Raw genomic sequence first — 47574 nt, forward strand, 5'->3', positions numbered from 1 at the left:
CGTCCTCGCCGCCCTCACCGGTGTTGGACTTGCCGCCCAGCTGGTTCATGGCGATGGCGAGGGTTTCGTGCGCCTCCTGCGAGATGGAGCCGTACGACATGGCGCCGGTGGAGAAGCGCTTGACGATGTCGGAGACGGACTCGACCTCGTCGATGGAGATCGCCTCGCGGGCCGACGTGAAGCCGAAGAGGCCGCGGAGCGTCATGAGGCGCTCGGACTGCTCGTTCACCCGGCCGGTGTACTTCTTGAAGATGTCGTACCGGCGGTTGCGGGTGGCGTGCTGGAGGCGGAAGACCGTCTCCGGGTCGAACAGGTGCGGCTCGCCCTCGCGGCGCCACTGGTACTCGCCGCCGATCTCCAGGGCGCGGTGCGACGCGGCGATGCCGGAGGCGGGGTAGGCCTTGGCGTGCCGGGCGGCGACCTCCTTGGCGACGATGCCGAGTCCGGCGCCGCCGATCTTGGTGGCGGTGCCGTTGAAGTACTGCGTGACGAAGGCCTCGTCCAGGCCGACGGCCTCGAAGACCTGGGCGCCCCGGTAGGAGGCGACGGTCGAGATGCCCATCTTGGACATGACCTTCAGGACGCCCTTGCCGAGGGCGTAGATCAGGTTGCGGATGGCCTGCTCGGGCTCGATGCCCTCGATGAACGTACCGGCGCGGACGAGGTCCTCGACGGACTCCATCGCGAGGTACGGGTTGACCGCGGCGGCGCCGTAGCCGATCAGCAGCGCGACGTGGTGGACCTCGCGTACGTCACCGGCCTCGACCAGCAGGCCCACCTGGGTGCGCTGCTTGGTGCGGATGAGGTGGTGGTGGACGGCCGAGGTGAGCAGCAGCGAGGGGATCGGTGCGTGCTCGGCGTCGGAGTGCCGGTCGGACAGGACGACGAGGCGTGCGCCGTCCTCTATGGCGGCGTCGACCTCGGTGCAGATCTCCTCGATCCGGGCGGCGAGGGCGTCGCCGCCGCCGCTGACCCGGTAGAGGCCGGCGAGGGTGGCGGCCTTCATGCCCGGCATGTCGCCGTCGGCGTTGATGTGTATGAGCTTGGCCAGCTCGTCGTTGTCGATCACCGGGAAGGGCAGCGTGACGCTGCGACAGGCCGCGGCGGTCGGCTCCAGGAGGTTGCCCGCGGGGCCGAGCGTGGAGCGCAGCGAGGTGACGAGCTCCTCGCGGATGGCGTCCAGCGGCGGGTTGGTGACCTGCGCGAACAGCTGGGTGAAGTAGTCGAAGAGCAGCCGGGGGCGCTCGGACAGTGCGGCGATCGGCGAGTCCGTGCCCATGGAGCCCAGCGGTTCGCCGGCGGTGCGGGCCATCGGGGCGAGGAGGACGCGGAGCTCTTCCTCGGTGTAGCCGAAGGTCTGCTGGCGGCGGGTGACCGAGGCGTGGGTGTGGACGATGTGCTCGCGCTCGGGGAGGTCCTCGAGCTCGATCTCGCCGGTTTCCAGCCATTCGGCGTAGGGCTGTTCGGCGGCGAGGGACGCCTTGATCTCGTCGTCCTCGATGATGCGGTGCTCGGCGGTGTCGACGAGGAACATCTTGCCGGGCTGGAGGCGGCCCTTGCGGACGACCTTGGCGGGGTCGATGTCCAGGACACCGACCTCGGAGGAGAGGACGACGAGGCCGTCGTCGGTGACCCAGTAGCGGCCGGGGCGCAGGCCGTTGCGGTCGAGGACCGCGCCGACCTGGGTGCCGTCGGTGAAGGTGACGCAGGCCGGGCCGTCCCAGGGCTCCATCATCGTGGAGTGGTACTGGTAGAACGCGCGGCGGGCGGGGTCCATGGACGCGTGGTTCTCCCACGCCTCGGGGACCATCATCAGCACCGAGTGCGGCAGCGAGCGGCCGCCGAGGTGGAGCAGCTCCAGGACCTCGTCGAAGGAGGCCGAGTCGGAGGCGTCCGGGGTGCAGACGGGGAAGATCCGGTCGAGCTGCGCGGAACCGAAGAGGCTCGAGGCGAGCTGGGACTCGCGGGCCTTCATCCAGTTGCGGTTGCCCTTGACCGTGTTGATCTCGCCGTTGTGCGCGACGAAGCGGTACGGGTGGGCGAGCGGCCAGCTCGGGAAGGTGTTCGTGGAGAAGCGGGAGTGGACCAGCGCGACCGTGGTGGCGAAGCGGCGGTCGGAGAGGTCCGGGAAGAACGGCTCCAGCTGCCCGGTGGTGAGCATGCCCTTGTAGACGATCGTGCGTGCGGAGAGCGAGGGGAAGTACACCCCGGCCTCACGCTCGGCGCGCTTGCGCAGGACGAAGGCCTTGCGGTCGAGGGCGATGCCGCTGCTCGTACCGTCCGCGACGACGATCTGGCGGAAGTCGGGCATGGTGGCCCGGGCGCCGTTGCCCAGGAGGTCCGGGGTGACCGGTACCTCGCGCCAGCCGAGGACGTCGAGGCCCTCTTCGCCGGCGATCTTCTCGATCTGCTGGACGGACTCGGCGGAGTCGTCCGCGGACAGGAAGGCGATTCCGACGGCGTAGGAACCCGCCTCGGGGAGGTCGAAGCCGACCTCTTCGCGGAGGAAGGCATCCGGTACCTGGAGCAGAATGCCGGCTCCGTCACCCGAGTCGGGCTCGGATCCGGTGGCGCCGCGGTGTTCGAGGTTGCGCAGTACGGTCAGCGCCTGCTCGACCAGCTCATGGCTGGCCACACCGGTCAGAGTGGCCACGAACCCGACGCCACAGGCGTCGTGCTCGTTACGGGGGTCGTACATCCCCTGCTGAACGGGGCGACCGTCCATGGGCGACCAGGCGTCGGAACGCATCGGCTCTCCCGTCGTCGTCGTGGCATGTGCTGTGCCGAGGGACGACGTTGGCCCTCTGCGAAATTTCGTGCAGGTTACATGATGGAACGCTTCTCAAAAAGCGAATAGTCCGTTCCAACATGCGGACACCACGGAGTCGTGGTGGAGGTGGGTCGCGATCGGACGGATCCTTGTGGATCACTGTCCGGGGAGACCGCAGAGAGCAGGCGTCGTTGCCCGCGGTGTACGGCTCTTGCCCGGCGGTCATGGAATCGAAACCGCAGAGTAACGGCTACTTATGTGTAGCGCTGCATAGTGTCTCATTTTACGGCTCCGGGAGCTCATCCGCCCAGTGACGTGCGTCAAGACGTATGTCACACCGGGAGAACGCCTGCGGGCTCTCTCGTCATCCCCGGGCGCGCCCCCGACGGCCCGCGGAGGTCCCCCGCGTCCCTCGGGGCGACGCCGAGGCCTCCGCGCGTACGCCGCGCCGAGGCCTCCGAGCGGCCCGTTCAGCCGACGGCCACGCCGAACAGGGTGCCGAGGACGTAGGTGATCGCCGCGGCGGCTCCGCCGAGCACGAGCTGGCGCAGTCCGCTGAACCACCAGGTACGGGCCGTCACCCGGGCCACCACCGCGCCGCAGCCGAACAGGCCGATCAGGGCGAGGAGCACGGCGGGCCACAGCGCGGTGGCGCCGAGCAGGAACGGCAGCACGGGCAGCAGGGCACCCAGTGCGAAGGCGCCGAAGGACGAGACGGCCGCGACGAGCGGCGAGGGCAGGTCGCCGGGGTCGATGCCGAGCTCCTCGCGGGCATGGATCTCCAGCGCCTGCTCGGGGTCTCTCGACAGCTGCCGGGCGACCTCGCGGGCGAGCTCGGGCTCGACGCCGCGGGACTCGTACAGCCCGGCGAGCTCCCGCATCTCGTCCTTGGGGTGCTTACGCAGTTCCCGCCGCTCGACGTCGAGCTCCGCCTCGACGAGCTCGCGCTGCGAGGCGACGGAGGTGTACTCGCCGGCCGCCATCGAGAACGCGCCCGCGGCCAGACCGGCCAGGCCCGTGATGACGAGGGTCTGCTGGGAGACCGCGCCTCCGGCGACGCCCGTCATGAGGGCGAGGTTGGAGACGAGACCGTCCATGGCTCCGAAGACCGCGGGCCGCAGCCAGCCACCGTTCACGTCGCGGTGGGTGTGGTTGTCCCGGTGCGCCTCGTGCAGGACGGCGTCGGTCTCGATGATGGACACAGCTCTCCCCTTCTCCGGGAGCGGACTCCAGACGTCCCGCCCCCCGTTCAACAAGCTCGAAAGTACGCACGAAAAGGGGCTCCCGCCAGCAAGGAAGGCCGTACTTACCTGCCTCGGAGACCCCCTTCGGGGCGTCATCCGTGTGGCCCTTTTGTGGTCGTGATCCGCCTCGTGCGGGTCTCGGCGTGGGACAGATCGCACAGGCGGTTCGCACAGGCGGTGAACTGCCCTGTGCGAGCGAAGGGTCGACGCGATGGAGCTGAGGGCAGGCAGTCCGGCGGAGCCGCCGGCGGGCAGGGGTGCCGGGGATCCCGGTTCGCCCGGCGGTACGGGTGACCGGGCCAGGGGGGCGCTGCTGGGCCTCGCCGTGGGCGACGCTCTCGGTGCCCCGGCGGAGAACATGCGGCCGTCCGAGATCCGTCGCCGGTGGGGCCGGATCGAGGGCTTCGTCAGCGACGACCCGGCAGGCACGGACGACACCGAGTACGCGATCTTCTCGGGACTGCTGCTGGCCAGGCACGGTTCGGCGCTGACGGTTCCGCACGTCGAGCGCGCCTGGCACCACTGGATCGCCGACCTCGACGAGGGGCCGTTCCGCGGCGCGGGGTTCAGTGAGCGCGGCACGCTGGAGAACCTGCGGCGCGGTCTCGCCGCCCCGATCTCCGCCCAGCACCGGCATGCCTGGAGCGACGGCCTCGCGATGCGGGCGGCACCGTTCGGCGTGTTCGCGGCCGGCCGGCCCATCGAGGCGGCCCGGCTGGTGGCGGTGGACGGGCGGGTCAGCCACGAGGGGGAGGGCATCTACGGCGGCCAGGCGGTCGCGGCCGGGGTGGCCGCGGCGATGGTGGGGGCCGGGCTCGCCTCGGTGATCGCCGCCGCGCTCTCGGTCGTACCGATGGACTCCTGGACCGCCCGTTCGCTGCGGCGCGCGGTCACGGCAGCACAGCGCCCCTACCCGGACCGGCTGGCGAGGGAACGTGCGGTGCGCTCCGCGGTGGTGATCGGCGGCTACCCGTGGACGGACCTGGCACCGGAGGCGGTGGGGCTGGCCTTCGGCGCGTTCACCGCGGCGCGGGGCGACTTCCGTACGGCGGTGCTGACGGCCGTGAACATGGGCCGGGACGCCGATACGACGGCGGCGGTGGCGGGTGCGCTGGCCGGCGCCCTGCACGGGGCGTCCGCCATCCCGCAGGAATGGGCGTCGAAGATCGGCCCGGTGCGGGGCAGCTGCCTGCCGTCGATGCGCGGGTACCACGTCCTGGACATCGCGGAGCTGCTGACCCCGGACGACGCGGAGGACGCGCCGGGTTGGCCGCCCGGGGCGGTGGGCGGCGCGCCGGCCAGGGACCGCCCCGCCCCCTCCTGGTACGAGCCGGCCGGACCGCCTCCACGGGACGAGCCCGGCACTCCGCGGACCGCATCGGCGGCCGCGCCCGCGGCCCCCGCCACCACCGGCCACGGAGCGACCCGATGACCGCCGCGCACGGGCCGGCCGAGGGCGGCTCGCCCGCCCCGGAGCCCTCTTCCCGCCCGGAGCCGGACAGGCACCCCGGTGCGCCCACGGCGGACCGGGGACACGCGCCCCGAGCCTCGGCCGCTCCGACGGCCCGGGAGCCCGCGGCTCCGGGCCGCGCGGCCCCGCCGGACGCGGCCCCCCACCGCGTCGCCATCCGCATCGCGGCGGAACCGGCCGCCCGCCCTTCCTCCGGCAGCCCGTCGGCCAGGGGCCCCCGGGTGCGCAGCGCACCCGGCCGGCAGGCCCGGATCGAGGGGCTGCTGCTCGGGCTGGCGGCCGGGGACGCCGCCGGGTGGCCCGCCGCGCGGCACCGGGCGGCGCGGATGCCCGAGTGGACCCGGCGGCTCACCCGGGAGCTGGACACCTTCGCCGAGCAGAACGCGACGACGACGCTGCCCGTGCCCATCGCCCTCAACCAGCCGCCCGAGCCCCTCAGGCTCGGTCCGTCCGACGATGCCGAGTGGGCCGCGTTCGCCGCCCGGACCGTGCTGGCCGCCGCGGCCGACCACGCGCCCGGCCTCTCCCCCGGCCACCGGATGCGGGACGCGATCGACCGGTCCTGGAACGCCCTGGCCGCGAAGGTCGCCGCCGCGAGTGCCAGGGCGCCGGAGGTCGAGTCCGCCGTTCTTCCGCTCCGGGCCCGGATCTCCGTACGGGCCGGCCTCGGCAACCTCGCCGCCGGGCTGCGCCCGCCCGCCACCGGGCACGACAACCCGCACTACTTCGACGACGCGGCCTGTGTCAGGGCCGCCGTCCTCGCGGTCGTGCACCCGGGCGATCCCACCGCGGCGGCCGGGCTCGCCGAGTTCGACGCCCGGTACACGCAGGACGGCGACGGGGTGCACGGTGCCCGTGCCATCGCCGCCGCGATCGCCGAGGCGCTCGCGGGGGCGGACGTCGACACCGCGGTGAACGCCGCACTGGAACAGCTGCCCGAGGGGACCGAGATCGCCCGCAACGCCGTCCACGCCGTGCGCCTGGCCCGGGAGTTCGCCGACGAGGCCGCGGGCGCTTTCGCCCTGGTCCCCGTTCTGGAGCATCAGATCGTCGACCACGTCTACAGCTACGGGATCGCCGCGGCCGAGACCGTGCCGGTCGCCCTCGCCCTGGCGACCGCGGCCCGGGGCGAGATCGCCCAGGCCGTGCCCGCGGCCGCCTGCCTGTCCCGGGTCGCCGACTCCGCACCCGCCCTCGCCGGGGCGCTGACCGGGGCACTGGGCGGGACCGGCACGATCCCCGCGGGCTGGCGCGAGGCCTGCCGCACGCTCGCCGGGTGTGCGCTGCCCCGCCTCGCCGGCACCGATCTCATCGAACTCGCCGGGCTGCTGGCAGCCACGGAACCGGCCACCACGGGTGGACAATCCCGGCATGACACCCAAAACACCCGCACCGTCCTCGGCAGGTACGACCACCACGACGCTCACCCTGGATGAACGGATCACCGGCGCACTCGTCGGCGCCGCCGTCGGTGACGCGCTCGGCGGCCCCGTCGAGGGCTGGACCCCGGAGCAGATCGCCGAGCGCCACGGCGGCCGGGTGAACGGCGTCGTCGGTCCCTGGCACGGCGACGAATGGCGCACCGCGCGCCCCATCGCCCCGTACCACAAGGGCGACGGGCACGTCACCGACGACACCCTGATGACGCATGCGCTGGTGCGGGTCTACGGCACGGTGCGCGACCACCTGGACGCATACTCCGTCGCGGACCACCTCGTACCGGATCTGATGTCCCGTCCCCGCTGGATCCCGGAGCTGGAGGCGGAGGCGCTGCCGCTGCAGCGGATCTTCCTCGCGGAGAAGTGGATCGTCACACGGCTCCACTACGGCCACGTCGACCCGCGCGAGGCGGGCTCGGGGAACATCGTGAACTGCGGGGCGGCGATGTACATGGCGCCGGTCGGCCTGGTGAACGCCGCCCACCCCGAGGCCGCGTACGCGGAGGCACTGGATGTCGCGGGGGCGCACCAGTCCTCGTACGGACGGGAGGCGGCCGGGGTCCTCGCCGCCGCGGTCGCGGCCGCCTGCGTCCCGGACGCCACGCCCTCCTCCGTCGTCGGAACCTGTCTGGCCCTGGCCAAGGACGGGACGCGGGCGGCGATCGAGGCGGTGTGTGACGTGGCCGCCGGGTACAGCGACTTCGAGTCCGCGCTGGTGCCCCTGCGTGAGGCCGTGGCCCCCTTCGACACGGTGGGCCCCGACTATCGCGCCCCCTCGCTCGGTGCCCGGCGGCCCTCCCGGCTGCACTCCATCGAGGAGCTTCCGGTCGCGCTCGGCATGCTGCTCGTGGGCGGGGGCGACTACCGCCGCACGGTGCTCGGTTCGGTCAACTACGGCCGGGACTGCGACTCGATCGCGACGATGAGCGGCGCGATCGCGGGCGCGCTCCACGGCGAGCAGGCCGTCCCCGCCGCCTGGGTGAAAACCGTCGCCGACGCCAGCCGCCTCGATCTGTACGCCCCGGCACGGGTCCTGACGGAGGTGGCCCGCGAGATGTTCGTGCGGGACACGGCGCGCCGCCGGGCCCACGAGTCGGCGTTCGCGACGCTGGCCGGCCCGCGATGACCGTACGGCTGACATGGGTTCAGCCGGAGGACCTGGTCGGTCACGAGCTGCGGCAGGCCGCACAGGACGGCCGGGACGCCCGTGACATCGAGGAGCGCTGGTACGGAGCCGGCGGCGCCCCCGCCCCCGAGCGCGCGGGCGTCTCGGAGCCTCCCGCAGCACCCCGGATGCGCACCCTGGCCGCCCGGCTCCTCGATGAACTCGCCCTGCTGGAGAGCCCGCTGTCGGAAGCCGAACCGACAGACCTGGCGGCGATCCGGGACGCCTGTCCGCGCTGGCCGGCCCCCCGTACCCGGCCCGTCGCTCTCGGGCCCGAGCGGCTGCACGCGGCCTGGCTGGGCCGGGCCGCGGGCTGCCTGCTCGGCAAGCCCGTGGAGAAGCTGCCCCTCGCCGGCATCCGCTCCCTCGCGCAGGCCACCGGCAACTGGCCGCTCACCACCTGGTTCACGGCCCGGGGCCTGCCCGGCGAACTGACCGCCGCCCACCCCTGGAACCGCCGCTCGGCCGGCACCTCCCTCGCCGAGAACATCGACGGGATGCCGGAGGACGACGACCTCAACCACCCTCTGCTGACCGTGCTGTTGCTCCAGCGCCACGGACGCGCCTTCAGCACGGCCGACCTCGCCCGGCTCTGGCTCGACGCGCTCCCCGCCGGCCGGCTCTTCACCGCGGAGCGCGTCGCGTACCGCAATCTCCTCGACGGCATCGAGCCGCCGGAGACGGCCCGTTACCGCAATCCCTTCCGCGAGTGGATCGGCGCCCAGATCCGGGCCGATGTGCACGGCTGGACACACCCGGCCGACCCGGCCGCCGCCGCCGAGCAGGCGCACCGGGACGCGGTGCTCACCCACACGGCCAACGGGGTGTACGGCGCGATGTTCACCGCGGCCGCACTCGCCGAGGCGGCCGGTGGCGAGACGGATGTGCACGGGTGTCTCGCGGCGGGCCTGCGCGTGGTGCCGCCCCGTTCCCGGTACGCGCACGCGGTGCGCCTCGGGATCGCGAGCGCCCGTGCCGAACCGGACTTCGACACGGTCGTGGACCGGCTCCACGCCGCCTACGGGGCGACCCACCACTGGGTGCACGTCCTGCCCAACGCCGCGGTGCTCGCCGCCGCGCTCACCCACGCCGACGGTGACTTCGGCCGTTCCATCGGCTGCGCCGTGTCCGGCGGCTGGGACACCGACTCCAACGGTGCGACGGCCGGTTCGCTCGCGGGGCTGCTGGCCGGCCGGCCGGCCGCGCTGCCCGACCACTGGACCGCCCCGCTGAAGAACCGGCTCGCCACGTCCGTCCCCGGTTTCGACTCCATCGGCTTCGACACCCTCGCCGAACTGACCCACCAGGAGGTATGCCGCCCATGACAGCGATCGCGGTGCTCGGCAGCACCAACATGGACCTAGTCACCTACGTCGCCCGGGCGCCCGCGCTCGGGGAGACCGTCACCGGACGGGAGCTGCGGACCGTGCCCGGCGGCAAAGGGGCCAATCAGGCCGTCGCCGCGGCCCGCGCCGGCGGTGAGGTGGTGATGATCGGCGCGGTGGGGACCGACGAGTTCGGCTCGCGGCTGCGGACGAATCTGGAGCACGCGGGCGTGGACACGGACCTGCTGCACACCGCCGCCGGTCCCAGCGGCACCGCCCACATCGTCGTCGACGACGAGGGGGCGAACGCGATCGTGGTGATCCCCGGCGCCAACGGCACCGTCACCGCGCTCGGCCCGGGCGAGCACGCCGCCATCGCCGCCGCGGGTCTGCTGCTCCTCCAGCTGGAACTCCCGCTCTCCGCGGTGACCGAGGCCGCGCGGGCCGCGAAGGCCCGGGGGGTACGGACGATCCTCACCCCCTCCCCCGTACAGCTACTGCCGTCCGAACTCCTGGACTCCGTCGACCTGCTGATCCCCAATGAGCACGAGGCGGCGGCGCTGTCCGGGTTCGACGAACCGCACGCGGCCGCGGAGGTCCTGCTCAGGCAGGTCCCGGAGGTGGTGATCACGCTCGGCCGGAAGGGGTGCCTGTACGCGGCCCGGGGAAGCGAAGCCGTCCTGTTCCCGGCACCCGAGGTGACCGCCGTCGACACGACCGGCGCGGGTGACACGTTCGTCGGGACACTGGCCGTGGCCCTCGGCGAGGGCCGGGCCGTCCCGGAGGCGCTGGCCTGGGCGTCCTCGGCCGCGGCACTCTGCGTACAGAGACCCGGTGCCTCCACGTCCATGCCCTACCGCAGCGAGATCGATGCCGCATGACTACGACGACCGCACCTCTCGCCGGCCTGCGGGTCCTGGACATCGCCACCCTGTTCGCCGGACCGCTCGCGGCCACGATGCTCGGCGACTTCGGCGCCGAGGTCATCAAGGTCGAGCATCCGCGCAAGCCCGACCCTTCGCGCGGACACGGCCCCGCGAAGGACGGGGTGGGCCTGTGGTGGAAACTGCTCGGCCGCAACAAGCGCACCCTGACGCTCGACCTGTCCAGCCCGGGCGGCCGGGATGTGCTGCTGCGGCTGGCGGCGGACACCGACGTGATCATCGAGAACTTCCGGCCGGGGACGCTGGAGCGCTGGGGCCTGGGCTGGGAGGAACTGCGCGCCGTCAATCCGCGACTGGTACTGACCCGGGTCACCGGCTTCGGCCAGTTCGGCCCGTACGCGCACCGGCCCGGCTTCGGCACGCTCGCGGAGGCGATGAGCGGGTTCGCCGCCGTGACCGGTGAGCCGGAAGGGCCGCCGACCCTGCCGCCGTTCGGGCTCGCCGACTCGATCGCGGCGCTCGCCACGGCGTACGCGGTGATGACGGCCCTGGCCGGGCGCGACCGCACCGGGGCGGGCCAGGTGGTCGACATGGCGATCATCGAGCCGATCCTGACCGTCCTGGGGCCGCAGCCGCTCTGGTACGACCAGCTGGGCTACGTCCAGCCGCGTACGGGAAACCGCTCCCGCAACAACGCCCCGCGCAACACCTACCGGACCTCCGACGGTCACTGGGTCGCCGTCTCGACCTCGGCCCAGTCGGTCGCCGAGCGCGTGATGCGGCTGGTGGGACGCCCGGACCTGATCGACGAACCGTGGTTCGCCGCCGGGACCACGCGCGCCGAGCACGCCGACGAACTCGACGAGGCGGTCGGCCACTGGATCGCCCGGCGCACCCGGGAGGAGGCGGTGTCGGCGTTCGAGAAGGCGGAGGCCGCGATCGCTCCGATCCAGGACGTACGGGACGTGATGGAGGATCCGCAGTACCGGGCGCTGGGCACGATCACCGAGGTCGACGACCCCGAGCTGGGGCCGCTGCGGATGCAGAACGTGCTGTTCCGGCTCTCGGAGACGCCCGGGGAGATCCGCTGGGCCGGTCGGCCGCACGGCGCGGACACGGACGAGATCCTGGAGGAGCTCGGCCTGTCGGCCCCCAGCATCGCGGCCCTCCGGGACGAGGGGGCGCTGTGAGCACCAGGACGGTGGCGCTGACCTGGCTGTACGTGCCCGGGGACCGCCCGGAGGTGGTCCGCAAGGCACTCGGCTCGGGTGCGCACGTGGTGATCGTCGACCTGGAGGACGCGGTCGCGCCGGACCGCAAGGAGTACGCGCGGGCGGCGACCGCGGAGCTCCTCACCGATCCCGGTACGGCCGACGCGTCGGCCGTACCGGTCCATGTCCGGGTCCACGGCGAGGACGACGTCAAGGCTCTGGCAGGGCTTCCGGGCCTGTCCGGGATGCGGCTCCCCAAGATCACCCATGCGGCTTCGGTGCACCACGTCGCGGCGCTGGCCCCGGGGGTCGCGCTGTACCCGTTGCTGGAGTCGGCCATGGCCATCGAACACGCGTACTCGATCGCCAGCGCCCATCACGACGTGCGGGGTGTGGCACTGGGCGAGGCGGATCTCAGGGCCGACCTGGGAGTGCGGGACGATGCCGGGCTCGACTGGCCGCGCAGCCGTCTCGTGGTCGCCGCACGGGCGGCTGGGCTCGATCCGCCCGCCATGTCGGTGTTCACGGACGTCAAGGACCTGTCCGGGCTGCGGTCGTCCTGTGCGCACGGCCGGGGCCTGGGACTGCTCGGGCGTGCGGCGATCCATCCCCGGCAGCTGCCTGTCATCGAGCGGGCCTTCCGGCCGACGTCGCGGGAGGTCGAGGCGGCGGAGCAGATCGTGGAGGCGTCACGGGCACAGGCGGGGGCGATGGCGCTGCCGGACGGGAGGTTCGTCGACGCGGCGGTGGTGGCGACCGCGCAGAGGACGCTGGCACTGGCGGGACGCGTGGCGTGAGCCCGTTCGTCCCGGGTGCCGGGGCACGCGAAGGGGCCGCCGGACCTGTGTGGTCCGGCGGCCCCTTCGGGTGGCTCCGGGTGCGTCAGCTCTTGTCGGCCGTCTGCGGGGCGTCGTCGCCCTCGGGCTCCTTCGCCGGCGCGTCGGGGGCGTCGGCGGTGTCGGACGGGTCGGCGGCCTCGGGGCTGTCGGCGCCCTCGGCGGAGTCGGCCGGCCCGCTGTCCTTGCCGCTGTCCTTGCCGCTGTCCTTCGACAGGTCCACCGCGGCCGGTTCGACGATCTCCTCGCGTCCGGGGCGCAGCTTCGCCGAGATCACGAAGTACGTCACGGCGAGGACGAAGACGATGATCGCGGTCCACACGTTGAGCCGCAGTCCCAGCACGTGGTGCGCCTCGTCGACGCGCATGTACTCGATCCAGGCACGGCCCGTGCAGTAGGCCGCCACGTACAGCGCGAACGCCCGTCCGTGTCCGAGCTTGAACCGGCGGTCCGCCCAGACGACCAGGAGCGCGACACCGATGCACCAGAGCGACTCGTACAGGAAGGTCGGGTGGTAGGTGCCCGCCATCCGGTTGGGGCCTTCGCTGATCTCCACCGCCCACGGCAGGTCCGTCTGCTTGCCGTACAGCTCCTGGTTGAACCAGTTGCCCCAGCGGCCGATCGCCTGGGCGAGGGCGATACCGGGTGCGAGCGCGTCGGCCCAGGCGGGCAGCGGGATTCCGCGGCGGCGGCAGCCGATCCAGGCGCCGACGGCGCCGAGCGCGATCGCGCCCCAGATACCGAGGCCGCCTTCCCAGATCTTGAAGGCGTCGACCCAGTTCTCACCGTCGCTGAAGTACAGCTGGTAGTCGGTGACGACGTGGTAGAGCCTGCCGCCGACGAGGCCGAAGGGCACGGCCCAGACGGCGATGTCGGCAACGGTGCCGGCTCGCCCGCCGCGGGCGATCCAGCGCTTGTTGCCGAACCAGACGGCGACGAAGACACCGATGATGATGCAGAACGCGTAGCCGCGGAGCGGGATCGGGCCGAGCTCGATCACGCCGGTCGACGGGCTGGGAATGAAGGCAAGGTTCATGACGGGGTCGACGCTACCTTGCCGGACGGGACGTGGGGCAAGCCGTCCGGCAACTTCTGGGTAACGGGCCGGGCCCTCAGGACGGCTTCGAGCCCGAGGGCGTCGCCCCGACGGTGCCCGGTTCCTTGCCCTTGTTGGCCTCGGCCACCCACTTCTTGAGATTTGCCACGGAGATCTCCTCGTCCCCCTTCTTGGGGAAGATCGACTCGCCGTTGAGCAGCGCGGTCGGAGTCCCCTGGAACCCGCCCTCGCCGAAGGCAGTGTTCGACTTCTCGACCCAGCTGTCGTGCGTGCCGTCCTCCACACAGCTGCGGAAGGCGGGCGTGTCCAGACCGTCCACGGTGCCGGCGAGCTCGATCAGCTTGCTGTTCTCGCCGAAGGCGTCGTCGGTCTCCGGCGGCTGATTGCGGTAGAGCACGTCGTGGTACGGGGCGAACTTGCCGACGTCCTGGGCGCAGGCCGCGGCGTTGGCGGCCCGCAGTGATCCGCTGCCGCCGAGGTTGCCGTCGATGATCGTGGCCAGGTGGTACTCCACCTTGATCTGGCCGCTGTCGGCGAGCTCCGCGATCGTGCCCCGGAAGGCTTCCTCGAACTGGGCGCAGACGGGGCAGCGGAAGTCCTCCCAGATCGTGAGCGTGGACGGCGCGTCGTCCGCCCCGACCTGGAGGGCCAGACCGTCCTTGCCCGTCGCCCCGGACGGGGTGACCGCGGGTCCGGCCTCGCTGTCCGTGTCGTTCTTGCCCGCGTTGGCGGCGATCAGGCCGATCACGGCAGCCAGCGCCAGGACGCCCACCACGGCGGTCGCGACGATCAGCGTGCGCCTGCGGCGCTCCCGCGCCCGGTCCAGCTCACGCTGCTGTACGAGCCGCTCGCGTGCGGCTCTCTTCGGCTCATGGTTCTTGTCGCTCACACCGCGCAAACGAACCGGGGAGGCACGTGAGCGCCTCCCCGGTCCCATGTCCACCCGTACGGGTGACGAGCGCTAGCGGCGCTTTCGAACACCTTCGGCCAGCTCGCCGGCCAGTGCGCGGACGGCGGCGAGTCCGGCTGCCGCGTCGGGGGCGTCCAGCATCCTCTTGACGAAGGCCGAGCCGACGATCACGCCGTCGGCGAAGCCCGCGACCTGTTCGGCGTGCTCACGGGTGGAGACCCCGATCCCGACGCAGACCGGCAGGTCCGTGGTGGCGCGGGTGCGGCGCACCAGGTCCTGGGCCTGCTCGCCGACCGATTCACGGGTGCCGGTGACCCCCATGAGCGAGGAGGCGTACACGAAGCCCGAGCCCGCTGCGGTGATCGTGGCGAGGCGGGCGTCCTTGCTGCTCGGCGCGACGACGAAGACGGTGGCGAGACCGTGCTTCTCGGCGTGCTCGCGCCACAGACCGGACTCCTGGACCGGCAGGTCGGGCAGGATGCACCCGGCTCCGCCGGCCGCGGCGAGTTCGGCGGTGAAGCGGTCCACGCCGTACCGGTCGATGGGGTTCCAGTACGTCATGACGAGGATCGGGACGCCGGTGGCCTCGTAGGCCTCACGGACCGTGCGCATGATGTCGGCGATCTTGACGCCGCCCTTCAGCGCGATGTCGTCGGCGGTCTGGATGACCGGCCCGTCGAGCACCGGGTCGCTGTGCGGGAGCCCCACCTCGACGATGTCGGCGCCGCCCGCGACGACGGCCTTGACCGCCTCGATGCCGCCGTCGACCGTCGGGAAGCCGCCGGGCAGGTACGCGATGAGTGCGGCCCTGTCCTCGGCTGCCGCACTGGCCAGCGCCGATTCGAGTAGCTCTCGGTTGCCGCTCACTTCTCCCCCTCGGAGTCGTACAGGCCGAAGTACCGTGCGGCCGTGTCCATGTCCTTGTCGCCGCGGCCGGACAGGTTGATCAGGATCAGCCCGTCCTTGCCGAGTTCCTGCCCGACCTCCAGCGCACCGGCCAGCGCGTGCGCGCTCTCGATGGCCGGGATGATCCCCTCGGTGCGGGAGAGGAGGCGCAGCGCCTGCATGGCGGCGTCGTCCGTCACCGCGCGGTACTCACCGCGGCCGACGTCCTTGAGGTAGGCGTGCTCCGGGCCGATGCCCGGGTAGTCGAGGCCGGCCGAGATCGAGTACGGCTCGGTGATCTGGCCTTCCTCGTCCTGCAGGACGTAACTGCGTGAGCCGTGCAGGATTCCGGGCTCGCCCGCGGTCAGGGTCGCCGCGTGCTCACCGGTCTCGACGCCGTGGCCGGCGGGCTCGCAGCCGATCAGCCGGACGCTCTCGTCCGGGATGAAGGCGTGGAAGAGGCCGATGGCGTTGGAGCCGCCGCCGACACAGGCGACGGCGGCGTCGGGCAGCCGGCCGGCACGCTCCAGGATCTGGCGGCGGGCTTCGACGCCGATGACCCGGTGGAAGTCGCGGACCATGGCGGGGAAGGGGTGGGGGCCCGCGACGGTGCCGAAGAGGTAGTGCGTGCGGTCCACGTTGGCGACCCAGTCGCGGAAGGCCTCGTTGATGGCGTCCTTGAGGGTCCTGGAGCCGGACTTCACGGCGATGACCTCGGCGCCGAGCATCCGCATGCGCGCCACGTTCAGCGCCTGCCGCTCCGTGTCGATCTCGCCCATGTAGATGGTGCATTCGAGGCCGAACAGGGCGCACGCGGTGGCGGTGGCGACGCCGTGCTGACCGGCGCCGGTCTCGGCGATGACCCGGGTCTTGCCCATGCGCTTGGTGAGGAGCGCCTGGCCCAGCACGTTGTTGATCTTGTGCGAGCCGGTGTGGTTCAGGTCCTCGCGCTTGAGGAAGACCCGGGCGCCTCCGGCGTGCTCGGCGAAGCGCGGGACCTCGGTCAGCGCACTGGGCCTGCCCGTGTAGTTGACCATGAGCTCGTTGAGCTCGGCGGCGAAGGCCGGGTCGGCCTTGGCCTTGTCGTACTCGACGGCCACCTCGTCCACGGCGGCGACGAGCGCCTCCGGGATGAACTTGCCACCGAACGCGCCGAAGTACCCCTCGGCGCTGGGAATCAGACCCTCGGGGTCCGGAATGAAGAAGTCGGACGACATGCGACGTGCTCCTCGACGTTGCAACGGGTGGGTTCACCGTATGCGCCGTGGGCGGAGCACCGCGCCGGCCGTCGAGCGGTCGGTGCGGTAGGGCGTGCGGACCTCCCCGCGGGGGGAGGAGTGCGACGGCCGGGGCTCGCTACGGCGCGGACCCCGTGCGCCATCGCATGCCGTTGACCTGTCCCGGTTCGTCGCCGATCACGTACCGGACGCGGCGGCCGTGCACCCGGCGTGCGGGGGCGCGGCAGCCCCGCGGCCGGCAGCCGCGGGCCAGGGGCGCGTGGGGGTCCCGGGCCGTCGCCCCGGCGGGGCGCAGGCCCGGCCGGATGCGGGGCGCGGGACAGTCGGACACGGTGCGGGTCAGCCCCGTCCGTGCCGGAGGGCCGGGTGGGCGCCCGCGGCGACCAGGTCGGCGACCGCGGACCGCGGGTCCCGGCCGGTGACCAGGGACTCTCCGACGAGCACCGAGTCGGCGCCCGCGTTGGCGTAGGCGATGAGGTCGTGCGGGCCCCGGACGCCGGACTCGGCGACCTTGACGATGTGGTCGGGGATCTCGGGGGCGACGCGCTCGAAGGTGGAGCGGTCGACCTTGAGGTCCTTCAGATTGCGCGCGTTGACACCGATGATCTTCGCTCCGGCGTCCACGGCACGCTCCGCCTCCTCCTCGTCGTGCGCCTCGACGAGCGGCGTCAGGCCGATCGACTCGGCGCGCTCGATCAGGGAGACGAGTGCCTCCTGGTCGAGGGCGGCGACGATCAGCAGGGCGAGGTCGGCGCCGTAGGCGCGTGCCTCCCACAGCTGGTACGAGGTGACGATGAAGTCCTTGCGCAGGATCGGGATGTCCACCTTGGCGCGGACGGCCTCCAGGTCGGCGAGGGAGCCGCCGAAGCGGCGTTCCTCCGTGAGGACCGAGATGACGGACGCGCCGCCGGCCTCGTAGTCCGCGGCGAGCGCGGCAGGGTCGGCGATTGCGGCAAGGGCCCCCTTGGAGGGGCTGGAGCGCTTGACCTCGCAGATGACGGTCACGCCCTCGCCGCGCAGGGCGGCGACTCCGTCCTTGGCCCGAGGAGCGCGGGCTGCGCGTTCCTTGAGCTCGTCGAGGCTGACGCGCGCCTGCCGCTCTGCGAGGTCGGCGCGAACGCCATCGATGATCTCGTCGAGCACACTCACGCGAGCGGCCCCCTTCCGGAACGGTGTATGAGGGAACAGGATCAGCCATCTCGATGGTATCCGCAGGAGGGCGATGGGCTCGCATCCGGCGGCGGTACGTCCCACTACCTGGGCATTCAGGGTGCCAAGCCTGACCCGAACGGCAGATTCCGGACGACGGAGAAGATCAGCAGCACCGCGCCGGCAGCCCACCAGTAGGCGGGGGACAGAGAGATCCGCAGCGGCTCGCCCCGGCTTGCGCGGACCGTCCAGAGCAGCCAGACCACGGCGAAGACGGCGTATCCCACGACGGCCAGGGCATTGGAGCCGAGGGCTGCGGCGAGGTCGCCGTGGGCGAAGGCGTGGGCACTGCGCAGCCCGCCGCAGCCGGGACAGAACACTCCGGTGAAGCGGAGCATGGGGCAGACCGGGTAGTGGCCCGGTTCGTTGGGATCCACGGTGGCCACGTAGCCGAAGGCACCGACGACGACCGCCATCGCACCGGCGGGGGTGGCGAGCCTTCTGAGCCGTGTCACCGGCGCGGCGGCAGGGGCGAGCACGGGTCCGGCCGCGGCAGGGCCGGGGTGCGGCGGTCCGGGGGTGCCGGGTACGGGGGCCGGGTCCGGGGCGGCGGGAGAAGCTGAGGCGTCCACGCGCTGATTGTCCCCGCTCGTACGGAGAGGCGCAGCCCGGTCCGGGCTGCGCCTCGCGTCGTGTCTGTGCACCGGCGTGCGGTCAGGAGGTGGTCTGGGCCTCTCCCGCACGGGCCCTGGCCGCCGCCAGCTCCGCCGACTCCTTCGGCATGCCGAGGCCGGCGGCCTTCATGGCGAGACCGACGAGTCCGCCGACGGCGATGACGGCGAGTCCGGCCCAGAAGCCGAGCGGGTTCGCCGCGACCATGAAGACGCCTGCGATGCAGAAGCCGATGAAGGCGATGATGACACCGGTCCAGGCGGCCGGGGTGTGTCCGTGGCTGCTGCCCGCCATGAGTTGCTCCTCGTTGGTGTTGCGCTGAAGGTATCGCTGTGCAGAAAGCTCGCTGCCATTGTCCCGTACGTGCGGGTGGACCGGAGCCGGGGGGTCATGCCTCGCGCGTCGGGTCCTCGCCGCGGTCCAGGGCCTTCCACAGGTCCTCGGGGCGGTCGGGATCCGGGGCTGCGGGGGCGGCCTTGCGGGGGCGCGGGGTGCCGTCGCGTTCGTACCGTCCCGACATGGCGGGCCAGCGGCTGCCGTAGCGCAGGGCGAGCAGTCCGGCGAGCAGGATCAGCAGCCCGCCTGCGGCCGTGACGTACGGCCAGGCGGTGTGGCTGAGCGCGTCGATGGTGGCCGAGGTGTTGCCGGTGGTCTGCGCGGCCTTCTCGTCGAGGGCTGCACTGTCGGAGGCGCCGACGTAGGAGCTCAGTCCGGCGCCGAGGCCGCTGAGTGCCAGCAGACCGGCAACGATCTTCCGGCTGCCTCCCTGGACGGCGAAGACGGCGACGAGGGCGGCCAGGCCGACGACCGCCAGGGCCGCGGGCACGCCCGTGACGTCCTGGCCGTCCGCGGTCAGGGGCAGGGTTCCGCCTCCGACGGCTGCCGTGCCCTCGGCCCATTTCTGCCCCGAGGCGAGGAGGACGACGGTGGCGCCGGCGGCCCCGAGGAGCAGGCCGGCGCCCAGGCTGCGGCGGCTTCCTGCGCTGTCGGGCGCGGAGGCGGCGCGGGCACGGGGCTGGGGTACGGGAACAGCACTCACGTACCCCACTATCCCTTACCGCCTCAGTGGGACCGGAGCCGGTTCGCCGTATGCACGGCGCGGAGCACCGCGGCGGCCTTGTTGCGGCACTCGGTGTCCTCGCCGACCGGGTCGGAGTCGGCGACGACGCCCGCTCCCGCCTGGACGTACGCGGTGCCGTCGCGGAGCAGGGCCGTCCGGATGGCGATGGCGGTGTCGGAGTCGCCCGCGAAGTCGAGGTAGCCGACGCAGCCGCCGTACAGCCCGCGGCGGGTCGGTTCGAGCTCCTCGATGATCTGCATGGCGCGTGGCTTGGGCGCGCCGGAGAGGGTGCCCGCGGGGAAGCACGCGGTGAGGACGTCGAAGGCCTTGTGGCCCTCGGCGACGCGTCCGGTGACGGTGGAGACGATGTGCATCACGTGCGAGTACCGCTCGACGGACATGAAGTCGACGACCTCGACGCTGCCGGGTTCGCAGACCCGCCCCAGGTCGTTGCGGCCGAGGTCGACGAGCATGAGGTGCTCGGCGCGTTCCTTCGGGTCGGCGAGGAGCTCGTCGGCGAGTGCCTGGTCCTCCTGCGGGGTGGCGCCGCGGTGCCTGGTCCCGGCGATGGGGTGGACCATGGCCCGGCCGTCCTCGACCTTGACGAGCGCTTCCGGGCTGGAGCCGACGACGTCGAAGCCGTCGAAGCGCAGGAGGTACATGTACGGCGACGGGTTGGTGGCGCGCAGGACCCGGTAGACGTCCAGGGCGCTTGCCGTGCAGGGCGTCTCGAAGCGCTGGGAGGGCACGACCTGGAAGGCCTCACCGGCCCTGATGCGCTCCTTGATGTCGTCGACGGCGTCCTGGTAGGCGGGGCCGCCCCAGAGTGCGGTGTACGGCGGGAGCTCGGAGGGCGGGAGGGCGGCGGGGGCGTTCTCCACCGGCCTGGACAGGTCCCGCTCCATGGCGTCGAGCCGGGCGACGGCGTCCGCGTACGCCTCGTCGACCCCTGTGTCCGTGTCGTTGTGGTTGATGGCGTTGGCGATCAGGAGGACCGTGCCGTCCCCGTGGTCGAGCACGGCGAGGTCCGAGGTGAGGAGCATCGTCAGCTCGGGGAGCTTCAGGTCGTCGCCGCCGTGCTCGGTGATCTTCTCCAGCCGGCGCACGATGTCGTACCCGAGATAGCCGACCATGCCGCCGGTGAACGGGGGCAGGCCGTCGTCGCCGACCAGGTCGCGAGGGGTGTGCAGGGTCTCGACGGTGGCGCGCAGGGCCTGCAGCGGGTCGCCGTCGACGGGGACGCCGACGGGCGGGGTGCCGAGCCAGTGGGCCCGGCCGTCCAGGGTGGTGAGGGTGGCGGCGCTGCGCACTCCGATGAAGGAGTAGCGGGACCAGGTGCGGCCGTTCTCCGCGGATTCGAGGAGGAACGTGCCGGTGCGCTCGTCCGCGAGCTTGCGGTAGAGCCCGACCGGGGTGTCACCGTCCGCGAGGAGCCGGCGGCTGACGGGAATGACGCGCCGGTCGACGGCGAGCTTGCGGAAGGTCTCGAGATCCATGGCGGCTGACCTTACTGGGACGGGGCGAGCGGAAGGACGTCCGCGTCGAAGCAGGTGCGGTCACCGGTGTGGCAGGCGGCACCGGTCTGGTCGACCTTCACCAGGACGGTGTCGGCGTCGCAGTCCAGGGCGACGGAGCGGACCTGCTGGATGTGGCCGGAGGTGTCGCCCTTGACCCAGTACTCCTGGCGGCTGCGGGACCAGTAGGTGCAGCGGCCCGTGGTGAGGGTGCGGTGCAGCGCCTCGTCGTCCATCCAGCCGAGCATGAGCACCTCGCCGGTGTCGTACTGCTGGGCGATGGCCGGGAACAGTCCGTCGGGTCCGCGCTTGAGGCGGGCCGCGACGGCCGGGTCGAGGTTGCTGGCGGGGGTGGTGCCGGGCGTGCTGGTCATGCGCCCCATTGTGCCGCGCCGGCGACGGCCGTCCGGGTGTGCGTCCACTGGGCGGACCATGGGGGTCGGTCGTACGCTGGCGGGCATGTCGACCCATGCGAAGCGTGAACGTCTTCTGCTCGCCGACCTGTTGGAAGCGGCGGGCCCCGAAGCTCTGACCCTGTGCAACGGCTGGAAGACCCGGGACCTGGCCGCCCATGTGGTGGTACGTGAGCGCCGCGCGGACGCGGCGGGCGGGATCGTGCTGGGTGCGCTGAAGAACCGGATGGAGCGGGTGCAGGCCGAATTCGCCGAGAAGCCGTACGAGGAACTGATCCAGCTCATCCGTACGGGTCCGCCGCGGATGTCACCCTTCGGGCTGAAGCAGCTGGACGAGGCGGCCAACACGGTCGAGTTCTACATCCACGCGGAGGACGTGCGCCGGGCCCAGCCCGACTGGTCGCAGCGGACCCTGGACCCGGTCTTCGCCGATGTGCTGTGGTCACGCACCGAGAAGTCGGCCCGGATGCTGGGCCGCAGGGCCCCGGTGGGTCTGGTGCTGCGCCGCCCGGACGGTCAGACGGTGGTGGCCCACAAGGGCACCCCGGTGGTGACGGTCACCGGGGAGCCGGGTGAGCTGCTGCTGTTCGCCGCGGGCCGGCAGGACGCCGCGCGGGTGGAGCTGGAGGGCGACAAGGACGCGCTGGCCCGGTTGCACACGGCGGAGCTGGGGCTGTAGGGCCTCTCGTCCGGATCGGGCCGGACCCCGCTGCCTGATCCGGCCCGATCCGGACGGCAGAGGCCCTTGCCGGCCGGTCAGGCGTCCCGTCCCGCCTCCACGGGCACCCAGCGGGCCCGGTGCCGGGGGCCTTCCCGCGGGGTGTCCGGCCGGGACCTGGATCCCAGCAGGCCGAGGAGGAATCCGGCGGGGATCGTGACCAGGCCCGGTGTCTGGAGCGGGAACACGTGGAAGTTCCATTCGGGGAACAGCGCGATGGGTGTGCCCGAGAACGCGGGTGACAGGACCATCAGACCGATGATCAGCGGGAGTGTTCCGTACACGGTCCAGCGCACCCCGCGCGCGTTGAATCCGGGGCGGAAGAGCGCGTACAGCAGGACGGGCGGCAGGATCGAGGCCGCTGCGGCGAACGAGAGGGAGAGCAGCACCTGGGGGTTGCGGTCGTGGGTGTACGCCGAGAGGAGGACGGCGAGCGAGCCGATCGCGAGCACCGCCAGACGTGCCCTGCGGATCTCCCTGCCGGATGCCTTTCCGGCGCCCTGTGCGCCCTTCGCCGCGAAGTCGCGGGCGAGGGTCGAGGCGGCGGCCAGGGTGATGCCGGCCACGGCGGCCAGGGTGGTGGCGAACGCGGCGCAGGCGACGAGGGCGAACAGCGGGCTGTCGCGCGGCCCGCTGGCGCCCGGGTCCAGCACTCCGGTCACCATCAGCAGGGCGGTGCCTCCGGCGGGGTCGGCGGCTCGCAGGGCGTCCCGGCCCAGCAGGGCGGAGGCCCCGAGCCCGACGACGACGATCCCGGTGCACAGGACGGCGACCGGGGCCACGGCCCAGACGCCTGCGCGGCGCGCGGTCCAGCCGTCGCGCAGCGGGTGCAGCCGCATCATGATGTGCGGCATGCAGGCCGCGCCGAGTACGAGGGTGAACTGAAAGCCGATCAGGTCGAGACCGCCGGCGAACCCGTGGCCGAACTGGAGTCCTGGGCGCGCGTAGGCGCCACCCGCCTTGCTGCCTTCCTGGGCCGCGTCGAAGAGCGCGAACGGTGACCAGCCGAACCGGGCGAGCACCAGCCCCGCGAGCAGGGTGACGGCGGCCAGCACGACGGCGACCTTGAGGATCTGGATGTAGCCGGTGCCGCGCATGCCGCCGAAGGCGGAGTAGCACACCATCAGCGCACCGCTGGCGACCGTGCAGCCGGTGAGCGCTCCTTCGGGGAGCCCGAACATCGCCGTCATGACGTGTCCGGCGGTGGTCAGCTGCACCAGCAGGAGCGGGGCGAGTACGACGAGGGTGGCAACGCCCAGGGCCCGGCGTACGGAGCCGTCGCCGAGCTGGTCGGCGAGGAAGTCGCCGAGGGTGAACACGCCCTTTCGCCGCAGGCGTTCGGCGAGGACCCGCATGACGAGGACCAGCGAGGCGACCGTCGCCAGGGCGAAGAGCACACCGTCGAAGCCGGCGAGCGCGACGGATCCGGTGGTGGAGAGCAGCGTGGCGGCGCTGACGTAGTCCCCGGCGATGGCGAGCCCTCCGCCGACGGGGCCGAGCGAGGCTCCGCCGCCCGCGTAGAAGTGCTCGGGGTCGTCCTGGTCCGCCGCGGCGAGTCCGCAGAGCAGCAGGGACACGGCGACGAACGCGAGGAAGATGACCACGGCCAGGGACCGGGCGTCGACGGCGCCGCTCACCGCGGGGGCTCCGCCGGGAGGGCCTCGAAAGGGGCGACTGATGGCATGCGCACCAGGGCACCAGGTGCGGCGGGTGCGGAACAGGCGCCGGGTTCGGGGCGCGGCGCCCGTACAGCCCTCGCGGGGTGGATCTGTGCTCCCGCACAAGGTGAGGGGCGGGGGCGTCGTGCGGCGCCCCCGCCCCTCCCGGGCCCGTCCCGGGCCCCGTCTCAGGCGCCCAGCAGCCGCCGCGCCGCCAGGGCCAGCGATACCTCGACCGCGTCGGAGGGCCGTGTGAGACAGCGGCCCGTCAGCTGTTCGAAGCGCCGCAGCCGGTTCAGGACCGTGTTGCGGTGGCAGTACAGCCGCGCCCCCGCGCGCTGGGCCGAACCGTCCGAGTCGAGCCATGCGGTCAGCGTCTCGATGAGCACGTCCCGGTCCGCGGGGTCGAGCCGGTCGAGCGGCCCGAGTACCCGGCCCGCGAGCGCGGTGCCGAGCGCGGGCGAGGAGACGACCAGCGCGGTCGGCAGGTGCTCGTCGAGCAGGACGGTGCCGCCGGACGCCGGGCAGGCCCGCAGCGCGGTCTCGGCGAGGCGCCGCGCGTCACCGACCGACGCCAGCCCGTCCACCACGGAGCTGATCCCGATCCGGGTACCGGGCGGAGCCGCCAGTTCGGCTGCAACGAAGGCGAGTTCGTCCGGTCCGGGGGCTTCGGCCGTCGCGTTGTCTGTGACAGCCGGGTCCGCGTCCCCCTCGCGCGGCACGGCCGGTTCGGCCGCCTCAGGCCCGGCGCCCAGCGGCAGGATCGCGAGTTCGGCGTCGGCCCCCGCGTGCCAGAGCACCGGCGTCCCCGCGGGGAGGGTCAGCGGCGGCTGGGACGTACCGTGCGGGGCGCGGCGCGCGGTGGCGACCGCGAGCACCGCGTACCGCCCGTGCACCGGCAGCCCCAGCATGGCCGCGGCGTCCGGCAGGTCGGCTATCCGTGCGGTGCCGTCCAGCAGGGCCGACGTCATCAGCCGCTGCTGGTTCTCGCGGCGCCAGGTGAGGCGCCGTTCGGCCTGGCGGTACGCCTCGGCCACCACGCCGCAGTGCTCGTCCACGAAGTTCCAGACGTCCGCCGCGACATGGACGAGCAGCCGGATGTCCTCGGGATGGCGCCGCGCCGTCTCGTCGACCAGGTCCTGCCAGACCATCGCCCCGCCCATCCGGAACGCGTGCAGGACCGCGTCGAGGGGCACGCCCTGTTCGGCCCGGGTCTCGCCGATCCACCGGGAGGTGCGGTGGGCGGCCTCGCGGAACTCCCGGGGCTGGATCAGGGAGGCGACGTTGTGCCGCAGTGAGTGGTGGACCTCCTGCCAGATCTCGGCAGGGTCGCTCTCGATGGCCGTGCGGTAGGCGGGCTCCTGTTCCCGCAGCTGCTCGACGAGCCGGTCCGTGAGCTCGGGCAGCGCCTCCAGCAGCACCTGGGCGGCCCGGTGGAGTACGGCGATGGCCTCACGGTCGGCCAGGGAACGGAAGCGGTGCGGCAGCGGTGCTACGGGGGGCGGCCCGTGCAGCGCCCTGATCCGTGAACGTACGACCTGTGGCATGGCGGCCTCCACCGGGAATCGGCCGACTGCGGGAATGCCGGCCCGGTGCGTGCCCGGCCCGCCATTGGGCGGGCGCACACCGAATGATCCTGACGCCCGCAGAATGGCATACCGCCCGGTCGGTACCTAGAGGTTTGCGTCGTTCTTCTCATCACGGTCCTGCAACCTCGCCGTAACACGGGCGGCGCCGGCACGTCCCGCCCGCCCGCGGCACACCTCGGACCTGCGACGGGACCCGGAACCTGCCCGGCACGACCCGACGAGGGGCCCTAGCGGTCCAGCAGCCTGGCGAGCTCGGTCCTTGACCTGACCCCCAGCGCCGCGAACACGTTGCGCAGGTGGTGGTCGACCGTCCGCGGGCTCACCGAGAGCCGTACCGCCACCTCGCGGTTCGTGGCACCCTCCGCCACGCAGCGGGCGATCCGCTGCTGCTGCGGGGTCAGTCCGGCGAGCGGCCCCGCCCCGCCCTGGTCGGGCACGTCCACCGCTTCCCCGGCCGCCCGCAGCTCCCCGCCCGCCCGGTCGGCCCAGACGCGGGCCGAGCAGCGTTCGAAGGCGACCAGGGCGTCGCGCAGCGGGCCGCGGGCCTCACGGGTGCGGCGCCTGCGCCGCAGCAGCTGGCCGTGGAGCAGCTGGGTGCGGGCGCGCTCGAAGTCGCCGCCCGCACGGTCGTGGTGGGCCAGCGCCTCCTCGTACCGCTCGGCGGCCTCCTCCGGAGGTGCCAGGAGGGCCCGGCAGCGCGCCAGTTGGGCGGGAGCCTGCGGGTCGGTGGTCCGGGAGGTCCACAGCGCGAACTCCTCGACGGCCTCGGCCAGGCCGTCCGTGCCGTCGTCGGCACGGCCGGAGAGGGCCACCGCCTCGACGTAGCACGGGATGGCGAGCATCCGGACGGCGAAGTGCCCCATCCGCGGTCCCGGCCGGACCAGCGGCCCGAGCCGGGCAGCCGCCTCGCCGGGCCGTCCGGCCGCGAGGTCCGCGCGGGCCACCGCCCAGGTGGCGAGGGTCGCCGCCTGGGTCAGGCCGTGCGGACCCGCGCCGGCCAGTGCGGCGTCGGCATGGGCCGCGCACACCTCCGCGGGCCCTTCCACCGAGGCGGCGAGCGCCAGTACGGCGTGCAGATGGGTGGCCGCGTTGGGCTGGCCCGTGCGCCGGGCGGCATGCAGGCCCTCCAGCGCGTGGGCGCGGGCCCTGGCGTGCCGTCCGGCCCGCAGTTCGGCGTACGCGAGGTTCTCCAGGGCGTGCGGCAGCAGGGCCTCGGGCCCACGGGTGCGTACGGCGGCGAGCGCGCGTGCCCCCGTCCGGCATGCCGCGTCGACCTCGCCGAGCACCAGGGCCGAGACCGCGACCCTCATCAGCTCGTCGGGTTCCTCGACACGGTCGGCCCGGTCCAGGCAGCACCGCAGCAGGGCGTGGCCCGCGACGGTGCGCCCGCCGAGTACGGCGCACATCCCGGCGCGGTACTGGACCGTGGCCCGGTCGGCCGGGGCGACGGGGACGCGGTTCATGGCGTCCAGATAGGCGATGGCGTCCCCCATGGCCCAGGCGGCCTCCGCGGCGCCGAACAGGGCGTCCAGGGTGCGGCGCGGATCGTGCGGCGCGAGCAGCGTCGCCGCGTTCAGGAGCGCCTCGCGGGCGTCGGCCGCCGGTCCGTCGCGCAGGGCGAGCATGCCGCGTACGTAGGGTGCGACGCCCCTGGCGGGGTGGGCGCCGACGCGTGCCAGCATCGCGCGGGCCCGGCCTGTGTCGCCTGCGAGCCGGGCCTGTTCGGCGGCGGCCGCGAAGCGCGCGCCGCGCTGTGCGTCGTCGGTGGAGAGCGCGGCGGCGCGCGCGAGCGCGGCCGACCGTTCGGCGTGCGGGCGGGGGGCGACGGCCGCCGCCACCAGCTGCCCCGCGAGTGCGGTGTCGGGCCCGGGTGCGGCGCAGGCCCGCTGGACGAGTGCGGGCAGCGGGGGCGATCCCGGCCCGGTGAGCAGTGCGGCGAGCAGTTCGTGCACAGCCCTGCGCCGGGCCGTCGGCGCCCTGTGCAGGACCGCGCGGCGCAGCAGCGGGTGGCTGAAGTGCACGCGGCTTCCCGCCCGTTGGAGTGCCCCCGCGCTGCCTGCGGGTGCGAGCAGGACGCGGTCCAGGTGGGCGGGGACCAGCCCGGCGCGGGCTCCGGCCCGCAGCAGCAGGGCGGCGTCCGCGCCTGCCCCGTCGGGTTCGTGTTCCTCCGCGGCCGCGGCCAGCAGGAGGAGGGTGTGGGTGTCGGGGTCGAGCCCGTCGAGATGGGCGGCGTGCGCGTCGAGGACGCTCTCGCCACCGGGCAGCGGGTAGGGCAGCGCGGTGCGCCCGGCCAACTGGTCGGCGGTCAGGCGGCCGACGAGGCCGGTGAGCAGCCGGGGGTTTCCGGCCGCCTCCCGCAGGAGTTCGCTGCGCACGACCGGGTCGACGTCGCCCGTCGCGTCGGTGAGCCGGTCCAGGAGTGCGGCCGCCGCGTCGTCGTCGAGCGGGCCGAGGCGCAGGGCGGGCAGTCCGGCGAAGGTGGTCTCGTCGGCGGCGCCGATCACCACGGCGACCCGGCTGCCCGCGCCGAGTCTGCGCGCCGCGAAGCCGAGCGCGGCCCGCGAGTCGGGGTCCCAGGCGTGGGCGTCGTCCACGCAGACCAGCAGCGGCCGTTCGGCGCCGAGGCCGTGCAGCAGGCCGAGCAGGCCGCCGGGGGTGATCCCGGTGCGCAGGACGCGGTCGGGGGAGACGGACAGGGGGCCCTGCCCGGAGCAGAGCAGGGCGTGCAGCCCGCTGTAGGGCAGCCGTTCCTCGGCGGGGGCGGCGGAGGCGTACAGCACGGGCCCTTCGCGTCGCGCGAAGTAGTCGGCCGCGGCCCGGCGCAGGAGGGCGGTGCGGCCGAGGCCGGGGGGCGAGGTGAGCACGAGCGCTCCGCCGTCCCCTGCCCGCAGCCGGCCCAAGAGAGTGTCCAGGATGGCGAGTTCACCGCTGCGGCCGTACAGCCGGAGCGGACTGTGCACGGTCGTCGTTAGGGTCACGCTCTCACGTTACTTCCGCGTAAACAGCGTCGGAAGGTTCGCGTCCGCTCCCCCTCCCGGGGCGGCCCGGAGCGGTGCGGGCTCCCAACAGAACGCGGTGCGGGCTGTGCGGGGGCACAGTCCCGGGCCGGTGTGCCGCGCCCGCCCGTAACGTCGGTGCATGACTGATGAATTCCGTACACACGACGGTCTGACCCTTCGGTACTGGTCCTGGTCCGGGAGCCCGGCCGGCGCACTGCCCCCGGTGGTGCTCCTGCACGGTTTCGCCGCCCATGCACGGCTGAACTGGGAGGGCCCCGGGGTCGTCGGGGCACTGGTCGCGCAGGGCCGCCGGGTGTACGCGCTGGACGCGCGCGGTCACGGCGACTCGGACAAGCCGCACGGCGACACCTACTACGGCGAGTCGCTGATGGCCCGTGATGTGCGCCTGCTGATCGACCGCATCGGCGCGGAACGGGTGCATGTCGCGGGCTACTCCATGGGTGCGGTGGTGGCGCTGCTCGCGGCGGCCGACGACACGCGGATCAGCCGCCTCGTGGTCGGCGGAATCGGTGCGGGCGCGGTGGAGGTCGGCGGTCTGGACACCCGGGCGATGCCTCCGGAGCTGGTGTCCGCGGCGCTCACGGCCGAGGTTGCGGCCGACGCCCCGGAGCGGACGCGAGCCTTCCGGGTGCTGGCCGATGTGTCGGGCTCGGACCGGTTCGCCCTGGCGGCGCAGATCCGTTCGGTGCACCGGGGCGCGCTGCCGCTGGACCGGATCAAGGTCCCCACGCTCGTCCTTGCCGGGGAGAGCGATCCTCTCGCGATACGGCCCGGGGTGCTGGCCGACGCGATCGACGGGGCGGAGCTGACCGTGCTGCCCGGCGACCATCTGAGCGTCGTACGGGATGCGGGTTTCGCCGGGTCCGTCGCCCGGTTCCTGGCCGAGGACTGAGGCCCGGGCAGCACGACGGGGCCGGACCGCGGTACGCGCGGCCCGGCCCCGTCGTCCCCCGTCTGCTACGAGGTGTGCGGGCAGTTGCCCTTGTACTCGGCGATCGTCAGGCTGGTGGACGGCAGCGGGCAGAGGAACTGCTCGTAGCGGGTGTCGTTGTCGATGAAGCGCTTCAGCCACGAGATGCTGTACTTCGCGATCGTCGTGTTCGACGAGTTCGGCGTGAAGTGCGTCGCTCCCCGCAGCTCCAGGTACGCCTTGTCCAGAGAACTCGGCAGCGAGTTGTAGAACGGCTTGGAGTGTGTGCCGACGGGCGCGATCGTGTCGCCGTCCGCACCGATCACCAGCGTCGGGGTCCTCAGCTCGGGCCAGGACTTGTCGGTGTTCCAGCCGGTCAGCGGGATCGCCGCCTGGAGCGACGGGCGGTCCTTCGCGGCTTCCAGGGTGCCGCCACCGCCCATGGAATGGCCCATCACACCGAGTCTGGAGGCGTCGACACGGGTGCGGACCGAACTGTCCTCGGTGAGGTAGTCCAGCGCGGCGAGCAGCTGGTCACCACGGCTGGCGGGCTGGTCGAGGGTGGTGTTGGTGTCGATGGTGAAGACGACGAAGCCCTGCGAGGCCAGGCGCGTTCCCAGCCAGGCGATGCTCGACTCGTAGGCGGTGAAGCCGGGCGAGATCACGACCGCGCCGAACGTGCCGTCCGACGTGGACGTCGGGTAGTAGATGGTCCCGCCGCCGAAGCCTCTGGCACTCAGCGAGGACACGGAGGTCTGGGACGTCGCGTACGAGCCGCGGAGGGCCTCGATGCTCGAGTTGGTCGGTGCCGGACCGCGCTCGTACGGGTTGGCGGCGGCCTGCGCTCCGCCGGGGATGAGGGCGGTGACCAGACCGGCGGTGGCGGCCGCGGCGGCCAGGCCGAGCCTGACGGTGCGGGAGCGGCTCTTCGACATCCGGTGGCGGCGCGGGGAGATGTCGCCGGAGGGGAGGTGCTGCTGCACTGGGGATCCTCTCGGTTGTGGCGGAACCACCGCGACAGCCGACGGCCCTTCGTCCGGGGGCCTTCGGGGGGTGCACCGCGTGGGTAGCGCCGTCATTCGCTGACGTTCGCCACTTTCGTGGTGCGGCACCCGCGTGCACATCGGCGATATCACCGGTCTTCGCCCGGGGCGGCCGGTGGCCGGCGGGGCCCGGACAGCACGAAGGGCCGGGCCGCGTCATGCGGCCCGGCCCCATGGTCCTGTCGGTCAGGAGGTGTGCGGGCAGTTGCCCTTGTACTCCGCGATCGTCAGGCTGGTCGACGGCAGCGGGCAGAGGAACTGCTCGTAGCGGGTGTCGTTGTCGATGAAGCGCTTCAGCCACGAGATGCTGTACTTCGCGATCGTCGTGTTCGACGAGTTCGGCGTGAAGTGCGTCGCTCCCCGCAACTCCAGGTACGCCTTGTCCAGCGAGCTCGGCAGCGAGTTGTAGAACGGTTCCGAGTGCGTGCCGACGGGGGCGATCGTGTCGCCGTCCGCACCGATCACCAACGTCGGCGTCTTCACCTCGGGCCAGGACTTGTCGGTGTTCCAGCCCGTCAGCGGGATCGCCGCCTGCAGCGACGGGCGGTCCTTCGCGGCTTCCAGGGTGCCGCCACCGCCCATGGAGTGACCCATCACACCGAGCCTGGAGGCATCGATCCGGGTGCGGACCGAACTGTCCTCGGTGAGGTAGTCCAGCGCGGCGAGCAGCTGGTCACCACGGCTGGCCGGCTGGTCCGACGTCGTGTTGGTGTCGATGGTGAAGACGACGAAGCCCTGCGAGGCCAGGCGCGTTCCCAGCCAGGCGATGCTCGACTGGTACGCGGTGAAGCCGGGCGAGATCACGACCGCGCCGAACGTGCCGTCCGACGTGGACGTCGGGTAGTAGATCGTGCCGCCGCCGAAGCCTCGGACACTCAGCGAGGACACGGACGTCTGGGACGTCGCGTACGACCCACGGCTCGCCTCGATACTCGCGTTGGTCGGTGCCGGACCGCGCTCGTAGGGGTTCTCCGCGGCCTGCGCGCCCGGCATCAGCGCGGTGACCAGACCGGCCGTGGCGGCCGCGGCGGCGACGGCGAGCTTGATGGTGCGGGAGCGGCTCTTCGACATCCGGTGGCGGCGCGGGGAGACGTCGCCGGAGGGGAGGTGCTGCACGAGGGGGGTCCTCTCGGTTGTGGCGGAGCCACAACGCGGCAGCCTTCAGGCCCTGTCGTCCCGGGCCTTCGGGGTGCACCGCGTGGGTACCGCCGTCATTCGCTGGCGGTCGCCACACTCGCGGTGCACCCCGTGCGCACACATCGGCGAGATTGCCGGTCTTCGCTTCCGGCCCTCGCTCGCCCCGGGTCAGCGGACGGGGTGTCCGGCCTCCCGGAGAGCACCCTTGACCTCGGAGATCCGCAGGTCACCGAAGTGGAAGACGGACGCGGCCAGGACCGCGTCGGCGCCCGCCTCGATCGCCGGCGGGAAGTCCGACAGCCGGCCCGCACCACCGGAGGCGATGACGGGAACGGTGACGTGCGCCCGTACGGCCTTGATCATCTCGGTGTCGTAGCCGTCCTTCGTACCGTCGGCGTCCATCGAGTTGAGCAGGATCTCACCCGCGCCGAGCTCGGCGGCCCGGTGGGCCCACTCGACGGCGTCGATGCCGGTGCCCCTGCGGCCGCCGTGCGTCGTCACCTCGAAGGTGCCCTCGGGGGTGCGGCGGGCGTCGACGGAGAGGACGAGCACCTGGCGCCCGAAGCGCTCCGCGATCTCCCGGATCAGCTCCGGGCGGGCGATGGCCGCGGTGTTGACCCCGACCTTGTCGGCCCCGGCCCGCAGCAGCTTGTCCACGTCGTCGGGGGTGCGGACACCGCCGCCGACCGTGAGCGGGATGAAGACCTGCTCGGCGGTGCGGCGCACCACGTCGTACGTCGTCTCCCGGTCGCCGCTGGAGGCGGTGATGTCGAGGAAGGTCAGCTCGTCGGCGCCCTCGGCGTCGTACAGCTTGGCCATCTCGACGGGGTCGCCCGCGTCGCGCAGGTTCTGGAAGTTGACGCCCTTGACGACGCGTCCGTTGTCGACGTCCAGGCACGGGATGACCCGTACGGCGAGCGTCATCGCTCACCTGCCCGGAAGGCCTCGACCTCGACCTCGACGACCAGGCTGGGGTCGACGAAGCCGGACACGATGATCATGGAAGCGGCGGGGCGCACGTCGTCGAACAGCTCCTTGTGGGCGCGGCCCACCTCGTCGACGTCCCTGGCGTGCGTGATGTACATCCGGGTGCGGACGACGTCCTCGCGTCCGAGGCCGGCCTGCTTCAGCGCGTCGAAGGCGACCTGGAAGGAGGTGACCGCCTGCTCGTAGGGGCCGCCTGCCGAGATCTGGCCGCCCACGACCGAGGTGCAGCCGGAGACCAGGACGAGGCCGCCCGGGAGCTCCACCGCGCGGGAGTAGCCGAACTTCTCCTCCCAGGGGGCGCCGGAGGAGATGCGGCGTACGGAGTCCGTCATACGGAGACCGCCTCCAGTGCCTCCTCGAGGGTGAACGCCTTCGCGTACAGCGCCTTGCCGACGATCGCGCCCTCGACGCCTTCCGGGACGAGCAGGGAGATCGCCCGCAGGTCGTCCAGCGAGGAGACGCCGCCGGAGGCGACGACGGGCTTGTCGGTGGCGGCGCAGACGTTCCTCAGGAGCTCCAGGTTGGGGCCCTGCAGGGTGCCGTCCTTGGCGATGTCGGTGACCACGTAGCGGGCGCAGCCCTCGGAGTCGAGGCGGGCGAGCGTCTCGTAGAGGTCGCCGCCGTCACGGGTCCAGCCGCGGCCGCGCAGCGTCGTACCGCGCACGTCGAGGCCGACCGCGATCTGGTCGCCGTGCTCGGCGATGACCTTGGCGACCCACTCCGGGGTCTCCAGGGCGGCGGTGCCGAGGTTGACCCGGCGGCAGCCGGTGGCGAGGGCCGCGGCGAGCGAGGCGTCGTCGCGGATGCCGCCGGAGAGCTCGACCTTGATGTCCATGGCGCCGGCCACTTCGGCGATCAGCGCGCGGTTGTCGCCGGTGCCGAAGGCGGCGTCCAGGTCGACGAGGTGCAGCCACTCGGCCCCGGAGCTCTGCCAGGCGAGGGCGGCTTCCAGCGGGGAGCCGTAGGAGGTCTCGGAGCCGGACTCGCCGTGGACGAGGCGGACGGCCTGGCCGTCGCGGACGTCGACGGCGGGGAGCAGTTCAAGCTTCGGCATTACAGCGTCTCGATCCAGTTGGTCAGCAGCTGGGCGCCGGCATCGCCGGACTTCTCGGGGTGGAACTGGGTGGCCCACAGCGCGCCGTTCTCCACGGCCGCCACGAACCGCTCTCCGTGTGTCGCCCAAGTGACCTTGGGGGCACGGATCTTGGCGTTGGTGACTTCGAGGGACCAGTCGTGCGCGGCGTAGGAGTGCACGAAGTAGTAGCGGGATTCGGGGTCGAGGCCGGCGAAGAGCTGGGAGCCCTCGGGGGATTCGACGGTGTTCCAGCCCATGTGCGGGACGACGTCGGCCTTGAGCGGTCCGACGGTGCCGGGCCACTCGTCGAGGCCCTCGGTCTCCACCCCGTGCTCGATGCCGCGCTCGAAGAGGATCTGCATGCCGACGCAGATGCCCATGACGGGACGTCCGCCGGACAGTCTGCGGCCGATGATCCATTCGCCGCGGGCCCGCTTCAGCCCGTCCATGCAGGCCGAGAAGGCGCCCACGCCGGGGACGAGCAGCCCGTCGGCGTTCATCGCGCGGTCGAAGTCGCGGGTGATCTCCACGTCCGCGCCGACGTGGGCGAGGGCCCGCTCGGCGGAACGCACGTTGCCGAAGCCGTAGTCGAAGACGACGACCTTCTTGCTTTCGCTCACAGTCCTGCCCTCAGTCCCAGATTCCCTGGATCCGCATGACGCCTGCGACCAGGCACATCACGGATCCGATCCCGAGAAGCACGACGACGCCCTTGGGCATCCCCTGCTTCCAGAAGGAGTAGACGCCGCCGGCCAGGAAGAGGCCGACGACGATCAGCACGGTGTTGAGGCCGGTCACAGGGCGCCCTTCGTGGACGGAAGGATCCCGGCTGCGCGCGGGTCGTGCTCGCTGGCGTACCGCAGGGCGCGCGCGAGGGCCTTGAACTGGCACTCCACGATGTGGTGGGCGTTGCGGCCGTACGGGACGTGGACGTGCAGGGCGATCTGCGCCTGCGCGACGAAGGACTCCAGGATGTGCCGGGTCATCGTCGTGTCGTACTCGCCGATCATCGGCGCCATCTTCTCGGGCTCGGTGTGCACCAGGTACGGGCGGCCGGAGAGGTCGACGGTGACCTGGGCGAGCGACTCGTCCAGGGGGACGGTGCAGTTGCCGAAGCGGTAGATGCCGACCTTGTCGCCGAGCGCCTGCTTGAAGGCGGCGCCGAGCGCGAGGGCGGTGTCCTCGATCGTGTGGTGCGAGTCGATGTGCAGGTCGCCCTCGGTCTTGACCGTGAGGTCGAACAGGCCGTGGCGGCCGAGCTGGTCGAGCATGTGGTCGTAGAAGCCGACCCCGGTCGCGACATCGACCTTGCCGGTGCCGTCGAGGTTGATCTCGACGAGCACGGAGGTCTCCTTGGTGGTCCGCTCCACCCTGCCTACGCGGCTCATGCGTCGTGCTCCTTCTTCAGTTCGCGCACCGCATCGAGGAACGCGTCGTTCTCTTCCGGGGTTCCCGCGGAGACCCGCAGCCACCCCGGTACGCCGTTGTCCCGGACCAGGACGCCCCGGTCGAGGATCTGCTGCCAGGCGGTGTGGCTGTCGGCGAAGCGGCCGAACTGGACGAAGTTGGCGTCCGAGTCGGTGACGGCGAAGCCGAGCTCCCGCAGGCCGCCGACCAGCCGGTCGCGCTCACGCTTGAGCTGCGCGACGTACCCGAGCAGCGTATCGGTGTGCTCCAGGGCGGCGAGCGCGGTGGCCTGGGTGACGGAGGACAGGTGGTACGGCAGGCGCACCAGCTGGACGGCGTCGACGACGGCCGGATCGGCGGCGAGGTAGCCGAGGCGCAGGCCCGCGGCGCCGAACGCCTTGGACATGGTGCGCGAGAGCACCAGGTTCGGGCGGCCCTCGATCAGCGGGAGCAGCGAGGGGTGGTGGCTGAACTCGCCGTACGCCTCGTCGACGACGACCATCGACGGCCGGGCGGCCTGGGCGGCGTCGTACAGCGCGAGGACGGTGTCCGCGTCGACGGCGGTGCCGGTGGGGTTGTTGGGCGAGGTGATGAAGACCACCTCGGGACGGTGCTCGGCGATGGCCTTCCTCGCGGTCTCCACGTCGATCGTGAAGTCCTCGTTGCGCGGCCCGGAGATCCAGCCGGTGCCGGTGCCGCGTGCGATGAGGGCGTGCATCGAGTACGAGGGCTCGAAGCCGATCGCGGTGCGGCCGGGGCCGCCGAAGGTCTGCAGCAGCTGCTGGAGGACCTCGTTGGAGCCGTTGGCCGCCCAGACGTTGGTGTACCCGACTCCGTGCCCGGCGGTGCGGGTGAGGTAGCGGGCGAGCTCGGTGCGGAGCTCCACGGCGTCGCGGTCGGGGTAGCGGTTGAGGGTCCGGGCGGCCTCGCGGACGCGCTCGGCGATGCGGTCGACGAGCGCGTCGGGGAGCGGGTAGGGGTTCTCGTTGGTGTTCAGCCGGACCGGTACGTCGAGCTGGGGCGCGCCGTACGGGGACTGGCCACGCAGCTCGTCGCGGATCGGGAGGTCGTCCCAGGCGTTGCGCGTGGTGCTGTCGTTGCTCACTGCTGCGGAACCTTCCAGCCGAACCTGGCCTTGAGCGCGGCGCCGTGGGCGGGGAGGTCCTCCGCCTCGGCGAGCGTCACGACGTGGTGGGTGACCTCGGCGAGCGCGTCACGGGTGTAGTCGACGATGTGGATGCCGCGCAGGAAGGACTGCACGGACAGGCCCGAGGAGTGGCAGGCGCAGCCACCGGTGGGCAGGACGTGGTTGGAGCCGGCGCAGTAGTCGCCGAGGGAGACGGGCGAGAACGGGCCGACGAAGACCGCGCCGGCGTTGCGGACCCGGTCGGCGACGGCGGCGGCGTTCTCCGTCTGGATCTCCAGGTGTTCGGCGGCGTACGCGTCGACGACCTTGAGGCCGTCCTCCAGGTCGTTGACGAGGACGATCGCGGACTGCCGGCCGGCCAGCGCGGGTTCGATCCGGTCCGAGACGTGCTTGGTCGCGGCGATCTGGGGCCGCAGTTCGGCCTCGGTGGCGGCGGCCAGCTCCTCGGAGTCGGTGACGAGCACCGCGGCGGCCATCGGGTCGTGCTCGGCCTGGCTGATCAGGTCGGCGGCGACGTGCACCGGGTCGGCGCTCGCGTCGGCGAGGATCGCGATCTCGGTGGGTCCGGCCTCGGCGTCGATGCCGATGCGGCCCTTCAGGAGGCGCTTGGCGGCGGCGACGTAGATGTTGCCGGGGCCGGTGACGAGGTTGACGGGCAGGCAGTCCTCGGTGCCGTACGCGAACATCGCGATGGCCTGGGAGCCGCCGGCGGCGTACACCTCGTCGACGCCGAGGAGGGCGCAGGCGGCGAGGATCGTGGGGTGCGGCAGTCCGCCGAACTCCTTCTGCGGCGGGGAGGCGACGGCGATGCCCTCGACGCCGGCCTCCTGGGCCGGGACCACGTTCATGACGACGGACGAGGGGTAGACCGAGCGCCCGCCCGGCACGTACAGCCCGACGCGCTCGACGGGCACCCACTTCTCGGTGACCGTGCCGCCGGGGACGACCTGGGTGGTGTGCGTGGTGCGGCGCTGCTCGCGGTGGACGAGGCGGGCACGGCGGATCGACTCCTCGAGCGCCGCCCGTACGGCGGGGTCGAGCCGCTCCAGCGCCCCGGTGATCGTGGCCACGGGGACCCGGATCGAGTCGAGGCGCACGCCGTCGAGTTTCTCCCCCCACTCGATCACTGCCGCGGAGCCACGATGGCGTACGTCCTCGCAGATGGGCCGCACCGTCTCCAGGGCGGCTTCCACGTCGAACTCGGCACGGGGCAGCAGGTCGCGCAGGGCGCCGCCCTCGGGGAGGGCGGTACCGCGCAGATCGATTCGAGAGATCACCCCCCAATTCTCTCAGACCGGTTCCGGCGTCCGGTCGTCCGTATCACTGGCTGATACATGTCCCGGCTGTCACAGCTGACTACTAGCGTTCACGCCGTCACACAGAGGGAAGAACGGTTGTACGAAGCGCGGGACGAGCTGCGCAGGGGAGGTATTGCAGTGACCGAGCCGCACGACGGCGACATCCCGGACGGACTCAGCGCGGCGGAGCTGGGCATGTGGCAGTCCTTCCGTAACGGCACCACCTACGATCTGCGCTCCCACGACGCGGTGCGCGACGATCCGTTCGCACCGCACATCTGGGGGCCGGAGCGGAGTGTCGGCGCCCGGACGGTGGCGCGGCTGCTGCTCAGCGGGCCGCCCGCGCGGCCGGGGCGGGTGGCCGCGCTGAAGCTCCGCGGTGTGCGCATCACGGGGAAGCTGGACCTGGCGGGCGGCCGGGTCGCCCCGTACGTGGAGCTGACGGGCTGCCGTTTCGAGCAGGAGGTCGTGCTGCCCGAGTGCCATTTCACGACGCTGCGCATGGTGGGCTGCGCGGTGCCGAGACTGGACGCGGCCAGGCTGCACACGGAGGGCGACCTGCACCTGCCGCGCTGCCGGATCGACCGCGGGATCCGGCTGACCGACGCCCAGATCGGCACGGATCTGCTGATCAGCCAGATCAGCGTCGGCCCCGACCGGCGCGGCCGCGCCTTCGTGGGCGACGGGATGTCGGTGGCTCAGGACCTTCAGGCGGAGATGATCGAGACCCGTGGTGAGCTCAGCCTGCGCGGGGCCAAGGTCGGCGGTTCGCTGAGCCTGCGGGGCAGCCGGCTGCGCGCGACGGACGGTCGGCGGGCGCTGAACGCCCCGCAGCTGAGCGTGGAGCGCACGCTGTACATGACCGAGGCCTGGGTGAGCATCGACACCGGGAACCAGGGCACCACTCCCCCGTTCGGCATCATCCGTGGCATCACCCCCGCGCGTGGGACCCGTGCGCAGGTCTTCGAGTGCCGGGGCGCCGTACGGCTCGACGACGGGCGTTTCGGCGACGCGGTGGACCTGCACAAGGCCCGGTTCGTACTGGCCCCGCACGAGGAGCTGTCGCTGCGCCGGATCGTCACGCCCGAGCTGCGGTTCAACGCGGAGCGCCCGCAGGAGGGCCGGGTCGTACTGAACGGCGCGCGGGTCGTCACGCTGATCGACCTGTCGACCAGCTGGCCCGGCCCCGGCGGGCTGGCGATGGGCGGTTTCGTCTACGAGAACCTCGTCCCCTACGGCCACTTCCCGCTCTCCCGGCGCCTGGAGTGGGTGCAGGCCGCGACGCCGGAGTACGTGCCGGAGCCGTACGAGCGCCTCGCCACGGTGCTCCGCAACTGCGGCGAGGACGCGGACGCCCGCGAGGTGCTGCTCGCCAAGCAGCGGCGCCGGCGCGAGACGCTGCCGCCCGCGGCCAGGCTCTGGGGCTATCTGCAGGACTGGACGGTGGCGTACGGCTACCGGCCGGGACGGGCCGCGGTGTGGATGGCGGTGCTGTGGGCGGCGGGCGCGGTGGCGTTCTCGCAGTACCACCCGGCGGCGATCAAGCCGGAGGAGCATCCGCAGTGGAACGCCCCGCTGTACGCACTGGATCTGCTGGTGCCGGTGATCAATCTCGGCCAGGACGGCTACTGGCGGTTGGAGGACGGCTGGCAGTGGGCTGCTGCCGTCCTCGTCATGCTGGGGTGGATATTGGCCACGACGGTGGCGGCGGGCGCCTCCCGGATGCTGCGCCGCGGCTGACCGGGGGCCTCCTCCGGTCCGGCCGGATCTCCGGCGGGCACAGTGATCGAATGGCCTGTCGAGCCACGGCCGCACAGTCGGTTCTTCGCAACAGGACAGTCGGAATCAGGCCAGCCGGAGCCGTTTCCTTTGCGTTTTCTTGACTCCTTCCAGGGCAACCCTTCCACTCTCTCCAGAAGCTTCACAGTGGCCCTCTGGCGCCGCCCCGACCAGGGCTTTTCAATGGTCTGCACCATGGCTTCCCTCCGCGCGATGCTGAGTTCCGCGTGCACCCTCCGACGCAGCCCCGGGCTGTCGGCCGGGCTGCCCGCGGACGACACCGTGCTGCTCGACGCCCCCGACGAACGGCTGTCGCCCGCTCTGGTGGCCGCCGCCCTCGGAGAGTTCGAACCCGCGGCCAAGCTCCTCGCCACCACCCGGGACGCCGCCGAGTGGGAGATCCGTGACCGCTGCCTCGCCCGCCTGGTGACCTTCGCCCGCAACCGCGACGGCTGGCTCACCGACTGGCTGGCCGCCGCACCACGTGACCCGGACGCCCTGCTCGTCAAGGCCGAACTGGCCGTACGCCGCGCCTGGGAGTCCCCCGCCCACGCCGAGCTGCTGCGCGAGGTGGCCCCGCAGATCACGGCGGCGGCCGAGGCCGATCCCCGCGACCCGGTGCCGTGGCGGCTCGCCCTCGACCACGCCCGTGGCACGCACGCCGGCCACGCCGTCTTCGAATCGCTGTGGGAGCAGGCGGTACGGCGCTCGGCGCACCACTACGGCTGCCATGTCGCCGCGCTCCAGTACCTCTCCGCCGCCTGGTACGGCTCGCACAGCGAGTGCTTCGACTTCGCCGAGCGGGCGGCGGAGGACGCCGCGCCGGACTCACTGGTGCAGGCGCTCCCCGTACGGGCGGCCTTCGCGCTCCTGCACGACGAGACGGCGGCCCGGCGGACGAACTCCGTGCAGGAGGACCGGATCGACACGGCGGCCGATCTCGCGATCTCCCTGTCGGCCGCCTATCCGCCCGGCGATCCGTGGACCGCCGAGGTCCGCAACCTCCTCGTCCATGTGCTGGTCGCACGGGGCAGGTGGGCGGAGGCGCTGGAGCAGTTCGAGCTGATCGGACGGTATGTGACGTCGTTCCCCTGGGCGTCCGTGTCCGAGGACGCGCTCACCGGATTCCTCGACGCGCGAGCCGACGCGCGGCTCCGGGTGACCTCTTCCACAGCCTTGCGGGCCCGGGCCGGACACGGCGGGCTCCGCGGCCATTAGGCTTGACCGTTGTGACCACCGCTCGTCTCCCCCTGTTCCCGCTGAACGCGGTGCTGTTCCCCGGCCTCGTGCTGCCTCTCAACGTCTTCGAGGAGCGTTATCGCGCCATGATGCGCGAGCTGCTCGAGATCGACGAGGACGAACCGCGCCGCTTCGTCGTGGTCGCGATCCGCGACGGCCGCGAGACCGCCCCCACGGCCACCGGGATGCCCGACGCGGTCGCCGCTGCCGGCCCCGTCGAGCGCGCCCCGGCGGACGGATTCGGCCCCGACCCGATCCAGAGCTTCCACCGGGTCGGCTGTATCGCCGACGCGGCGAAGATCCGTGAGCGCGTCGACGGCAGCTTCGAGGTCCTCGCGACCGGCACCACCCGGGTCAAGCTGCTCTCCGTCGACACGAGCGGCCCGTATCTGACGGCCGAGGTCGAGGAACTGACCGAGAATCCGGACGACGAGGCGGCCGACAGCGGCGACACGAAGGCCGAGGAAGAGGCCGGCGCGCTCGCCGAGGGCGTCCTGAGGGCCTTCCGCAGCTATCAGAAACGGCTCGCCGGGGCCAACGAACGCTCCCTGACGACGGGGGCGGACCTGCCGGACGACCCGTCCGTCGTCTCGTACCTGGTGGCCGCCGCGGCCGTTCTCGACATCCCGTCGAAGCAGCGGCTGCTCCAGGCTCCGGACACCGCGACCCGGCTTCGCGAGGAGCTGACGCTCCTTCGCAAGGAGACCGCGGTCATCCGGCATCTGCCGTCGCTGCCCGCGATCGACCTGACCCGCGGACCCACGCACCCCAACTGACCCGAGGACCCTGCCGGTGGCGAAGAAGGCCAAGAAGCAGCAGCCCGGCGGCACCCCGGCCACGGTCGCACTGACCGCGGCGGGCACCGCGTTCACGGTCCGCTCCTACGATCACGACCCGGCGTCCCCGTCGTACGGCGAGGAGGCGGCCGAGGCGCTCGGCGTCCCGCCCGACCGGGTGTTCAAGACGCTCGTCGCCGATGTCGACGGTGAACTGGTCGTCGCGGTCGTCCCCGTCGCCGGGTCGCTGGACCTCAAGGCACTGGCATCGGCGGTGGGCGGCAAGCGGGCGGCGATGGCGGACCCGGCGGCGGCCGAACGCACGACGGGCTACGTGCGCGGCGGCATCTCTCCGCTGGGCCAGCGCAAGCGGCTGCGTACGGTCATCGACGCCTCGGCCCGGACGCACGCGACGATCTGCGTGTCGGCGGGCCGACGGGGCCTGGAGGTCGAACTGTCGGCGGACGACCTGGCGCTACTGACGAACGCCGTTCTGGCGCCGATCGGCCGCGGGTAGCTCAGAAGCCCGCCCGGCGGCCGGGTGGGAGCCCGTCCGGCGGCCGGGTGACTCTCCTGCCCGCCGATTCCCACCGGTTCGACGGTCTCCGCAGCAATCGGGCACACCCGCGCCGGTCGGGCGGTCAGGAGGCGAGGAGCCTGCGCTTCTGGTCCTCGAACTCCGCTTCCGTGAGAACGCCCTGGGTCTTGAGATCGCCCAGCTGCTTCAGCTGTTCGATCTTGCTGCTCATGCCGGAGGCCGGCGGGGCTAGGGGCTGCGCGGCCGGGGCTGCCGACTGCGGTGCGTACGCCTGGGGTTCCTGCTGGGCCGCCCATCGCCCCTGCTGTCGGCGGGAAACACGGTTCGACACGGCGGTCGCGGTTCCGGCGACGACGGCCGTGCGGGCGACCCCTCGGAGGAGTCCGGGCATGGCGATCTCCCTATCTCGGTGCCCCTGACTTTCAGGGACGGATCATTCGGTCGCGTCTGACTTTCAGGCTCATTCGGTCGCGTCGAGCGCGGCCAGGACGGCCGGCGCGGGGATTCTTCCGGAGGCGACCATCTCGGCGCCGCCGCGGTGCAGGGCGGCGGCGAACGGGGCGGCCCACAGGTTCTCGTAGATCAGGACGCCGGCGGAGTTGCCGGGCTCCAGAGCGGCGGCCGCCTCCTCCAGGTCGTCCTGGCCCAGCAGCCCGGAGGAGGCGCCCTCGAAGACGGCCAGATCGAGTGCGCCGTCGCCGGTGAGGTCGGCGATCTCGAGTCCCTTCACCGATCCGTCGGCGTCCTTCCGGATGAACGTCAGGTCGAGGATCCGGATGAGGCCTCGGTCCACCAGGTCGACCAGGAGGGGGAAGCCCTCGCCGGTCATTCGGTTGCCGGGGAACTCGACCACCAGATAGTCGATGGGTCCCATCTCCGCTGACGTGTCGAGTTGGTCGAATGCGTCCCTCACGGCGTCACCTCTGGGCTCGTGGCTGTTCCCCCACGCCATTGCATCATCGGACCGCGACGGTCGCACTTCGTGCGCGCGGTCACCCATCGGGCCCACCCGGGTCGCGCGTTCGGCCCCGCGCGGGTCCCTTGGGGCCGCTCTCGCCCCGGGAGCGCGACGAACTGGGCGAATCGCGGCAGCGGGTGGGCGCCCTGGAGGCCGCTCACCCCGAGGCGGCGCGGCATCACCGCCGTTGGAGCATCGGCAGTGGCGATGTCGGGAGGCTTCCCCCGGGGGCGGCCGGGCGGTTCGTGCACCGCTTTCCGACCTGCTGGAGCGGTACCGGGTGGCCGACATGGCGCGCAGGGTGGTCGGCGGCGGCAGTGTGCGGGACCACGAGGGACTGCCGTCGTCGATGTCGGACGTGAATGCTTCCCTTGTGCCTGGCGGTGTTCACGACGCCGCAGGGGTGCTGTTCTTCCTGATCGGCGCCGACGGACACGGTCTAGGGCCGTTCCGACCCCTCCACGGCCCCGCCCTCGGGCCACTGCCGTCCGGCGGAACCGGATGCGGGGCCGGGAGCAGAACCGGCGGCGGGCCAGCCCTCCCCGTACCCGGCCTCCCACTCCGGCTCGGGGTCCCGCGGCCCGAACAGTGCCGTCAGACCCAGGTACACGGCCATCGCCGCGACCGGCCAGGCAAGCATCCCCGCCCCCACCGCGTGCAGCTCCAGGGGCGCGTCGAACGTCACGCCCTTGCCGACCTCCTTGGCATGGGCGACCACGTCCGACGTCGGCCCGAACCACGTGCCGATCCCCCACGCCAGCAGGGAGCCGAGCAGTCCGCCCAGGGCGAGCGCGACCACCAGTGCGATCCCTCCGCTCCTGCGGTAGAGGAAGACGGCGGCCGCCGACACGAGGCCGAACGCGAGCGCCAGCAGAACGAACGTGCCGTCCGCCCCGATGGCCTCCTCGCTCTCGCTGTTCTTGAGGAACACCGCCGTGTCGTCGGAGACCAGCGGCACGCGGGGCGCCAGCCACAGCCACAGCAGTCCGAGTGCCACACCGGCCACCGTCAGAAGCACGGTGACCACGGCGGCCCGCGCGACTTCGGCCACGAGATCGGTCCCGTGCGGCGGCTCCTGGCCACCGGGCGCGGCATGGGATCCCGACGGCGTGGCCTGCCAGGGATCATCGGACGGGGGCTGGTGAGGCGGCGTCAACGGTGCGGTCACGCTGCCATCGTGCCAGGCCCCCCGGCGCGCCGCCTCACCGGTCCGCCGGCAGAGCTACCGGACCGCCGCCCGCCGGTACGCCCAGGTCGCCACGGCCAGGGACAGGACCCCGACCACCGCGCACACCCCGAGATCGAGGGCGACGACCGCCCAGTCCGGGTGGGCGTCGAAGGACCTGGCCAGCGCCTCGACCCCGTACGTCGAGGGCAGCAGGTCGCGGGCCCATCCCACCGGCTCCGGCAGCCGGTCGGCCGGCAGCACGCCCAGCAGCAGCGCGGCGGACATGCCCAGTTGCCCGAGCAGGGTCGCGAGTTCCTGCCGCGGCGCCAGCAGCCCGAGCGCGGCGCCGAGCCCCGAGAGCGCGGCCCCGGACAGTGGAATGACGGCGACGAGCACCCACAGATGGGTCATGGGCAGCCCGAACAGCACGCTTCCCGTGACCGCCGTGACGATCGTGCCGGGCACGGTGAACGAGGCGTACGCACCCGCGGCGCCCAGCACCACCGCCGCGGGCGGCACCGGCAGCGTGGCGTAGTGGTCGAGACCGCCGTCCGCCCGCAGCCGGCCGAAGTACTGGGCCAGCAGGTTCAGCGCCACGAAGGCCACGACGAGCACGCTGGACCCCGCGACCACGGCCCGCGCCTCGGCGCCGCCGTCGACGACGCCCCGCATGAGCACCATGATTCCGATGGACTGGAAGGTCGCCACGAACAGCAGCGGAATCCGGGCGACCCTCGCCCTCGACAGCTGCGCCCGGTACACGGCGGCCAGCGCGGGCAGCAGCCGGGCCCGCGGCGCGAGGGGTGCCGGGGCGGTACGGGCGGGCATGCCCGCAGCCGTCCGTCCGGCCGCCGGCCGGGACACCTTTTCCGAGGACTCCACAGGAAGGATGCTCGTCACCTGGCGCTGCTCCCCTTCGACACGTTCATGATCACGCCTTCACCAGTCCCTCGGCCGCCTTCGCCGCGTCCCCGCCCAGCGCCAGATAGACGTCCTCCAGGCTGGGTGTGGCCAGGGTGAAGTCGTCCAGCGAGGAGAACGCCGCCCCGCCGGTCACCGCGGCGACCGCGGCCCGTGCCTCGTCCGGCCCCAGCCGCAGCACCCAGCGGCGCCCCGACTCCTGGGCAAAACCACGCAGCGCGGCCACCTCGGGGACGTCCAGGGGCGCCCTCTCCCGCCACACCAGCTCGACCCGGACCTCGCCCGCCACCTGCTCCTTGAGCCCGGCCGGGGTGTCGCAGGCGATGACCTTGCCGCGCTCCATGACGGCGACCCGGTCGAGTACCGTCTCCGCCTCGATCACGTTGTGGGTCACGAGCAGCACCGTGGCACCGTTCTCGGCACGGCGCCGGTCGACGGCGGACCACACCGCACGCCGGGCGACGGGGTCCATGCCCGTGGTCGGCTCGTCGAGGACCAGGACGGGGCGCTCCCCGACCAGTGCGGCCGCGAAGCAGGCGAGCCGCCGCTGGCCGCCGGACAGGTTCCTCAGGGGCCGCCCGGCAAGCTCGGTGAGGCCCAGTTCCTCGAGTACGGCATCGCGCTCGGCCCGCGCCGCACGCGCCGGCATGCCCCTCAGCCGCCCGGTGGTCTCGGCCGCCAGGGACACCGTCAGCTCGTCCAGGGCGGTGGACTCCTGCCCGAGGTACCCGATGAGCCGGGAAGCGTGTTCGGGGTGGCGCACGAGATCGTGCCCCAGCACCTCGACGCTGCCGGAGTCCGGGCGCATCAGCCCCGTGAGCTGGCGCACGAGGGTGGACTTGCCCGCGCCGTTGGGCCCGAGCAGCCCGAAGATCTCACCGCGCCGGACATCGAGACTGATCCCGTCGGTGGCCCGCACCTCGGGGGTGCCGGCCCGGCCGCGTCGGCCGCGGACGGCGGGATAGGTCCTGACCAGATCACGCACCGCGCACACGGTCCCGGTCCCGGTCTGTGCCTGTGCTGTGCCCGTACTCACGAGGTACGAGAGTACGGGGTCGGATGCCCCGGATTGCGCCCGGGGCCGGGCAGGGCCACGCTGCTGCCGCCGTGCCTACTCCGCGACGGGGGCGGGCTCCGCGGCGGCCCGCACATCGATCTCGCGCCAGAAACCCGCCCGGATGGCGTAGCGGTCGTGCTCGTCGATCTGGTCGTCCTTGTGCGCGAGCAGCCCGAACCGTGCCGCGTAGCGCAGCAGCTCCCCGTCGATCCGGTGCGGGATGCGCGGGTACATGGTGGCGAGCTTCTGCAGGTGAACGGTCTCCGGCAGCCGCTCCATCCAGCGCCGGGCGAAGACCTGGCCGACCTCGAAGGGGTCTCCGCCGACGGTGGTGATGTCCTCCTCCCGGTCCGCCCAGCGCTGCTCGGCGCTGGTGAGCTGGGCCAGGGTCGGCAGGGACGCGGTCTCCGCGGGTTCACCGAGGGGTCCGCCGCGCTCCACCCAGCCCCGGTCGGACGACCAGCGCAGGGTCGCGTTGGGGACGGGCTGCTGTACGGGGTGCGGGGCGGCGGCCTGCGCGCCCGGGGCACGCAGGCTGGCCAGGTCCTTGGGGGTGGGGACGCCTTTGTGTCCGGCGGCGGGCGGCGGATGCGCGGCGGCCTCGTCCGCCGGTGTGCCGTTGCCGTTGCGGGCCGCGGCGGCCTGGGCCTCCGACGCCCGCTCGGCCGAGGCGGCCAGCGCGGCCTCGGGCAGCGGGGCGGAGAGGATCGCGGCGATCTCGGGGCGGGGGACGGGCGGCGGCGCGCACACGCCGCCCATCTCCTTGGCCCGTACGGCCTTGGTGATCCAGGCCCGGTCGAGCACCCGGCGTTCGTCCGCCTCGGCGACGAGGTCCTCGGACTGGTTGTAGTCGCCGTCGGCGGCCTGGACGGCCCAGAGGTGGACGGCCACGCCGTGTTCCTTGGCGGACATCAGTCCTGGCAGCAGGTCGCCGTCCCCGGTCACGAGCACCACATCGGAGCAGGCGCGGTTTCTGGCCAGTTCGGTGAGCTCCGCGTGCATCGCCGCGTCGACGCCCTTCTGTGCCCACCGTCCGTCACTGCGGGTGAGGGCCCCCAGCCGAACGGTCACGCGCGACATCACCCGGAGCCGGCGGTGTTCGGGCTGGGGTACGCGGTCGGGGGCGCCGTCGAACCAGTAGATCCGGAGCAGGGGCTGTTCCGTGTCGGCCTCCGCGCGTTCGCGCAGTCCCTGGATCAGGGCGGCGTGGTCGACGGTGATGCGGGAACGGGCGGGCTCTCCGGCCAGCAGACTCGCGGCTGCGCCCAGCAAGTAGCCGGCGTCCACCAGGACGACGCAACGGTCCACGCGTTCCACCCTCTTCCAGGATTTCGGGAACGGATCAGCGGGCCCGGTCGTGGGGGGTCGGTCCGCTTGCTCGGGGTTCGCTTACTCAGGGTTTCCTTCGAGTCTGCCCGACCGTACGAGGGTTAAGGTCCGGAACTCGATCATCGGCGTGGCGGATCCGGGAAACCGCGCATGATACCGCCCGGACTACGCTGGGTAATGATCCAACATGCGGCTTATGGGGTGGTATGTGAGTCTGACATCGGTCCTGGCCCCGAGATTCCCCACAGGAGGCATCACCATGGCCAAGAACAAGAACCGTAAGCAGGGCACCCAGCACGACCGCGCGTCCGCCGCGGAGCGTGGTGCGGAGGAGGCGAAGTCGACGGCCTACGAGTCGCAGACCCAGCCGCAGTCGCAGGCCCAGGGCAGCCCTTCGGATGTTGCCCGTAAGCACCAGCGGCGCTTCGGCCACAACTGACGGTTCCTTAGGGCCGACAGGCCGAGAGGGGCGGCCCCCCCCGGGGGGGGGGCCCCGCGAGCCAGGGGGGGGGGGCAGTCAGGCCGCCCGGCCCGGGCGGGGGCGCCACCCCCTACAGTGCCCGCAAAGCCCCCGGGC

The 47574-nt window shown here is 72.7% G+C and carries 46 protein-coding genes (1 of these 46 cut by a window edge); 14 read left to right on the forward strand and 32 right to left on the reverse strand.

Going from position 1 to position 47574, the window contains the following annotated elements; all coding sequences use genetic code 11:
* On the reverse strand, positions 1-2749 hold the 5' portion of the coding sequence (gene gltB, locus ACFW9O_RS22380; protein WP_351170740.1) for a glutamate synthase large subunit. 1811 nt of this gene lie to the left of the window's left edge; 2749 of the gene's 4560 nt are visible here — the first part of the coding sequence; its start codon is at positions 2747-2749; the stop codon falls past the left edge of the window.
* Between the two features lie 491 nt (positions 2750-3240).
* The gene (locus ACFW9O_RS22385; RefSeq protein WP_351170743.1) at positions 3241-3972 is read right to left on the reverse strand and encodes a VIT1/CCC1 transporter family protein; all 732 of its coding nucleotides are present in this window, start codon (positions 3970-3972) and stop codon (positions 3241-3243) included.
* Positions 3973-4225: 253 nt separating this feature from the next.
* On the opposite strand from ACFW9O_RS22385, the gene ACFW9O_RS22390 reads away from it, so the two are divergent.
* From ACFW9O_RS22390 to ACFW9O_RS22420, 7 genes are read left to right on the forward strand one after another with little or no spacing between them, the layout of a single operon-like run.
* Positions 4226-5446 (forward strand): ADP-ribosylglycohydrolase family protein, encoded by a 1221-nt coding sequence (locus ACFW9O_RS22390; protein WP_384611595.1) that lies wholly within the window; start codon positions 4226-4228, stop codon positions 5444-5446.
* Entirely contained in the window at positions 5443-6921 is a 1479-nt protein-coding gene (locus tag ACFW9O_RS22395; RefSeq protein WP_384611596.1) for an ADP-ribosylglycohydrolase family protein, read from the forward strand. The genes ACFW9O_RS22390 and ACFW9O_RS22395 overlap by 4 nt, the downstream gene beginning before the upstream one ends.
* Positions 6857-8050 (forward strand): ADP-ribosylglycohydrolase family protein, encoded by a 1194-nt coding sequence (locus ACFW9O_RS22400; RefSeq protein ID WP_384611598.1) that lies wholly within the window; start codon positions 6857-6859, stop codon positions 8048-8050. The genes ACFW9O_RS22395 and ACFW9O_RS22400 overlap by 65 nt, the downstream gene beginning before the upstream one ends.
* Positions 8047-9414, forward strand: coding sequence for an ADP-ribosylglycohydrolase family protein (locus tag ACFW9O_RS22405; RefSeq protein ID WP_351170755.1), 1368 nt, complete (start codon positions 8047-8049; stop codon positions 9412-9414). Before ACFW9O_RS22400 ends, ACFW9O_RS22405 begins: the two co-directional genes overlap by 4 nt.
* Positions 9411-10295: a ribokinase gene (gene rbsK, locus ACFW9O_RS22410; RefSeq protein ID WP_384611599.1), complete on the forward strand. Its 885-nt coding sequence runs from the start codon at positions 9411-9413 to the stop codon at positions 10293-10295. Before ACFW9O_RS22405 ends, rbsK begins: the two co-directional genes overlap by 4 nt.
* Positions 10292-11488 (forward strand): CaiB/BaiF CoA transferase family protein, encoded by a 1197-nt coding sequence (locus ACFW9O_RS22415; RefSeq protein WP_384611600.1) that lies wholly within the window; start codon positions 10292-10294, stop codon positions 11486-11488. The genes rbsK and ACFW9O_RS22415 overlap by 4 nt, the downstream gene beginning before the upstream one ends.
* Positions 11485-12306, forward strand: coding sequence for an HpcH/HpaI aldolase/citrate lyase family protein (locus ACFW9O_RS22420; RefSeq protein ID WP_384611601.1), 822 nt, complete (start codon positions 11485-11487; stop codon positions 12304-12306). The genes ACFW9O_RS22415 and ACFW9O_RS22420 overlap by 4 nt, the downstream gene beginning before the upstream one ends.
* An 85-nt stretch (positions 12307-12391) precedes the next feature.
* Here the strand turns inward: ACFW9O_RS22420 and lgt are convergent, their stop codons facing one another.
* The 11 genes from lgt to hisI form a co-directional block, all read right to left on the reverse strand.
* Positions 12392-13381 (reverse strand): prolipoprotein diacylglyceryl transferase, encoded by a 990-nt coding sequence (gene lgt, locus ACFW9O_RS22425; protein ID WP_384611603.1) that lies wholly within the window; start codon positions 13379-13381, stop codon positions 12392-12394.
* Positions 13382-13457: 76 nt separating this feature from the next.
* Entirely contained in the window at positions 13458-14291 is an 834-nt protein-coding gene (locus ACFW9O_RS22430) for a thioredoxin domain-containing protein (RefSeq protein ID WP_351170770.1), read from the reverse strand.
* 72 nt (positions 14292-14363) lie between these two features.
* Positions 14364-15179, reverse strand: a complete 816-nt coding sequence (gene trpA, locus ACFW9O_RS22435; protein WP_384611606.1) for a tryptophan synthase subunit alpha — start codon at positions 15177-15179, stop codon at positions 14364-14366.
* On the reverse strand, positions 15176-16414 hold the full coding sequence (gene trpB / locus ACFW9O_RS22440; protein ID WP_356420097.1) for a tryptophan synthase subunit beta: 1239 nt from the start codon (positions 16412-16414) through the stop codon (positions 15176-15178). The genes trpA and trpB overlap by 4 nt, the downstream gene beginning before the upstream one ends.
* A gap of 139 nt (positions 16415-16553) precedes the next feature.
* Positions 16554-16766, reverse strand: a complete 213-nt coding sequence (gene trpM, locus ACFW9O_RS22445; protein ID WP_351170779.1) for a tryptophan biosynthesis modulator TrpM — start codon at positions 16764-16766, stop codon at positions 16554-16556.
* An 8-nt stretch (positions 16767-16774) separates the two neighbouring features.
* Positions 16775-17584, reverse strand: a complete 810-nt coding sequence (gene trpC / locus ACFW9O_RS22450) for an indole-3-glycerol phosphate synthase TrpC (RefSeq protein ID WP_329212096.1) — start codon at positions 17582-17584, stop codon at positions 16775-16777.
* Between the two features lie 116 nt (positions 17585-17700).
* Positions 17701-18216 (reverse strand): DUF2752 domain-containing protein, encoded by a 516-nt coding sequence (locus tag ACFW9O_RS22455; protein ID WP_384611609.1) that lies wholly within the window; start codon positions 18214-18216, stop codon positions 17701-17703.
* Positions 18217-18298: 82 nt separating this feature from the next.
* Positions 18299-18550 carry an HGxxPAAW family protein gene (locus ACFW9O_RS22460; protein WP_351170787.1) on the reverse strand — a complete coding sequence of 84 codons (252 nt, stop codon included), beginning with the start codon at positions 18548-18550 and terminating at the stop codon, positions 18299-18301.
* A 94-nt stretch (positions 18551-18644) separates the two neighbouring features.
* Entirely contained in the window at positions 18645-19304 is a 660-nt protein-coding gene (locus tag ACFW9O_RS22465; RefSeq protein WP_384611611.1) for a TIGR02234 family membrane protein, read from the reverse strand.
* Positions 19305-19318: 14 nt separating this feature from the next.
* Complete coding sequence (locus ACFW9O_RS22470) at positions 19319-20812, reverse strand: anthranilate synthase component I (RefSeq protein ID WP_384611613.1); 1494 nt, start codon at positions 20810-20812, stop codon at positions 19319-19321.
* Positions 20813-20823: 11 nt separating this feature from the next.
* A complete protein-coding gene (gene hisI, locus ACFW9O_RS22475; RefSeq protein WP_384611615.1) occupies positions 20824-21204 on the reverse strand; it encodes a phosphoribosyl-AMP cyclohydrolase in 381 nt (126 codons plus the stop codon).
* Positions 21205-21289: 85 nt separating this feature from the next.
* Here hisI and ACFW9O_RS22480 point away from each other — a divergent pair, with 85 nt between their 5' ends.
* Entirely contained in the window at positions 21290-21922 is a 633-nt protein-coding gene (locus ACFW9O_RS22480; RefSeq protein WP_384611617.1) for a TIGR03085 family metal-binding protein, read from the forward strand.
* A gap of 77 nt (positions 21923-21999) precedes the next feature.
* Here ACFW9O_RS22480 and ACFW9O_RS22485 read toward each other — a convergent pair whose 3' ends face one another.
* From ACFW9O_RS22485 to ACFW9O_RS22495, 3 genes are all read right to left on the reverse strand, one after another.
* A complete protein-coding gene (locus ACFW9O_RS22485; protein ID WP_384611618.1) occupies positions 22000-23598 on the reverse strand; it encodes a cation acetate symporter in 1599 nt (532 codons plus the stop codon).
* Between the two features lie 209 nt (positions 23599-23807).
* Positions 23808-25166: a helix-turn-helix domain-containing protein gene (locus ACFW9O_RS22490; protein WP_351170805.1), complete on the reverse strand. Its 1359-nt coding sequence runs from the start codon at positions 25164-25166 to the stop codon at positions 23808-23810.
* 269 nt (positions 25167-25435) lie between these two features.
* Positions 25436-28186: a LuxR C-terminal-related transcriptional regulator gene (locus ACFW9O_RS22495; protein WP_384611620.1), complete on the reverse strand. Its 2751-nt coding sequence runs from the start codon at positions 28184-28186 to the stop codon at positions 25436-25438.
* Positions 28187-28346: 160 nt separating this feature from the next.
* On the opposite strand from ACFW9O_RS22495, the gene ACFW9O_RS22500 reads away from it, so the two are divergent.
* Positions 28347-29120 carry an alpha/beta fold hydrolase gene (locus ACFW9O_RS22500; RefSeq protein WP_384611622.1) on the forward strand — a complete coding sequence of 258 codons (774 nt, stop codon included), beginning with the start codon at positions 28347-28349 and terminating at the stop codon, positions 29118-29120.
* Positions 29121-29185: 65 nt separating this feature from the next.
* On the opposite strand, the gene ACFW9O_RS22505 is transcribed toward ACFW9O_RS22500, so the two are convergent.
* From ACFW9O_RS22505 to hisD, 10 genes are all read right to left on the reverse strand, one after another.
* The gene (locus ACFW9O_RS22505) at positions 29186-30121 is read right to left on the reverse strand and encodes an alpha/beta hydrolase family protein (RefSeq protein ID WP_384611624.1); all 936 of its coding nucleotides are present in this window, start codon (positions 30119-30121) and stop codon (positions 29186-29188) included.
* Between the two features lie 246 nt (positions 30122-30367).
* Complete coding sequence (locus tag ACFW9O_RS22510) at positions 30368-31252, reverse strand: serine aminopeptidase domain-containing protein (RefSeq protein ID WP_351170851.1); 885 nt, start codon at positions 31250-31252, stop codon at positions 30368-30370.
* Between the two features lie 234 nt (positions 31253-31486).
* Entirely contained in the window at positions 31487-32242 is a 756-nt protein-coding gene (hisF, locus tag ACFW9O_RS22515) for an imidazole glycerol phosphate synthase subunit HisF (protein WP_329212074.1), read from the reverse strand.
* On the reverse strand, positions 32239-32637 hold the full coding sequence (locus tag ACFW9O_RS22520) for a RidA family protein (protein ID WP_351170817.1): 399 nt from the start codon (positions 32635-32637) through the stop codon (positions 32239-32241). Before ACFW9O_RS22520 ends, hisF begins: the two co-directional genes overlap by 4 nt.
* Positions 32634-33359 carry a bifunctional 1-(5-phosphoribosyl)-5-((5-phosphoribosylamino)methylideneamino)imidazole-4-carboxamide isomerase/phosphoribosylanthranilate isomerase PriA gene (priA, locus tag ACFW9O_RS22525; protein ID WP_329212070.1) on the reverse strand — a complete coding sequence of 242 codons (726 nt, stop codon included), beginning with the start codon at positions 33357-33359 and terminating at the stop codon, positions 32634-32636. The genes ACFW9O_RS22520 and priA overlap by 4 nt, the downstream gene beginning before the upstream one ends.
* Complete coding sequence (gene hisH, locus ACFW9O_RS22530; RefSeq protein ID WP_351170820.1) at positions 33359-34000, reverse strand: imidazole glycerol phosphate synthase subunit HisH; 642 nt, start codon at positions 33998-34000, stop codon at positions 33359-33361. Before hisH ends, priA begins: the two co-directional genes overlap by 1 nt.
* A 10-nt stretch (positions 34001-34010) precedes the next feature.
* Entirely contained in the window at positions 34011-34178 is a 168-nt protein-coding gene (locus ACFW9O_RS22535; RefSeq protein WP_351170823.1) for a hypothetical protein, read from the reverse strand.
* On the reverse strand, positions 34175-34768 hold the full coding sequence (gene hisB, locus ACFW9O_RS22540; RefSeq protein ID WP_031098999.1) for an imidazoleglycerol-phosphate dehydratase HisB: 594 nt from the start codon (positions 34766-34768) through the stop codon (positions 34175-34177). Before hisB ends, ACFW9O_RS22535 begins: the two co-directional genes overlap by 4 nt.
* Positions 34765-35892, reverse strand: a complete 1128-nt coding sequence (locus ACFW9O_RS22545; RefSeq protein WP_384611627.1) for a histidinol-phosphate transaminase — start codon at positions 35890-35892, stop codon at positions 34765-34767. The genes hisB and ACFW9O_RS22545 overlap by 4 nt, the downstream gene beginning before the upstream one ends.
* Positions 35889-37211 carry a histidinol dehydrogenase gene (gene hisD / locus ACFW9O_RS22550; RefSeq protein WP_384611629.1) on the reverse strand — a complete coding sequence of 441 codons (1323 nt, stop codon included), beginning with the start codon at positions 37209-37211 and terminating at the stop codon, positions 35889-35891. The genes ACFW9O_RS22545 and hisD overlap by 4 nt, the downstream gene beginning before the upstream one ends.
* 159 nt (positions 37212-37370) lie before the next feature.
* Here hisD and ACFW9O_RS22555 point away from each other — a divergent pair, with 159 nt between their 5' ends.
* From ACFW9O_RS22555 to ybaK, 4 genes are all read left to right on the forward strand, one after another.
* On the forward strand, positions 37371-38972 hold the full coding sequence (locus ACFW9O_RS22555) for an oxidoreductase (RefSeq protein ID WP_384611630.1): 1602 nt from the start codon (positions 37371-37373) through the stop codon (positions 38970-38972).
* Between the two features lie 222 nt (positions 38973-39194).
* Entirely contained in the window at positions 39195-40229 is a 1035-nt protein-coding gene (locus ACFW9O_RS22560) for a hypothetical protein (protein WP_384611658.1), read from the forward strand.
* An 11-nt stretch (positions 40230-40240) separates the two neighbouring features.
* Entirely contained in the window at positions 40241-41026 is a 786-nt protein-coding gene (locus tag ACFW9O_RS22565; protein WP_384611631.1) for an LON peptidase substrate-binding domain-containing protein, read from the forward strand.
* 16 nt (positions 41027-41042) lie between these two features.
* Positions 41043-41543, forward strand: a complete 501-nt coding sequence (gene ybaK, locus ACFW9O_RS22570; protein WP_384611633.1) for a Cys-tRNA(Pro) deacylase — start codon at positions 41043-41045, stop codon at positions 41541-41543.
* 124 nt (positions 41544-41667) lie between these two features.
* Here the strand turns inward: ybaK and ACFW9O_RS22575 are convergent, their stop codons facing one another.
* From ACFW9O_RS22575 to ACFW9O_RS22600, 6 genes are all read right to left on the reverse strand, one after another.
* Positions 41668-41955, reverse strand: coding sequence for an SHOCT domain-containing protein (locus tag ACFW9O_RS22575; RefSeq protein WP_384611635.1), 288 nt, complete (start codon positions 41953-41955; stop codon positions 41668-41670).
* 69 nt (positions 41956-42024) lie between these two features.
* Positions 42025-42438: a DUF6325 family protein gene (locus ACFW9O_RS22580; RefSeq protein ID WP_384611660.1), complete on the reverse strand. Its 414-nt coding sequence runs from the start codon at positions 42436-42438 to the stop codon at positions 42025-42027.
* Positions 42439-42961: 523 nt separating this feature from the next.
* A complete protein-coding gene (locus ACFW9O_RS22585; RefSeq protein WP_384611637.1) occupies positions 42962-43690 on the reverse strand; it encodes an ABC transporter permease in 729 nt (242 codons plus the stop codon).
* 54 nt (positions 43691-43744) lie between these two features.
* Positions 43745-44590, reverse strand: coding sequence for an ABC transporter permease (locus ACFW9O_RS22590; protein ID WP_351170844.1), 846 nt, complete (start codon positions 44588-44590; stop codon positions 43745-43747).
* 31 nt (positions 44591-44621) lie between these two features.
* The gene (locus ACFW9O_RS22595) at positions 44622-45605 is read right to left on the reverse strand and encodes an ABC transporter ATP-binding protein (RefSeq protein WP_384611662.1); all 984 of its coding nucleotides are present in this window, start codon (positions 45603-45605) and stop codon (positions 44622-44624) included.
* 117 nt (positions 45606-45722) lie between these two features.
* A complete protein-coding gene (locus tag ACFW9O_RS22600) occupies positions 45723-46985 on the reverse strand; it encodes an NYN domain-containing protein (protein ID WP_384611639.1) in 1263 nt (420 codons plus the stop codon).
* Between the two features lie 271 nt (positions 46986-47256).
* Here ACFW9O_RS22600 and ACFW9O_RS22605 point away from each other — a divergent pair, with 271 nt between their 5' ends.
* On the forward strand, positions 47257-47436 hold the full coding sequence (locus ACFW9O_RS22605) for a hypothetical protein (RefSeq protein WP_384611641.1): 180 nt from the start codon (positions 47257-47259) through the stop codon (positions 47434-47436).
* The last annotated feature ends 138 nt before the right edge of the window (positions 47437-47574 follow it).

The sequence above is a fragment of the Streptomyces sp. NPDC059499 genome (genome assembly GCF_042749285.1).
Classification (GTDB): Bacteria; Actinomycetota; Actinomycetes; order Streptomycetales; family Streptomycetaceae; genus Streptomyces.

What these genes read in the sequence shown, in the direction of transcription:
- ACFW9O_RS22390 (WP_384611595.1), top strand. Translation starts at nt 4,226, where the DNA reads ATGGAGCTGAGGGCAGGCAGTCCGGCGGAGCCGCCGGCGGGCAGGGGT.
- ACFW9O_RS22395 (WP_384611596.1), top strand. Translation starts at nt 5,443, where the DNA reads ATGACCGCCGCGCACGGGCCGGCCGAGGGCGGCTCGCCCGCCCCGGAG.
- ACFW9O_RS22400 (WP_384611598.1), top strand. Translation starts at nt 6,857, where the DNA reads ATGACACCCAAAACACCCGCACCGTCCTCGGCAGGTACGACCACCACG.
- ACFW9O_RS22405 (WP_351170755.1), top strand. Translation starts at nt 8,047, where the DNA reads ATGACCGTACGGCTGACATGGGTTCAGCCGGAGGACCTGGTCGGTCAC.
- rbsK (WP_384611599.1), top strand. Translation starts at nt 9,411, where the DNA reads ATGACAGCGATCGCGGTGCTCGGCAGCACCAACATGGACCTAGTCACC.
- ACFW9O_RS22415 (WP_384611600.1), top strand. Translation starts at nt 10,292, where the DNA reads ATGACTACGACGACCGCACCTCTCGCCGGCCTGCGGGTCCTGGACATC.
- lgt (WP_384611603.1), bottom strand. Translation starts at nt 13,381, where the DNA reads ATGAACCTTGCCTTCATTCCCAGCCCGTCGACCGGCGTGATCGAGCTC.
- trpB (WP_356420097.1), bottom strand. Translation starts at nt 16,414, where the DNA reads ATGTCGTCCGACTTCTTCATTCCGGACCCCGAGGGTCTGATTCCCAGC.
- ACFW9O_RS22460 (WP_351170787.1), bottom strand. Translation starts at nt 18,550, where the DNA reads ATGGCGGGCAGCAGCCACGGACACACCCCGGCCGCCTGGACCGGTGTC.
- ACFW9O_RS22470 (WP_384611613.1), bottom strand. Translation starts at nt 20,812, where the DNA reads ATGGATCTCGAGACCTTCCGCAAGCTCGCCGTCGACCGGCGCGTCATT.
- hisI (WP_384611615.1), bottom strand. Translation starts at nt 21,204, where the DNA reads ATGACCAGCACGCCCGGCACCACCCCCGCCAGCAACCTCGACCCGGCC.
- ACFW9O_RS22480 (WP_384611617.1), top strand. Translation starts at nt 21,290, where the DNA reads ATGTCGACCCATGCGAAGCGTGAACGTCTTCTGCTCGCCGACCTGTTG.
- ACFW9O_RS22490 (WP_351170805.1), bottom strand. Translation starts at nt 25,166, where the DNA reads ATGCCACAGGTCGTACGTTCACGGATCAGGGCGCTGCACGGGCCGCCC.
- ACFW9O_RS22500 (WP_384611622.1), top strand. Translation starts at nt 28,347, where the DNA reads ATGACTGATGAATTCCGTACACACGACGGTCTGACCCTTCGGTACTGG.
- ACFW9O_RS22510 (WP_351170851.1), bottom strand. Translation starts at nt 31,252, where the DNA reads ATGTCGAAGAGCCGCTCCCGCACCATCAAGCTCGCCGTCGCCGCCGCG.
- hisF (WP_329212074.1), bottom strand. Translation starts at nt 32,242, where the DNA reads ATGACGCTCGCCGTACGGGTCATCCCGTGCCTGGACGTCGACAACGGA.
- ACFW9O_RS22520 (WP_351170817.1), bottom strand. Translation starts at nt 32,637, where the DNA reads ATGACGGACTCCGTACGCCGCATCTCCTCCGGCGCCCCCTGGGAGGAG.
- priA (WP_329212070.1), bottom strand. Translation starts at nt 33,359, where the DNA reads ATGCCGAAGCTTGAACTGCTCCCCGCCGTCGACGTCCGCGACGGCCAG.
- hisB (WP_031098999.1), bottom strand. Translation starts at nt 34,768, where the DNA reads ATGAGCCGCGTAGGCAGGGTGGAGCGGACCACCAAGGAGACCTCCGTG.
- ACFW9O_RS22560 (WP_384611658.1), top strand. Translation starts at nt 39,195, where the DNA reads ATGGTCTGCACCATGGCTTCCCTCCGCGCGATGCTGAGTTCCGCGTGC.
- ACFW9O_RS22575 (WP_384611635.1), bottom strand. Translation starts at nt 41,955, where the DNA reads ATGCCCGGACTCCTCCGAGGGGTCGCCCGCACGGCCGTCGTCGCCGGA.
- ACFW9O_RS22580 (WP_384611660.1), bottom strand. Translation starts at nt 42,438, where the DNA reads ATGGGACCCATCGACTATCTGGTGGTCGAGTTCCCCGGCAACCGAATG.
- ACFW9O_RS22605 (WP_384611641.1), top strand. Translation starts at nt 47,257, where the DNA reads ATGGCCAAGAACAAGAACCGTAAGCAGGGCACCCAGCACGACCGCGCG.